53 protein-coding genes (1 of these 53 running past the window's edge) are annotated in these 57,671 nt (G+C 39.9%); 43 read left to right on the top strand and 10 right to left on the bottom strand.

What is annotated here, in order from left to right:
* The 33 genes from tssK to AN391_RS12610 form a co-directional block, all read left to right on the top strand.
* On the top strand, window positions 1–552 hold the final stretch of the coding sequence (gene tssK, locus AN391_RS12770) for a type VI secretion system baseplate subunit TssK (RefSeq protein WP_055015756.1). The gene continues 777 nt to the left of window position 1, outside the view; only the last 552 of its 1,329 coding nucleotides appear in the window; the start codon falls outside the window, past its left edge; the stop codon is at window positions 550–552.
* A gap of 20 nt (window positions 553–572) precedes the next feature.
* Window positions 573–1,853, top strand: coding sequence for a type VI secretion system protein TssL, long form (gene tssL, locus AN391_RS12765; protein ID WP_055015755.1), 1,281 nt, complete (start codon window positions 573–575; stop codon window positions 1,851–1,853).
* Between the two features lie 10 nt (window positions 1,854–1,863).
* A complete protein-coding gene (gene tssM, locus AN391_RS12760) occupies window positions 1,864–5,373 on the top strand; it encodes a type VI secretion system membrane subunit TssM (RefSeq protein WP_055015754.1) in 3,510 nt (1,169 codons plus the stop codon).
* A complete protein-coding gene (gene tagF, locus AN391_RS12755; RefSeq protein ID WP_055015753.1) occupies window positions 5,355–6,083 on the top strand; it encodes a type VI secretion system-associated protein TagF in 729 nt (242 codons plus the stop codon). Before tssM ends, tagF begins: the two co-directional genes overlap by 19 nt.
* Window positions 6,076–6,873, top strand: coding sequence for a PP2C family serine/threonine-protein phosphatase (locus tag AN391_RS12750; protein ID WP_055015752.1), 798 nt, complete (start codon window positions 6,076–6,078; stop codon window positions 6,871–6,873). Before tagF ends, AN391_RS12750 begins: the two co-directional genes overlap by 8 nt.
* A gap of 221 nt (window positions 6,874–7,094) precedes the next feature.
* Window positions 7,095–8,207 carry a type VI secretion system protein TssA gene (gene tssA / locus AN391_RS12745; protein ID WP_055015751.1) on the top strand — a complete coding sequence of 371 codons (1,113 nt, stop codon included), beginning with the start codon at window positions 7,095–7,097 and terminating at the stop codon, window positions 8,205–8,207.
* A gap of 16 nt (window positions 8,208–8,223) precedes the next feature.
* A complete protein-coding gene (gene tssB / locus AN391_RS12740; protein ID WP_055015750.1) occupies window positions 8,224–8,727 on the top strand; it encodes a type VI secretion system contractile sheath small subunit in 504 nt (167 codons plus the stop codon).
* On the top strand, window positions 8,724–10,214 hold the full coding sequence (gene tssC / locus AN391_RS12735) for a type VI secretion system contractile sheath large subunit (protein WP_055015749.1): 1,491 nt from the start codon (window positions 8,724–8,726) through the stop codon (window positions 10,212–10,214). Before tssB ends, tssC (AN391_RS12735) begins: the two co-directional genes overlap by 4 nt.
* A gap of 36 nt (window positions 10,215–10,250) precedes the next feature.
* Window positions 10,251–11,777, top strand: a complete 1,527-nt coding sequence (gene tssC, locus AN391_RS12730) for a type VI secretion system contractile sheath large subunit (RefSeq protein WP_055015748.1) — start codon at window positions 10,251–10,253, stop codon at window positions 11,775–11,777.
* A 2-nt stretch (window positions 11,778–11,779) separates the two neighbouring features.
* Window positions 11,780–12,556, top strand: coding sequence for a type VI secretion system accessory protein TagJ (locus AN391_RS12725; RefSeq protein WP_055015747.1), 777 nt, complete (start codon window positions 11,780–11,782; stop codon window positions 12,554–12,556).
* A 17-nt stretch (window positions 12,557–12,573) separates the two neighbouring features.
* Window positions 12,574–13,059, top strand: coding sequence for a type VI secretion system baseplate subunit TssE (gene tssE / locus AN391_RS12720; RefSeq protein ID WP_055015746.1), 486 nt, complete (start codon window positions 12,574–12,576; stop codon window positions 13,057–13,059).
* Window positions 13,056–14,882: a type VI secretion system baseplate subunit TssF gene (tssF, locus tag AN391_RS12715; RefSeq protein WP_055015745.1), complete on the top strand. Its 1,827-nt coding sequence runs from the start codon at window positions 13,056–13,058 to the stop codon at window positions 14,880–14,882. Before tssE ends, tssF begins: the two co-directional genes overlap by 4 nt.
* Window positions 14,879–15,868: a type VI secretion system baseplate subunit TssG gene (tssG, locus tag AN391_RS12710; protein WP_055015744.1), complete on the top strand. Its 990-nt coding sequence runs from the start codon at window positions 14,879–14,881 to the stop codon at window positions 15,866–15,868. The genes tssF and tssG overlap by 4 nt, the downstream gene beginning before the upstream one ends.
* A 22-nt stretch (window positions 15,869–15,890) precedes the next feature.
* Window positions 15,891–18,494 (top strand): type VI secretion system ATPase TssH, encoded by a 2,604-nt coding sequence (gene tssH, locus AN391_RS12705; RefSeq protein WP_055015743.1) that lies wholly within the window; start codon window positions 15,891–15,893, stop codon window positions 18,492–18,494.
* 238 nt (window positions 18,495–18,732) lie between these two features.
* Entirely contained in the window at window positions 18,733–19,212 is a 480-nt protein-coding gene (locus tag AN391_RS12700) for a type VI secretion system tube protein Hcp (protein WP_055015742.1), read from the top strand.
* A gap of 74 nt (window positions 19,213–19,286) precedes the next feature.
* A complete protein-coding gene (locus tag AN391_RS12695; RefSeq protein WP_055015741.1) occupies window positions 19,287–21,164 on the top strand; it encodes a type VI secretion system Vgr family protein in 1,878 nt (625 codons plus the stop codon).
* Between the two features lie 7 nt (window positions 21,165–21,171).
* Window positions 21,172–21,528, top strand: coding sequence for a hypothetical protein (locus tag AN391_RS12690; RefSeq protein WP_055015740.1), 357 nt, complete (start codon window positions 21,172–21,174; stop codon window positions 21,526–21,528).
* A 37-nt stretch (window positions 21,529–21,565) separates the two neighbouring features.
* Entirely contained in the window at window positions 21,566–21,856 is a 291-nt protein-coding gene (locus AN391_RS12685) for a PAAR domain-containing protein (protein ID WP_055015739.1), read from the top strand.
* A 2-nt stretch (window positions 21,857–21,858) separates the two neighbouring features.
* Window positions 21,859–22,884: a hypothetical protein gene (locus tag AN391_RS12680; protein ID WP_055015738.1), complete on the top strand. Its 1,026-nt coding sequence runs from the start codon at window positions 21,859–21,861 to the stop codon at window positions 22,882–22,884.
* Window positions 22,881–23,732, top strand: a complete 852-nt coding sequence (locus tag AN391_RS12675) for a hypothetical protein (RefSeq protein WP_055015737.1) — start codon at window positions 22,881–22,883, stop codon at window positions 23,730–23,732. Before AN391_RS12680 ends, AN391_RS12675 begins: the two co-directional genes overlap by 4 nt.
* Window positions 23,732–28,543: an RHS repeat-associated core domain-containing protein gene (locus AN391_RS12670; RefSeq protein ID WP_235576489.1), complete on the top strand. Its 4,812-nt coding sequence runs from the start codon at window positions 23,732–23,734 to the stop codon at window positions 28,541–28,543. The genes AN391_RS12675 and AN391_RS12670 overlap by 1 nt, the downstream gene beginning before the upstream one ends.
* A complete protein-coding gene (locus tag AN391_RS12665) occupies window positions 28,540–29,403 on the top strand; it encodes an immunity 49 family protein (RefSeq protein ID WP_055015736.1) in 864 nt (287 codons plus the stop codon). Before AN391_RS12670 ends, AN391_RS12665 begins: the two co-directional genes overlap by 4 nt.
* A gap of 249 nt (window positions 29,404–29,652) precedes the next feature.
* Complete coding sequence (locus tag AN391_RS12660) at window positions 29,653–30,525, top strand: hypothetical protein (protein ID WP_055015735.1); 873 nt, start codon at window positions 29,653–29,655, stop codon at window positions 30,523–30,525.
* Complete coding sequence (locus tag AN391_RS12655; RefSeq protein WP_055015734.1) at window positions 30,522–31,247, top strand: hypothetical protein; 726 nt, start codon at window positions 30,522–30,524, stop codon at window positions 31,245–31,247. The genes AN391_RS12660 and AN391_RS12655 overlap by 4 nt, the downstream gene beginning before the upstream one ends.
* A gap of 291 nt (window positions 31,248–31,538) precedes the next feature.
* Window positions 31,539–32,171, top strand: coding sequence for a hypothetical protein (locus tag AN391_RS12650; protein ID WP_055015733.1), 633 nt, complete (start codon window positions 31,539–31,541; stop codon window positions 32,169–32,171).
* 54 nt (window positions 32,172–32,225) lie between these two features.
* Entirely contained in the window at window positions 32,226–32,660 is a 435-nt protein-coding gene (locus tag AN391_RS12645; RefSeq protein ID WP_161804107.1) for a hypothetical protein, read from the top strand.
* The gene (locus AN391_RS12640) at window positions 32,647–33,105 is read left to right on the top strand and encodes a hypothetical protein (RefSeq protein WP_055015731.1); all 459 of its coding nucleotides are present in this window, start codon (window positions 32,647–32,649) and stop codon (window positions 33,103–33,105) included. Before AN391_RS12645 ends, AN391_RS12640 begins: the two co-directional genes overlap by 14 nt.
* 47 nt (window positions 33,106–33,152) lie before the next feature.
* A complete protein-coding gene (locus AN391_RS12635) occupies window positions 33,153–33,908 on the top strand; it encodes a ChaN family lipoprotein (protein WP_055015730.1) in 756 nt (251 codons plus the stop codon).
* Window positions 33,909–33,912: 4 nt separating this feature from the next.
* Window positions 33,913–34,500 (top strand): hypothetical protein, encoded by a 588-nt coding sequence (locus tag AN391_RS12630; protein ID WP_055015729.1) that lies wholly within the window; start codon window positions 33,913–33,915, stop codon window positions 34,498–34,500.
* 59 nt (window positions 34,501–34,559) lie between these two features.
* Window positions 34,560–34,826, top strand: a complete 267-nt coding sequence (locus AN391_RS12625; RefSeq protein WP_055015728.1) for a hypothetical protein — start codon at window positions 34,560–34,562, stop codon at window positions 34,824–34,826.
* Between the two features lie 90 nt (window positions 34,827–34,916).
* Entirely contained in the window at window positions 34,917–35,696 is a 780-nt protein-coding gene (locus AN391_RS12620) for a hypothetical protein (protein ID WP_055015727.1), read from the top strand.
* Between the two features lie 144 nt (window positions 35,697–35,840).
* Window positions 35,841–36,359, top strand: coding sequence for a DUF6795 domain-containing protein (locus AN391_RS12615; RefSeq protein WP_055015726.1), 519 nt, complete (start codon window positions 35,841–35,843; stop codon window positions 36,357–36,359).
* A 23-nt stretch (window positions 36,360–36,382) separates the two neighbouring features.
* A complete protein-coding gene (locus AN391_RS12610; RefSeq protein WP_055015725.1) occupies window positions 36,383–37,549 on the top strand; it encodes a lipase family protein in 1,167 nt (388 codons plus the stop codon).
* 14 nt (window positions 37,550–37,563) lie between these two features.
* On the opposite strand, the gene soxR is transcribed toward AN391_RS12610, so the two are convergent.
* A complete protein-coding gene (soxR, locus tag AN391_RS12605) occupies window positions 37,564–38,025 on the bottom strand; it encodes a redox-sensitive transcriptional activator SoxR (protein ID WP_055015724.1) in 462 nt (153 codons plus the stop codon).
* 77 nt (window positions 38,026–38,102) lie between these two features.
* Here soxR and AN391_RS12600 point away from each other — a divergent pair, with 77 nt between their 5' ends.
* The 6 genes from AN391_RS12600 to AN391_RS12575 all read left to right on the top strand — a co-directional run bounded on the left by AN391_RS12600 (window position 38,103) and on the right by AN391_RS12575 (window position 42,936).
* Window positions 38,103–38,576, top strand: a complete 474-nt coding sequence (locus AN391_RS12600) for a flavodoxin family protein (RefSeq protein ID WP_055015723.1) — start codon at window positions 38,103–38,105, stop codon at window positions 38,574–38,576.
* A gap of 65 nt (window positions 38,577–38,641) precedes the next feature.
* On the top strand, window positions 38,642–39,154 hold the full coding sequence (locus tag AN391_RS12595; protein ID WP_055015722.1) for a DsrE family protein: 513 nt from the start codon (window positions 38,642–38,644) through the stop codon (window positions 39,152–39,154).
* Window positions 39,154–39,777: a GDSL-type esterase/lipase family protein gene (locus tag AN391_RS12590; protein WP_235576488.1), complete on the top strand. Its 624-nt coding sequence runs from the start codon at window positions 39,154–39,156 to the stop codon at window positions 39,775–39,777. The genes AN391_RS12595 and AN391_RS12590 overlap by 1 nt, the downstream gene beginning before the upstream one ends.
* Before the next feature lie 125 nt (window positions 39,778–39,902).
* On the top strand, window positions 39,903–41,453 hold the full coding sequence (locus AN391_RS12585; protein WP_055015779.1) for an EAL domain-containing protein: 1,551 nt from the start codon (window positions 39,903–39,905) through the stop codon (window positions 41,451–41,453).
* A gap of 58 nt (window positions 41,454–41,511) precedes the next feature.
* On the top strand, window positions 41,512–42,033 hold the full coding sequence (locus AN391_RS12580; protein ID WP_055015721.1) for a hypothetical protein: 522 nt from the start codon (window positions 41,512–41,514) through the stop codon (window positions 42,031–42,033).
* Window positions 42,034–42,246: 213 nt separating this feature from the next.
* Window positions 42,247–42,936: a response regulator transcription factor gene (locus tag AN391_RS12575; protein ID WP_055015720.1), complete on the top strand. Its 690-nt coding sequence runs from the start codon at window positions 42,247–42,249 to the stop codon at window positions 42,934–42,936.
* 53 nt (window positions 42,937–42,989) lie between these two features.
* On the opposite strand, the gene puuE is transcribed toward AN391_RS12575, so the two are convergent.
* Genes puuE through xdhA form a run of 8 tightly spaced genes read right to left on the bottom strand, consistent with a single transcriptional unit; the run spans window position 42,990 to window position 52,068 of the window.
* Window positions 42,990–43,922 (bottom strand): allantoinase PuuE, encoded by a 933-nt coding sequence (gene puuE / locus AN391_RS12570; protein WP_055015719.1) that lies wholly within the window; start codon window positions 43,920–43,922, stop codon window positions 42,990–42,992.
* A gap of 1 nt (window position 43,923) precedes the next feature.
* Entirely contained in the window at window positions 43,924–45,135 is a 1,212-nt protein-coding gene (locus AN391_RS12565) for a urate hydroxylase PuuD (protein ID WP_055015718.1), read from the bottom strand.
* A gap of 4 nt (window positions 45,136–45,139) precedes the next feature.
* A complete protein-coding gene (gene guaD / locus AN391_RS12560) occupies window positions 45,140–46,504 on the bottom strand; it encodes a guanine deaminase (protein WP_055015717.1) in 1,365 nt (454 codons plus the stop codon).
* A 2-nt stretch (window positions 46,505–46,506) separates the two neighbouring features.
* Window positions 46,507–46,857 carry a hydroxyisourate hydrolase gene (gene uraH / locus AN391_RS12555; protein WP_055015716.1) on the bottom strand — a complete coding sequence of 117 codons (351 nt, stop codon included), beginning with the start codon at window positions 46,855–46,857 and terminating at the stop codon, window positions 46,507–46,509.
* On the bottom strand, window positions 46,854–47,354 hold the full coding sequence (gene uraD / locus AN391_RS12550; RefSeq protein ID WP_055015715.1) for a 2-oxo-4-hydroxy-4-carboxy-5-ureidoimidazoline decarboxylase: 501 nt from the start codon (window positions 47,352–47,354) through the stop codon (window positions 46,854–46,856). Before uraD ends, uraH begins: the two co-directional genes overlap by 4 nt.
* Window positions 47,351–48,241 (bottom strand): xanthine dehydrogenase accessory protein XdhC, encoded by an 891-nt coding sequence (xdhC, locus tag AN391_RS12545; RefSeq protein ID WP_055015714.1) that lies wholly within the window; start codon window positions 48,239–48,241, stop codon window positions 47,351–47,353. The genes uraD and xdhC overlap by 4 nt, the downstream gene beginning before the upstream one ends.
* Window positions 48,234–50,573, bottom strand: coding sequence for a xanthine dehydrogenase molybdopterin binding subunit (gene xdhB / locus AN391_RS12540; RefSeq protein WP_055015713.1), 2,340 nt, complete (start codon window positions 50,571–50,573; stop codon window positions 48,234–48,236). The genes xdhC and xdhB overlap by 8 nt, the downstream gene beginning before the upstream one ends.
* On the bottom strand, window positions 50,560–52,068 hold the full coding sequence (xdhA, locus tag AN391_RS12535; protein ID WP_055015712.1) for a xanthine dehydrogenase small subunit: 1,509 nt from the start codon (window positions 52,066–52,068) through the stop codon (window positions 50,560–50,562). Before xdhA ends, xdhB begins: the two co-directional genes overlap by 14 nt.
* A gap of 441 nt (window positions 52,069–52,509) precedes the next feature.
* On the opposite strand from xdhA, the gene AN391_RS12530 reads away from it, so the two are divergent.
* From AN391_RS12530 to AN391_RS12520, 3 genes are all read left to right on the top strand, one after another.
* Complete coding sequence (locus tag AN391_RS12530; RefSeq protein WP_055015778.1) at window positions 52,510–53,901, top strand: nucleobase:cation symporter-2 family protein; 1,392 nt, start codon at window positions 52,510–52,512, stop codon at window positions 53,899–53,901.
* Between the two features lie 30 nt (window positions 53,902–53,931).
* Window positions 53,932–54,666: a DUF5020 family protein gene (locus AN391_RS12525; RefSeq protein ID WP_055015711.1), complete on the top strand. Its 735-nt coding sequence runs from the start codon at window positions 53,932–53,934 to the stop codon at window positions 54,664–54,666.
* 199 nt (window positions 54,667–54,865) lie between these two features.
* A complete protein-coding gene (locus tag AN391_RS12520; protein ID WP_235576487.1) occupies window positions 54,866–55,261 on the top strand; it encodes a DUF4019 domain-containing protein in 396 nt (131 codons plus the stop codon).
* On the opposite strand, the gene AN391_RS12515 is transcribed toward AN391_RS12520, so the two are convergent.
* A complete protein-coding gene (locus tag AN391_RS12515; protein WP_055015709.1) occupies window positions 55,262–56,161 on the bottom strand; it encodes a LysR family transcriptional regulator in 900 nt (299 codons plus the stop codon). It abuts the gene before it with no gap.
* Between the two features lie 217 nt (window positions 56,162–56,378).
* On the opposite strand from AN391_RS12515, the gene AN391_RS12510 reads away from it, so the two are divergent.
* Entirely contained in the window at window positions 56,379–57,533 is a 1,155-nt protein-coding gene (locus tag AN391_RS12510) for an iron-containing alcohol dehydrogenase (protein ID WP_055015708.1), read from the top strand.
* The last annotated feature ends 138 nt before the right edge of the window (window positions 57,534–57,671 follow it).

Raw genomic sequence — 57,671 nt, 5'->3', positions numbered from 1 at the left:
TTTTATACCCGTCTTATTGAGCTGGCTGGCGAGTTATCTACTTTTAGTACTGCGAATAAACGAGTACCAAAGCTACCTAAGTACGATCATGAAAATTTGGGCAAAGTATTTTCTGAAGTAGTTAATTTCTTATATCAATCTCTAAGTCATGTTATTGAACAAACTGCGACAGAAATTAAACTAGAACAAAGTAAGTTTGGTATTTCGTTTGGGGCACTAAAAGATAAGTCTATACTCAATTCGGCACAATTTGTTTTAGCAATCAAAGCAAGTGTACCGCACGAAGAGCTGCGAAAAATACTGCCCTCACAAATTAAGATCGGTAGTGTCGAAACTATACGCGATTTAGTTAATAACCAAATTCCTGGTATTACTATTAGTAACTTACCAACGGCACCGCGCCAAATCCCATACCATGCAGGTTTTCATTACTTTGAGTTAAACAAGCAGGGTGAACATTGGGAAAAACTTCGTTCAAGTGGTGGTATCGCTATCCACTTATCGGGTAATTACCCTGAGCTACAAATAAGCCTTTGGGCAATTAGAACTTAACTTTTAAAGGAAGAGTTTCAATGGATGAAACCATTATAAAACCTCGCCCTGGTAGACTAGGGCGTGACACTTCAAACACTCCTAATGTTGATAACGATACTGATAAAACAGTGATGTCTATTGAGCCCGCTGCCAGCAGTATTACTAATACGTCTAAAGTTTCAATTTTTAAAAACCCACTTTTAGAAGCGGCAACAGATTGTTTTTCAATTGTTATTTCTATTAGCCAAGCTAAAGAGATGACAAATATTGCTGCTTTAAAGCATCGCTGTGTTGAGGCTGTGAAGCGCTTTGAAGTTGAAGTGCGCAACCAAGGGCTTTCTAAAGATGTAATCACTAACTCGCGTTATTGCTTGTGCGCGATTTTAGATGAGTCAGTTTTAAATTCTAAGTGGAGCTCAATGGAGTGGGCTGATGAGAGTTTACTATCGACGTTTCATAAAGAAACGTTTGGCGGTGAATACTTTTACACCCTGCTTGATAACGCACTGGCTCAACCTGAACAACACAAACAATTTATTGAGCTGCAGTACCATTGCTTAAACTTAGGCTTTAAAGGTAAATACAGATTAGACAACGGTGGCGATACTAAAATAGAAGAATATCGTTCTCAAATGTATCACCTTTTAAATCAATTAGATGGCCCGTTGAACAATAAACTTTCACCCAATTGGAAGCAGCGTGTTGCCGCTGGCGTAGAGCTTAGAAATCAAGTTCCGCTTTGGGTGATTTTTTCAGTGTTGGGTTTAGTACTGTTAATGGTTTACTTATTTATCAACATGAAATTAAACGACGGCGTTACTTCACTAAACGATAAGCTGGCTGTTATTCATCCTATAGCGCAAAACGACAGTGTAGATAAAAAAGATAAACAACTATTAGTACTTGAGCAGTTACTGCAAACAGAAATTCAGATGGGGATAGTTACAGTAAAGAAAAATCTAGACCGTATACGAATTTCAATAAATAATGAAAGTCTATTTAATCAAGGTGATGCGAAACTACTGCCGTCAATTCAACCTATTTTAGAAAAGCTAGCACGAAGTTTGGAAGGAACAAAAGGCCGTATTTTAATTACTGGACATACCGATGATACGCCTATCCGTACCGATAAATACCCATCAAATTGGCATCTATCATTAGCGCGTGCAACGCAAGTTGCCAATTCTATGGCTAAAAGTACAAACCTAAGTGGTCGTTTATGGCCTGAGGGTAAAGGTGCAGCAGAGCCTATCGCCAGCAATTCAGATTCAGCTTCTCGGTCACTAAACCGACGAATTGAAATCGATTTATTATTTTAATGAGGCTGACATGAGTTTTTCACACAAAATAAAAAAAATTACTTACGTACTCACTTCTAAAACAGCCATGTTAATTATCGGCTTTTTGGCGTTATCTTTATTAATTTGGTTTGGTGGTCCGCTTATCGCGATTGCCGACTATATACCTTTAGAGAGCGTAGCAGCACGGCTATTAACTATTTTGTTTGTTATTTTAGTGTTTGCTATCACCAAAATTTATAGCTTAACGCAACAAAGCAAACGCGATGAGAAAATGGCCGATGAGCTAATCGAAAGCGATGAGTCGAGCAGTAACGAGGTAAATGAAGAGATCACCACGTTAAAAAATCGCATGAATGAAGCTATCAATTTACTCAAAGATGTAAAGCTATTTAAAGGTAAAAATATATATCAATTACCTTGGTATATTATGATTGGCCCGCCTGGGGCCGGTAAAACAACAGTTATTAATAACTCAGGCTTAGACTATCCGTTAAAAGATAAGTTAGGTGTGGATCTAGTCCATGGTGTTGGTGGTACACGAAACTGTGATTGGTGGTTCACTAATAAAGCCGTAATTATTGATACCGCAGGACGATACACAACACAAAGTAGCCACGCAAAGCATGACTCGCGCGCCTGGGAGGGCTTTTTAGGGCTCTTACGCAAATACCGCCCGCTGCGCCCCATTAACGGTGTAATGATCAGCATGGGTATTTCTGAGCTCATGAGTCAAACTAAAACAGAGCGTAATCTGCATGCCCGCGCAATTAAACAGCGCTTACAAGAGTTACAAAATCAGTTGGGTATGACTTTTCCTGTGTACGTCATTCTTTCTAAAGTTGATTTAATTGAAGGTTTTAGAGAGTTTTTTGGCGAGCTTACAGAAGAGGAATGCGAGCAAGTTTGGGGGGTTACTTTTGAGTTAGACCTCGATAAAGACACTCAAGTTGAAGCGTTTAATAAAGAGTTTCACGCGTTAATTTCAAAACTGACAGAAATGCTTAATCGTAGGTTGATTAACGAGCGTAATGAAGAAATACGAGCCAAAATTTTTGAATTTCCGAGACAACTTCGTGTGCTTCAAGGTGTGGGTGATGCGTTTTTAAAAGAAATTTTTACCCCTAACGCGTATGAAGAACTCCCTATGTTTAGGGGCGTGTATTTGACCAGTGCTACTCAAGAAGGGAAGCCAGCTAGTTTTTTAAATGATGTAAACTCAGCAGATTCTAGCTATATAAATCAATCGAAAAGCTTCTTTATTAAAAACGTTTTAGAAGGTGTGATTTTCCCTGAGCAAAACCTAGCAAGTACTAACAAACATCACGATAAGCAAAACAAATGGCTGAGAGTAGGTAGTATTTCTTTAGCTAGTATTGCGGTAATTGGTTTTTCTATTTCGTGGTACTTTAGCTTTGCATGGAATAATAATTTAATGGCTGCTACAGATGAAGCCATTGAAACTTATCAGGAGCTAGATGGAGCCTCGTTTGATAGAAGTAACTTATTAGTATTAAACGACAGGCTCAATGCGCTAAGAAATTTACCAGCTAACAATCCTGCGTTAGTTGATGACGATGAATCTCAGTCGATAGGTTTTAATAAGCTTAATGAAATTAAACAGTCATCTACACAAGCCTATAACAGGTCTCTACAAACGTATTTAGAACCTTATATAGCCAATACGTTAATTAAAGAAATGGAAGCGCATCCAGAGCACCTTAGCTATTTATACGAGACGCTAAAGTGCTATTTAATGCTATTCCAACCTGAGTACTTTGAAAGTGAAGATATTTCGGCTTGGTTTAATGCATACCTTGAAAGAAACCTACCAGGTGATAAAAATGCGCTGACTCGTGGCCAGTTGATGAACCACATTGCTGCCTTATTAGAGCTTGGTGTTAGTCAAACAAAAATAGATAATCAAGCAGTGCGTATAGCTAGAGCTGAGTTAACTAAGTTACCAATAGCCGAAAGAGCATACCAACGCCTACAAGCTGATTTTCTTGATAGCAGCATTCCGCCGTTTAGGTTAACAGACATTATTAGTTTTGAAAGTGCGCAAAAATTCACGTTCAGAAACAATGGCGAGCTGACTCGAAGTATTCCTGGTTTATATACCTTTAACGGTTTTCACGGCATTTTTAATGTTGAGAAAAGTAAAATGCTTGGCAATTTGATGGCAAGCAGCTGGGTATATGGCGAGGAGGCATCGGGCACTTATGATATTTCTAAAGAAGAAATTGAAAAGAAATTAGAGCAACGTTATTTTCAAGATTATATCTTCTTTTGGCAGTCATTTATCGACGATCTAAGCCTAAATCAGTACAGCTCACCTGCTGAGGGTGTCAATATTACAGATGTACTAGCAGGTTCAGAAGCACCGATTAAAAACATTATTATGGCTGTGCAAAAAAATGTGCAATTAACCAAACTGCCGGTGTCAGAGAACCAAAAAGCAGCGGGTAAAGTTGCCGCTAATGCTGCTGAAATTGCAATGCAAACTAAAGCCAATAGAATTAAACGTTTTTTACCTGACGAAGCCCCTAAGTTTGATATCAAGCTGCCTGGTTATCAGGTTGAGGAAGCGTTTGAAGATGTTATAAATATTGATACTCAGCAATTAGATAACATTCAGAAAAATCTCAGAGAACTTAATGTATATCTAACTAAGCTAGATAGAGGCGATCAGTTAAAGTCATCGATAAAAGATCAAATCAGTGGAAAAAGTAAACCAAGTTTCATTCGCCAACTTGAGTTTCAAAGCCGTGATCTACCTTACCCATTTAATAGTTGGTTATTAGATATAAGCAGAGATACCAGTAATATCACTAAAAATAGCGCTAACAGACACTTAAATGAGATTTGGAAAAGCCAGGTTTTACGCGAGTACAACGCAGCTATTGTGGGCCGATACCCATTCTCTCCTTATGCACAAAAAGAAGTGAATATGAAAGACTTTACACGTTTCTTTGGACCAGATGGCACCATTGATAGCTTCTTCACTAACTATGTAGCGCCTAGTGTGGATATGAGTTCGAGTCCGTGGAAGTTTGAAAAAGACATTGGCATAAGCGCTGATACTCTAGCCATGTTTGAACTAGCCCATCAAATTCAAACTGTGTTCTTCGATGGTGGAAGTGCAACTCCTAGAATTGAGTTTGGCTTACGTCCGCTATCGTTGGATAAAACTACATCGAGCTTAATGATTGAAATTGATGGTCAATCAATGATTTACCGCCATGGCCCCTTAAGAGTTACAAACTTTGTTTGGCCAGGCGCAAGTGGACAAAGTAAAACGCGAGTTGTATTCACGCCGCCTAATGGAGGGCGCTCTGTAAATACGACTTACCAAGGTGAATGGTCGCTTTATCGCATGTTGGATGAGTTGAGCGCTAAAAGAGCAAAAACACGTGAGGATTTAGAGTTACATTTTTCTCTCATGGGTAACAACGCAAAAGTTGAGCTATTGCCAAAATCAATTAGACATCCATTTTGGAATAAAAGTGTAGAGAAGTTTTCATGTCCGACCCGATTATAAATATAGGCTACCTTGGCAAAGTCCCTAGCTTAGGGGACTTTGTTCAAGACAGCGTTTCGAAAGAATTTTCAGAGCACTGGGAGCAATGGCTGCAAGCAGCTATTGCTGTAAGCAAAGAACAGTTGGGTGACAATTGGCAAGATAACTACCTAACAGGCCCTGTATGGCATTTTGCATTATCGCCAAATATTGTCGGTGATAAAGGTGTAATGGGAACTCTGTTACCGAGCATGGATGCAGTAGGGCGTCATTATCCATTTACGGTAGCCAGTACATTAGAAGTTGCGCCAATAGAAGTATTAAATTCGGGCGTCTTCTCCTTAGAGTATGAAGACACTGTACTTAAAGTGCTAGATAGCTCTGTTGACCTTTTCATGTGGAGAAAAGAGGTTGCTAAATCGATAAGAACGCTTTCAGAGCCTAAAAAGCAGCTTAGTATTTCTCTCTCTAGTGACAAAAATAAAGAGGGTGAAGCATTTGAGTTCTCAGGTGATGAGCTATCAAGTGATGTTTTAAAAGACGCCCTTCATGCACTTTTATATAAAAAGCATGGTGACTATAGTGTTTGGTGGACTCACGGTTCATGCAATATAAAGCCTATGATGCTCGTTACTTCAGGACTACCGCCTGTTAACCAAGTTGCAGCTATGTTAGATGGCCGATGGAAGCATTGGGAATGGAATTACACACAGGTAAAGAATAGTGATTAGCAATTTAAGTACAAGTTACGCAATAACTCATCGCGGTGCTGTTAGGCAATTAAATGAAGACTCCCATGTCGAAATTAACAGCCATAACTTATGGGTAGTAGCCGATGGAATGGGCGGACATGAAGCGGGTGAAGTTGCAAGCCAGCTTGTTGTAGACGTGATTAGAGCAAAAGTAGAAGAAAAGACATTAGCTACGCTTAGCGTTTCGCATATTGTTTCAGCTATTGAAGATGCAAATCGTCAATTAAATGAATACAGTGCTCAGTACTTAGGAAGCAAAACAGCGGGCAGTACAGTAACTGCTTTATTTATAAAAGATAATCAATATTACGTTTTATGGGTTGGCGACAGCAGAGCATACATGCTACGAAATGGTCAATTACAGCAAATATCGCGGGACCATAGCCAAGTGAACGATCTTATCGATGAAGGCGTAATTTCAGTTGAGGAAGCAAAAACGCACCCGCTTTCGAATGTGATTACACGCGCTGTGGGCGTTACAGACGAAGTTAAAGTAGATGTAGTACAAGGTGAAGTAAATACTAATGATATTTTCTTACTTTGTTCAGATGGGTTAACAGGTGAATTGTCTGATGAAGAAATATGTTTGTCATTAGAACCTAATAGTATTATAGATTCAGGTATGGCGCTTATGCATTCTTCTTTAGTAAGAGGTGCACGTGATAATGTTACCTGTATTATAATTAAATATGGCCATGATAATTTTAGTAGCAAATCGGAAACATACAAAATTCAAGATGAAGCTACAATTCCACTTTTTACTAAGTAGTTTATCTTAAATATAAAGAATAATATCTTTTTTGTTTTAGAGTTTTTACTTTAATTTCCGGCATGGATTAATTAAGTATATTAGATTTTAATTATTTTTATAAAAACAACAATTAAGATTTAAACTCAATTGTAACTGGGCTTGTATTTTAATATAAAGAATGTAATATGAAATCCGCTCCGCTTTATTGGAGTTTTATGGATAATTATTAGGACGACGGAATGTTTGTATTTGAAGAGTATATTTCCCCTATTTCTGAAACTGAAATCGCAGGCTTAGACCCGCGCTCGGATGTTTCTCCTACGTCGACTTATTACGCCTTAAAAGATTTAAGAAACCAACTTCGTGCCGCAGAAAGAAACGCGCTAGTAGACGAGGAGGGTATTTCATCACTTGCCCGCGACTGGTTACCTTTATTAGAACAATGCAGCAAAGCGCTAAAAACAGAAAGCAAAGATATTGAGTATTTAGCGTGGTTTATTGAAGCCCTTTGTCGAATTCATGGTTTTAAAGGACTTGCTTTTGGCTTTAAAGTGGCCAGCCAATTATTAGATAATTATTTTGACGCGCTATATCCCTCCCTTGATGCAGACGATGAAATTTCAGACAAAGTATCAGCGCTTGGCGGATTGAATGGTTCCGCAGGTGAGGGGACTCTGATTATCCCCATTAAAAGCATACTTTTAACCGACAGTGTTAGCTTAGATCCTTTTACATTTTGGGAGTATCAGCAAGGTTATGATATTTCGAGGCTTAATGATGAAAAAAGAGAGAAAAAGCTAGCACAGGGCGCGGTTGATTTTGAATTAATCGAAAAAAGTGCAGCAGAGACAAGTACAGAATTTTTTGTAACATTGAAACAAGATATTGAAGAGGCTATTTCTGAGTTTGCCCAGCTTAGCGACGTGATGGATAAAGTGACGGGGCAACCGCAACCTACCTCAAATATTAAACAAGCGCTTGAGGTAAGTTTGGCGGCTGTTAATCATATTGCTGCAGACAAACTTGTTGCAGCAGAACAGGCGTTAATATCAGAGCAAACGCAAGAGCAACTCACTCAAAACGATGAAGAGCAAAATGCAGTTGAGGCGCCTAAAAAGGCCATTAGCCAAGCAATTGATTCACGTGAGAATGCAATAAATAAGCTTAAAGAAATAGCGGCGTTTTTTAGAAAAACCGAACCGCATTCTCCAATGTCTTACACGATAGAACAAGTGATTCGATGGAGCGAATTATCGCTGCCTGAATTATTAAATGAATTGATAACAGATAGTGATGCTAGGACCGGGTACTTTAAGTTGTCTGGCATTAAGATCAGCGAAACTGAAACATAAGTAAAAGGAGTTCTCTATGAGTATCCATGATAAATTAAAACGAGTACGTAAGCCTCGCGTTCACATCACCTATGATGTAGAAACTGAGGGTGCAGCAGTAAAAAAAGAATTACCATTTGTTGTTGGTGTAATGGGGGATTTCTCAGGAGATAACACTGAAGTTTTAAAGCCATTAAAAGATAGACGTTTCATTCAGATTGATCGTGATAATTTTGATGATGTTTTGAAGCGTATGAGTCCTTCATTAAATTTAGTTGTTGAAAACACTCTAAGTGAAGATGACTCTCAATTTAATGTTAGTCTTAACTTTAAATCGATTGAAGATTTTGAGCCTGCGGCTGTTGTGAATCAGGTTGAACCATTGCGTAAACTAATGGAAACGCGTAATAAATTACGCGACTTAATGACTAAGATTGACCGTTCAGAAGAGCTAGAAAATGTTTTAGAAGAAGTATTAAGTAATACTTCGAACCTTGATTCTATCGCTAAGGAACTTAAGCTAGAGGAGACTGAAAAATGAGTGCAGAGCAACTAAGTACTGAATTAGAGTCAACAGCTGAGGCAAGTTCATCGTTATTGGAGCAAGCAATTGGTGCTACTAAGCAAACTGATGCAAGTCGCGCAGAAGAACTACTAAAAACGTTAACTGAAGAGGCATTAAAAGGCACAGTTCAATGGAATAAAAACATGACTGTGACATTTAATGAAGCAATTCAATTAATTGATCAAAAAATATCAAAACAGCTTAGTGTTGTCATGCATAGCGACGAGTTTCAAAAGCTAGAAGGTTCTTGGCGTGGGTTACACCACCTTGTAATGAATTCTGAAACGAGCTCAACGCTTAAAATTCGTGTTTTAAACATGAAGAAAAAAGAATTGCATAAAGATTTGAGTAAAGCAGTTGAGTTTGACCAAAGCCAAACATTTAAAAAGATTTACGAATCTGAGTTTGGTACACCGGGTGGCGAACCTTATGGCACCATTGTGGGCGACTATGAATTTACTAACCACCCAGAAGATGTTGAAACGTTAAGCTTAATGTCGAACGTGGCAGCGGCTGGTTTCTGTCCATTTATTGCAGCTTCGTCACCTTCTTTATTCGGCTTTGATAACTGGGAAGAGTTAACTAAACCTCGAGATTTAGAAAAAGTGTTTGAATCATTAGAGTACACAAAGTGGCGCTCGTTCAGAGACAGCGATGATTCACGTTTTGTATCGTTAACTATGCCTCGCTTCTTATCACGTTTACCTTATGGTGCAGCTTCTAAACCTGTAGAAGAGTTTAACTATGAAGAGTTTGAAGTTGAACCAAAAGCAGGGCGCTCAGTAAGTACTGAAAATAGTGACTACTGCTGGAGTAATGCTGCTTACGCAATGGCCACTAATATGACCAAGGCGTTTTCACAATACGGTTTTTGTACTGCGATTCGTGGTGCTGAGGGTGGCGGTAAAGTTGAAGGCTTACCAACGCATATTTTCACAAGTGATGATGGCGATCCGGATCTTAAATGCCCAACGGAAATTGGCATAACAGACCGTCGTGAAGCAGAGCTTAGTAAACTTGGTTTCTTACCTTTATGTCACTATAAAAATACTGATTACGCTGTTTTCTTTGGTGGCCAAAGCTGTCAAAAACCACAAGTATATTCAACGCCTGATGCAACGGCTAATGCTGCAATTTCAGCACGCTTACCTTATTTAATGGCCACATCTCGTTTTGCACATTACTTAAAAGTGATGGCGCGTGATAAAATTGGTAGCTTTATGGAAGCAGAAGATGTTGAGTCATGGCTAAACCGTTGGATTTTATCATACGTAAATGCGACAGAGGGTGGTGGTCAAGATATCAGAGCACGCTACCCGTTAGCCGATGCGAAAGTATCAGTTAAAGAAATACCAGGTCAGCCAGGTGCTTATAACGCAGTGGCATGGTTAAGACCTTGGCTACAAATGGAAGAACTTACTTCTTCATTACGCCTTGTAGCTAAAATTCCAGAGATTGGTTAATTAGCCAATCTTTAGCGTTAAGGATAATGCAGTAAAATGAATCACGAAGAGTTTTCATTTATAAATCAAGACTACGCTTTTCATCAAAAGTCGCAGTCTAGAATTAGCGATAATGATGCTTTATTAGAGCGTTTTCTATATGAAAAAAACTTAGATAAGGCACTGTTATTGTGGCTTGAAGGCTCTTCTGATTCTCCCATCTCTTGGAGCAAAGAATCGCTTGGTCCTTATTTACAAAGAATAATTGTAGAACTTGACCAACTAATTTCTCAGCAACTAAATAATATAATTCACCACACGCGATTTCAAAAGTTAGAAGCAAGCTGGCGGAGTTTATATTGGTTAACCCTTCAAACAGAGCAATTTGACAAAGAAAATAAAGTAAAAATAAAGGTACTAAACTGTGATTGGGCAACCCTCTCTAAAGATGTCAATAAAGCAATAGATTTCGACCAAAGTTACTTTTTTCAATTACTTTATCAAAGTGAATTTGATAGCGCCGGTGGCGAGCCTTTTGGTGTGGTAATTGGCGACTACGAAATTAGTAATATGCCCTCTAATGGCACTATTTATAACGATATTGATACTATTAAGGAAATCTCGCGTACCGCGGCTGCTGCATTTTCACCCTTTATATGTTCAGCGTCCCCTAATCTCTTTGGCGCAGATAATTTTTCTGATCTCGGGTATTACGCTGATTTATTTAATCAATTTGAGCAAACTGAATATGTAAAGTGGCAAAGCTTTAGAGCAATGGAAGAGGCACGCTTTGTTGGTTTAACGTTACCGCATGTTTTAGTCAGAGCACCTTACACTAACGATGGTAAACGCCATCAAGATTTTTACTTTAAAGAACAAATTAAAAGCTCCGAAACAGATATGTTATGGGGTAACGCTGCATTTCAGTTTGTATCAACAATAATTAGAGCCTATTGCGATAGTGGTTGGTTTGGGCATATTAGAGGTATTGAGCCAGGAAAAGTGTCAAAAGGACTAGTTACAGGGCTTGCAAAAGATAGTTTTGCAAATGATACATACCAAAAAGAGGCAAAACCGCCACTCGATTTATTGGTGACTAGCAAATTTGAAAAGCAGTTTTCTGAACTTGGATTTATCCCAGCATCATCAGTTACTAACTCAGAGCACATCGTTTTTTATAGCAACGCATCGGTACAAAAAGCAAATAATTACGAATCCAGCGCAGCTAATATTAATGCGCGCCTTTCATCTATGTTGCAATACATTTTATGTGTTTCACGCTTTGCACATTATTTAAAAATATTAGCACGCGATAGAGTGGGCTCTTACATAAATGCTCATGCATGCGAGCGTGATTTACAAGCGTGGATAAATAACTATACAACCGCATCAGACTCTGCATCAGAGCATATCAGAAGTAAATACCCACTGAGCAATGCGCGCATTAAAGTAAGTGAAAACAAAGCAAATCCGGGTCATTTTTTTTCTGTTTTACAATTACAACCCCATTTTCAATTAGATCAAATGGTCTCGAGCATTAAATTAATAACAGAGCTCAGTCCTCATCACAAAATAAAGGAATAACCATGAAGAAAATACACAGCTTAATCCGCGAGGGAAAATTAACTGAAGCACTTAGCCTATGTGCTGCAGAGCTTCAAGATGAGCCTTTAAATTTTGATATCAGAAGTAGCTATGCTGAGCTACTTTGTATAAATGGTGAGCTTGAAAAAGCTGATAAACAACTCGACTTTATGGTTCAAAAAAATCCTGAGTTTGCTGTCGGTGCTGTAAATCTTAGACATTTGATCCGTGCTCAGCAATCACGAATAGACTTTTACAAAGGTAAAGGGATCCCTAAATTATTTCATGATGCTGATGAGATAGACACATTGTTTTTAAAAATGCATGTGGCATTGTTAGATGGCGAAATAGACGAAGCCGCTGAGCTTTCTGCACAAATGGAAACATTAAGAGTAAGTTCGTTAAATGATGCAGAGTCTGTGGCACGCGACTTGGACGATACTTTAAACCCTTATTTAGAGGTGCTAGGCACAAATGGTGAATTTTACTTGGCAAATTTTGATGAAATTGAGTCGTTAAAGGTAGAGCCTGTAAGTTCAGTATTAGAAAGTATTTGGCTACGTGTTGAAATAACGATTAAAGAAGGCCCTTCAGGTACAGCACACTTACCCCTTGTCTATGCCAATGCTGAATCGGACCTTGAAAAATTAGGTCAGGTCTCTGATTGGGTTGAGCTAAAAGAAGAATTCATTATTGGTAAAGGCATGAAAATGCTGTTTGTGAATGATGAAGCCATCACAATTCCTAATTTAAAAGTTAATGCTGTAGAAGCAGCATAATTTATATTTGAGCAAAAATGATAGAACATAAGCAGCAGCTTCAGGCATCACTTTTAGACAGGCTCATTGATGATGAACCTGACTTTCAAGATGCACCATCGCGTACAGAGGGGATCACAATAAGTGAGCTACGTAAAAGTGTGCGAAGAGATATAGAAGCACTGCTTAACGCCCGAATCCAGTGGCATACGTGGCCTACACAATATAGTGAGCTTTCAACGTCGTGTTTATCGTACGGCTTGCCTGATTTTTCAAGTATGTCGGTCAGTTCACACGAAGGCCGAGCACTGCTATGCGAGACAGTTAAAAACACTATTTTAAAATTTGAGCCGAGATTTTTAGAAGTTGAAGTATTTACCGATGAGGAAGTGCCGGTTAATCGTGTTTTAAACTTACGTATTAATGCGCTTTTATACGCTGATCCTGAGCCAGAGTTTATAAGCTTTGACTCTGAGGTAGAGCCCGTTAATTTGGGTATGAAGGTTATTGAGGCATCATTATGAACGATGAATTATTAAAGTATTACAATCGTGAATTAGCATTTGTGCGTCATTTAGGAAAAGATTTTGCTGAGAAATACCCAAAAGTAGCAGGGCGTTTAAAGCTTAGTGAAGATCATGTTGAAGACCCTCATGTATCACGACTTATTGAATCGTTTGCGTTTTTAACTGCCAATATTAGACAAAAGCTAGATGATAGTTTCCCTGAGCTAACCGATGCTTTATTAGGGCAAATGCTCCCAGATTACCAAGCACCTATCCCTTCGATGTCGATAGTAAAACTGGAGGCCGAAAACCTTTCAACCGCAGGGGTTATAATTCCACGAGCAAGTGAGGTTGAAACTAACGTTGATTTGATGAAACAGTGTAAGTTTCAAACCTGTTACGAAACCTACCTTTGGCCCATTGAAATTACGAAAGCTCAGTTTGATAACAGCCCATTTATTGCACCTAAGCCACGTTGGCATGAAAAAGCAAAGTCTATATTTAAGTTAGAACTAACCGGTGAATACAAAGGTGTATCGCTTGCTGAAACAGGTTTAGAAAAACTTCGCGTATATATAAACGGGCAGTGGCACCATACGCTGAAAGTGTATGAGCTATTATTTAAGCATAGCATTGGTATAGCCATAGATAATGGCGATGAAGGCATTAAATACTTATCAAAAAAACAATTAAAAGCAGTCGGGTTTGAAACACACGAAGCGGTTGTTCCTTACTCTCAGCGCTCTGCTGCCGGGTATCGATTACTGGTTGAAAACTTCACCTTTCCTGAGAAGTTTCGTTTTTTTGAACTTGAAGGTATACGCGGTGCATTGCCTAAAAACTCCAACAAATGTGATATTTATATATACCTTGATACCGAATCAAGTGAACTTGAAAAACAGGTTGATGAGGATATGTTTTTACTCGGATGCACGCCAATAATTAACTTATTCGAGCAAGAGCTTGAGCCAATTCGCCCTGAAATAAGCGAATACGAGTATCAACTTTCACCACGTTATATGGACTCAGAAATTTCTGAAGTAATTGGCATTTCAGAAGTTATAGCGTTTGATCACAAAGGTAATAAACAAGTTGTTGCACCTTTTTATGGACAAACTCACCCAAATTATCAAGGTCATGAAGATTTATTTTGGCATATAAGAAGAGAAACGGCCTCGTGGGCAGGTGGTTATGTAGAGTCAGGCACCGAGACATTTATGTCATTGGTAGATGCAAAATTTGAAAACAGTGCGATGGAATATGGTGAGGGGAACTCAGTACTTACTGTACGTGCGTATTGTAGTAACCGAAATTTGCCTGCAAGTATGCCATTTGGCGACGATGAGCTTGGATTACTGATGCCAGAGCGCGGCGATGTAATTAAAAAAATTCGTTGTTTAGCGCCTTTTACGCATGCAGTCAGACCTGTATTAGCCGACGCAACACGCTGGCAACTTGTTAACCATTTAACGCTCGACACATTTAGCGGAAAAGATGCGTGTAATAAATTAAAAGAAGTGCTTCGTTTATATGACTTTAGAGCATCGCCTCAAACCAAAGGGCTTATAGATAATATATATCGCGTTAGTATTGAGCCTGCAACTGCGCGTGTTGTTCAAAAAGGCAGGGTAAGTTTCGTAACTGGCAGTGAAATAGAAATTACTTTTGCTAACGATGACTTTTCGGGTAGTGGCATGTTCTTTTTTGCAGCTGTACTGGATCATTTCTTTTCGCAGTTCGCCGCTATAAATAGTTACACACGTTTGAGTTTGCGTTTAAAAGAGCAGGAGCAAATATATTATCAGTGGCCTGCACGCGTAGGTGACAGACCACTATTATGATAAAGCAACTGATCGCCCAAGCTTCTCAAGTCGATTTTTATAAAGCGGTTTTCATAATTGAAAACCAGCTTAAAAAGCGTGGCTTAGATTATCGCCACGTTGGCTACGATAGCAACCCAAAACAAGAATTAATAAAATTTACGGCAACACAAAAGTTTGGCTACCCGGGAAATTCAATTACTAAGCTTGAAGAAGCTGGTTTTGAAGATGGCTTGCACAAAGTAAATATACAGGTGTCATTTATGGGGTTAACTGGCTGCTCTGGTGCATTACCGCAATTTTATAGCGAACTGGTTATGCAAAGGCTGCGCTATAAAGACACAACCATGCGCGATTTTTATGACATGTTTAACCATCGCCTGATTTCTTTGTATTACCGAGCTTGGAAAAAATATAAACCTTCACTAAATCATATAAATAACGACAAAAAAAAAGACCCGTATACTCAAATGTTGGGGCTATTAAGTGGTGGGTATAATGAACATCAGTTGCACTTTTCAGGTTTGTACAGCCGAAAAATTCGCAATGCTTTTGATTTACAAAGTGTGCTTGGTTCTTATCTTGGCTGTGAAGTAAAAATAAATCAGATGGTTGGTCAGTGGTATGAGCTAAAGTTGCAAGAACAAACGGCTTTAGCTAGTCAAGTTATGTATGAAGGTCAACATGCGCGGCTCGGGGTTGATTCAGTGATAGGTAAGCAGGTATGGGATGTGTCTTCTAGCATAGAAGTACATATAAAACCCAATAAGCCTTGCAAAGTCAAACAACTTTTACCAAGGGGTGAGTTGTTTCAATTGGCAAAAAAAATCACAAAAGATTATATAGGAAACTCTATTCAGTTTCGTTTAATAATTGAAGCTGATTTTACATGTTTAGATACAGCACAGCTTTTAGAGGATAAAGCCCAACTTGGAATTAATTCTTTTTTAGCAGTACAAAATAACAAATCAAAATCTAACCCTACTAAGTTATCGTTTAAGGGATAATTAAAATTAAAAGGAACACTGTATGTCTTCGATGACACTCAATAAATTAGTTGAAAAACTAAGCCCTGATTGCAGAAAAAGCCTAGAGGCGGCGGTTGCAATTTGTAATAGCAGAAGCCACTTTACAGTGGAGCTTGAACACTGGTTACTTGCCATGATTGAGCAGCAACTAGATGACGTTAGGCTTATTTTTGGCTCTTTTGACATTGATATTGAAAAAGTAAAACAAGACTTAAATCAATCTCTAGAAGCGTTTAAAACCGGTAGTGAGTCATCACCTAGTTTATCTGTGCATGTTACAAGTCTATTAAAGCAATCTTGGTTAAGTACCAGTATTGAGTTTACTGATAACCAAATTCGCAGTGCCTACGTTATTTATACGCTTGTAAAAGACGATACCTTATCGAGCTTAGTAACGCGCTGTAGTAAGTTATTTAATAAAATAGAGCCAGGGCAGTTACTCCATGCATGGCCAGAAATAGTTGCTCAGTCGCAAGAGCGTAATCACTCAGTACAAAGCACGGCTAGCCAATCAGGTACAAACTCTAAAACACCGAGCCTTGACCAATTTACTGTTGATTTAACGGCGCAAGCAAAAGCGGGAAAGATAGATCCCATTTTAGGACGCGACTTCGAAATTCGCCAAATGGTAGATATTTTAACTAGACGCCGTCAAAACAACCCAATTTTAACCGGTGAAGCGGGTGTAGGTAAAACAGCTGTAGTTGAAGGCTTAGCTTTAAGAATTGCACAAAAAGATGTACCGGCCGTGCTGCAGAATGTGAAAATTCACAGCTTAGATTTAGCACTATTACAAGCTGGCGCTGGCATGAAAGGCGAGTTTGAAAATCGTCTTAAATCATTAATTAACGAAGTGAAAAATTCAGTTAACCCGGTTATTTTATTTATTGATGAAGCTCATACGATGATTGGTAGTGGTGGAGCCGCAGGCCAAAACGATGCTGCTAACTTATTAAAACCAGCACTTGCCCGTGGCGAGCTTAGAACCATTGCTGCTACAACGTGGGCTGAATATAAAAAGTTTTTTGAAAAAGATGCTGCGTTGACGCGCCGCTTCCAAGTGGTAAAAGTAGAAGAGCCAACGCCAGAAAAAGCAGTGGCTATGTTACGCGGTTTAGTACCAGTGATGGAAAAACACCACAAAGTATTTATTTCTGAACAAGCCCTTGAAAGTGCAGTACACTTATCGCATCGCTATATTACGGCAAGGCAATTACCCGATAAAGCCGTGGCATTATTAGATACTGCCTGCGCACGGGTGGCAATGAGCCAAGCATCTACACCAAACACTATAGAGCAACTTGTAAATCGTTTAAGTGAAATAGAAACACAAGTGCAGATGCTACACCGTGAACAGAAAACAGGTTTAGATCATTCAGTGCAGCTAGACACACTTAAAACTGAACTTGTAACTATTGAAGAGCAGTTAGCGCCATTAACAGAGCAATTTAAAGTAGAAAAAGAAATTGTTGCTGAGCTTAATAAGGCGCTCGAGTCTATTAACTCAGATCAAGAAAATTCATCAGATGAAATTTTAGCCAACCTTAAGCAGAGCAAAGAAAAGTTAACTGCTTTTGAACATAATATGGTTCATTGGCAAGTGGACGAAGAGCTTATCGCACAGGTTATATCAGATTGGACTGGCATACCTGTAGGCAAAATGCACGAAGATGAAATACATGGCATTTTAAACCTTGCACAAGAAATGAAAAAACGCGTAGTGGGGCAAGATCACGCGTTAGATTTAATCGCTAAAGTAGTGCAAACATCTCGCGCGCAATTAGCCGATGAAAACCGACCTAATGGCATTTTTATGTTGGCAGGTCCAAGTGGTGTAGGTAAAACTGAGACTGCACTATCGCTAGCGCAAGAGGTGTACGGTAGTGAAGATAATGTCACTGTTATTAATATGTCTGAGTTTAAAGAAGAGCATAAAGTGTCGCTACTGCTTGGTTCACCTCCTGGTTATGTAGGTTATGGCGAAGGTGGCATATTAACCGAAGCCGTAAGAAGAAAACCATACAGCGTAGTGCTGCTTGATGAAATGGAAAAAGCACACCCTGGTGTGCAAGATATTTTTTATCAAGTATTTGATAAAGGTACAATAAAAGACGGTGAAGGTCGAGATATCGACTTCAAAAATACAATTATAATTATGACCTCAAATGTGGGTACTGATACCACCATGGGCTTATTTGAAGACGAAGAAAGTAAGCCAAGTATTAAAGGCTTATTAAAAGCATTACAAGATGATTTACTCGCTTCATTTAAGCCTGCTTTTTTGGGTCGTATTAATGTAATTCCGTACATCCCACTAAGTGACGATATCCTTTCAGAAATAGCCTCATTACAAATAGCAAAAATTGTTAAACGCGTTAACAAGCATTACGATGCTGAGCTTAAATATGAAAATGACGTAATAGAATATATTATTGATAATTGCCAAAATGCAGGGTCCGGTGCTAGGAACATACACACTATTTTGCAAAATAAATTATTACCATTATTATCTGAAGTTTTACTTTCTAGTATGATTGATGATAAAAAAATAAATAGTATAAAGTTGGCTGTAAAAGATAATGAATTTAATATTGAGTTAAATTAAAGTTTATTTAAATTAACTTTGTATTAAGGTTGTTTCTTTGATTTTAGGGTATTATAATTTTGTTGCCTTAATTCACTACATGGAATTTTTGAGACATTGTCTTCATCTAAGGAAAGGAATCTGAAGGCCTTTTCATTGCTGTATTAAAGATAATGATTTCAAAGGAATTTTTGGGAAACCAAAGTAAATAATCCAGTCTAAATGGATAACATTGTTTAATTAAAAGGAGCATTATCAAATGCAAGCAAATACATATTTAAAATACGGTCCAATCAAAGGCGAAACTACGGCTGAGTCTTTCAAAGATTTAATCACAGTATTATCTTTAGATTGGAATGTAAGCCGTGAAATTAGTGCAGCAACTGGTACAGCAATGGACCGTGAGTCTAGCTCTACTCGTCTTGGCGATGTAACTATCACTAAACTTCAAGATAAAGCATCTCCGGATCTTTTCAAAGAAGCAACTATTGGTAAAGGCCTTCCAGCTATTTTCCATATCACTAAGCAAGGTGATAAAGTTGAAGAAATCATGAAAATTGAACTTACAGATGCAATGATTTCTAGCTACTCTGTATCAGTGCAAAACGATCGTCCTATTGAAACAATCACTATCAGCTACACAGAAATGATGATGACTGTTACTCCAACAGACGACAAAAATAACATTACTGCTCCACTTGTATACGGTTACAGCGGTGTTAAAGGTCAACAAATGTAATTTTTGTTACCTTATAATGGCTCTGGGCTTTTGCTCAGAGCTTTTTTTGATCTTTAGGATGGGAAAGGCAAGGAATGCAACAAGCAACACAAGATAATAACGTAATTCAAATTAGCACCCCTGCTGGTAAAGATGCCCTCTATTTAACTCGTTTTGTTGCCCAAGAGGCAATGTCAGATTTATTCGTTATGTCTGCCAATATGTACACGATTGGTAAACAAATAGCACACGAAGATTTAGTAGGTAAGCCTGTATCTATTAAAGTAAAAAATGCACAAGGCGGTGGTGAGCGTTACTATCACGGAATAGTAAGTCATTTAGTTTCAAATGGTAGCCGCACAGCTGATGTAGAAGAACAAAAAAACTATATAGATTACCAAGCAACGATAGTTCCGTTTGCAGCATCAATGCGCAATCGTAAAAACAGCCGAATATTCCAAAAGAAAACAATTAAAGAAATATTTGCTGACCTATTTGGCCAACACAATGTTGCCTTTAGCGATAAAACCAGCAAAACATACCCTAAGTATGAGTACTGTGTTCAGTACCAAGAGTCAGACTTTGACTTTATTCAACGACTTTTTCAGCAAGAAGGTATTTTTTACTTTTTTGAGCACACCAATAGCAACCACACACTAGTACTTGCAGATGATATAACTGCATACGAGGTATGTGACGAAGCGAAAGTTGTCTATTCAACTGGCCATTTAAGCGAATCACACGTATCGCGTTGGCAGGGCGGTTTAAGCATTGCACCTGGTAGCTTTAAACGCGTTGGTTACGATTTTAAACAGCCATCACGCTACCCAGACGGAGAGCAAGCAAACCCAGAGCTCCCGACGCAATCAGTATCAGAAATTTTTGAATATACTGGCGAGCAAGAGTGCCACCCGCGTGCAGCTAACTTAGCATCTGTTCAGCTTGAGTCATTACAGCGAGACATGAAGCTTTCTAGTGGTCGTAGTGACTGTCGCTCATTCACTGTGGGTAAACTCTTTAGCTTTAAAAAGCACGAAGACCCACGTCTTGAAGGTAAAACATTTGTCATTACCTCTATGATGACGTCAATAACAATACCTAATCAATCGGGTGCATTGCAATCAAGTGCTGAAGAAGTGTACTCAAACCATTTTGAATGCGTCCCCAAAGAAATCCCTTACAGAGCACAAATAAATAAGAAAAAACCGGTAATTAGCGGTGTACAAACTGCAATTGTAACTGGCGATAGCGCCGATGAGATAATGATTGATCAATATGGTCGCGTAAAAGTACAGTTTGATTGGGACCGAGAAGGCAAAAAGGATTCAAAAAGCTCATGCTGGATCCGTGTAGCGCAAAACTGGGCGGGTAAAAAGTGGGGGGCGTTTTTCTTCCCACGAGTTGGCCAAGAAGTCCTAGTAGACTTTATAAATGGCGACCCAGATCAACCTATTATTAGTGGCGCTGTTTACAACGCAGATTTAATGCCTCCGTACGCATTACCTGGCGAAAAAACACAAAGTGGTATCAAAACACGCTCTACTAAAGAAGGCGGGGCTGATAACTTTAATGAGCTAAGGTTTGAAGATAAAAAAGGCAGCGAGCTTGTTTATATTCAAGCAGAAAAAGACAAACAGCTTTACGTAAAAAATGACCAAAACGACAAAACAGATCATGACCATAATATTGAAATTGGCAACGATCGAAAAGTTGATATTGGCAATAATGAAACCCTTAAAGTGGCTAAAAACCGCAGCGATGATATAGGTGAAAACGACACATTAAAAGTGGGTAAAACACTTAATATTGAGGCGGGTGACGAAATAGTAATTAAAACTGGCTCTGCACAAATTAAAATGAGCAGTAGCGGTAATATAACTATAGAAGGCACTAATATAGATATTAAAGGCAGTAATGTTAAAGTTGATGGTAGTGCCATTACTTTATCTGCCGGTATGATTAAATTAAATTAGTGCAATTATGGAAATAATAAATAGCTTTTACTCAGGGTATAGAAACGGAGTTAATAATAATGGACATGTTGTATATTGTCGTTATGGATTGCCTTATTTAATTTGTTTGCCAATAAATAGGCCTGATGATCCGTTGCTAAATCCTGCATTAACGCATTTAAAAGCGATGAACGGTTATTACGCTAATCAGTTTTTAAGTAATTTACATAACGCATTAAATAGTGAAGATGTTATAGCCGCTTTGTATCAATATGCTTTGCAAAGCTCTGTATCTATTTCTGATTATAATAAAGCGGAATTAATTGATACGTTATCGGGTTTAGTTGCTCAAAGTAAGTTATTAATTATTCCTTTATTTGATTAGGTTTATTGTTAAAAAGTAAATAGGACAAGGAGTCTTTATGGGTAAGCCCGCAGCTACAATTGGTCATATGCATGTATGTCCTAAAACAACAGGTACAGTCCCTCATGTTGGCGGCCCCGTTGTGGTTGGCTCTGCTAATGTATTAATAGGTGGAATGCCTGCGGCACGTAAAGGCGATATGTTAGTATGTGTTGGCCCACCCGACAGCATAAAGTCAGGCTCTGGTAGCGTAAAAATTAACGGTAAACCCGCAGCTCGAATGGGTGATGATAGCTCCCACGGCGGAAAAATTGTAGTTGGCAACCCTACTGTATTGATAGGTGGCTAATTTTGCTGTCTACCTACTTAAGTAATCATCAAGCACAATTGCTCAATATAAGTAAGGCGCAGTGCTGCCCTTTTACTTCTGTAGGCTATGTAAAAACGCTCAAAAAAAAGCTGTTAGAAATAACCTGGTTAACCGCTAAAAAAAACAATACTCCTCAATGTTTTACCCAGCCCGATTTAACTCAACTTAGTGCTTTAGTAACTAGCGAACAGAGTCTTGATGTAATTTCTCAGGCATGCATAGAAGTGATGGCTAATTTACCGCAAACAATTAACCTTGCTTTTATAAACGCTTTGCTAAACAGCCCGTCCTTGCATGGCTTAGCAAAGGCAGTTATTTATAAAGTTTTATTACAGCAACACAGCTTTAATTTAATTGCATTAATTGATTTAAATACTCTTTATTTTGCGTTAGCTAATAGCGCTGAACAAGAGGTAACAACAGCCGAAACAGTCGCGCTTATCAGCGCATTCAACCCTAATGCCAATATAAAATTGCTAAAACATGTGTTTGATGAGCTATATAAAAGTGGGCTTGTTAATTCACCGTTAATGTCGCTTTTTTTATTATCACTAAGTTGGGAACAGGTAAACGCGTTAAGTAACTACGCAAGCCACGTTTTAACAGTAGATGATACGTTGCATGTGCTATTACAAAGTGGCTATGTAAAGCTAGTGCCCTTAGCGTGTATGTCGTTAAACCAAGTAGAAAACCCAACAGCTATTATTGCCCTAATAAGGCGTATGCTTGGTGATAAGCTCGACTTACTCGTAAGCTATGACATTCAATTAAGTGCGTTTAATGCTGAACAACAAGCACTAGATGCCTTCAAGCAGCAGTTACAGCAAAATTGGCCTAAATACGAGGAGGAGCTTTGCGTACAACGGTTAGTAGCTGGTAAAGCACTTAATCATAAGTTAAACGCAATAGAAATGTCGGCAATGGACTGTTATAGCCAAGCAATATTCAATTTGTATACCTACTATAAATCGGTGGCTAAAAATGTAAAAGCAGAGGCGCAAGCATGAAGGCGTTTAATGTAAACGTAAGCTGTTTTTTTACGCCTTTGTCGCAAGACATAGATACATTGCTATATGAAGATACCCCAAACCCACCTAACGGTGTTAATTGGCAATCATGGAATGCCTGTATTTATGATTGCATAGTAAAAGCGAAAGAACTTTTTGCAAAAGTAGAAGACTCAAACTTGCCACTTGTATGGCTATTGCCAGCACTGGCGTACCAAGATGAGCTAAAGCAGCTTTTAGCAAAAAGTTTTAAACAGTTGTTCCCTGAACATGTAGAGCACTTATTATTTTATGGTGCTGTTGGCGCTAATACGTTAGTACAAATGGCGGGGCAAAAAAAATGGCGTAAGGCAAATGTTATAGCCATTGATGCAACCTATAAAGCCGATAAAAACAATGAGTGGGTATACTTAGGAGTGGGTGGTGCACTCGCGACTATTGAAACGGTTAAAAGCGGCTGGATGCAAGTAAGCCATGAGCTTGCCCCTTCAATCGATTTTATAAAGCACGACCAACTAGGCGGTATATTTTCAAATATTGCACAGCATAATAAAGACTACATAGACCTTATTTTTGCTCCAGGTAACGGCATACATCAGCAAAGTGACGTATGGCTTACTAATTTACAAAGGCTCAGCAGTTTAATTAATGAGCATACACATTATGAATTACCTAATTACAAATTAGGTAAAATGGGTGCGCTTGAAGGACTTGTCAATTTATATCAATTGACCTCAAGCCCAGCTATTGTAAATCACTTTAAACACGCGTTAGTGATTTCTCAAGAACAAGCAAAATATCAGGCCGCAGCATCATACTTATGGATAAGTGAGGAAGTACACAACTAATGCAAAGTAATACGGTTGTTTTACAAGGAACGAGTTACCCCATTTGCCTAGTTGCTGGCAAAGGCCAAACGCCGTCAGGTTATGCGCCAAGTGTGGCAAACACCCCAGATACAGCTAAACAGCAAATAGCCCAAATTGGTGGTGCGTTAACGGGTGACGCTGCCAAACGTCTTGATGTAATTAATTTACTAAATAGTGCAGGCATTAACTGCCCACGTAGCGCCTCTGCCCGCGAAACAGCAAGTGTACTTACCCAAGCCTTAATAAGTGGCGCAGTAACGTGTTACCACCAAAAAGCAAAGTCGGCTATTCAGGTAAGCGATAACACAAATAGTGGCTCAGCGGGCAAAAAGTCGAACAAAAAATCAAGCTCAACCGCATCGGGTAAAAGCGCAACGCAAGCACCTGCAAAAAATACGGGTGGGGCAAGCAATAACACCGCAAGCGAAGAGCCCATTACAAATCAAGAGTGCCGCTCAGATCCGGTTTCAATGCTGTCGGGCGAAGAAATTCTCCCGCTTATCGACTTTACCCTAGCAGGCAGCCGCCAATTAGTGTGGCGACGTTTGTATCGCTCATCTCATGCTGATGTGTGCACAACAATGGGTAATGGTTGGCGGCACGACTTTATGGCAAGCCTTACTGAGCATTACTTACCACCGCCAAAAGTGGGCCCTAAGCAAAAAGGCACCTATTGGTTAGAGTACCAAGACGAGCACGGCGCTAAACATAAATTTGAAAAAGTAAAGCCTGGCCAATCAAGCTATCAGTTAAGTAGTAATCTTGCGCTACATTACCAAACAAATGGTAAGCAAGTACTAGTAACGCCAGACGACCAACACCTTACGTTTAAACCAGGCGAAAGCGCATGGTTGCTTGAAAAAATAATTAACGAAAAAGGCCAAAGCATCGCGTTTTATTACGATGCAAAAGAGCGCCTACACTGCATAGAAGTAAACAAAGTACGTGGCTGTATAATTAGCTACAACGCGCAAGGTTTATTAAGCAAAGTAGCAGCGTACTGCACCGATAAAAACAACAAACAGCAATTGCTATCGCCATTACTAGCAAGCTACGAGTACGACGAAAACAAAAACCTTGTTAAGGCTACTAATCAGCAAAACGAAACTGAGCGCTACGCCTATAATGCCGCTAACTTATTAACAAAGCGTACCCGAGCCAGTGGCTTTAGCCATCATTTTGAGTGGGATAGCTACTCACCTAGCGCTAAATGTATAAAGCAGTGGGGCGATAACAACACCTATACTTACCAGTTTGAATATAACTTAGCAGCTGGTGAAACAACCTGTATAGATTCTCGCGGCCACAAAGAGCACTTTGTACATAACGCACAAGGCAAATTGGTAAAACATACCGACCCTAACGGCAACGTTTGGCAATATACATATAATGCGCAAGGCCAAAAGCTCAGTGAAATTAAGCCCGATAACAGCACAACGCGCTATAGCTATACACCTTATGGCCAATTAGAAACAATAACGCAGCCAGATGGTAGCCAAACCCATTTTGCTTACAACCAACTTGGGCAACGTGTATTAACTACCTTACCTGATGGCCAAACAATTACGCGTAAATACAGTGTGGCTGGCTTATTACAAAGCGAAACCTTTGGCGATGGCCGCACCACATTATACAGCTACGATAAGCTTGGCCAGTTAACCCAGCATATTAATAAAAACGGCCAAATCACCAAATTTATTTGGAACGAGCAAGGCGAGCTGTTAGCAAAACACCATAACGATGAGTTAATACGTTACAGCTACGACAGCTTAGGCCGCGTAAATGCCACACTTAACAACGCAGGCTTACTCACCCAATATAAATACAATGAGCACGGCCAGCTTACACAAACAATTGCCTTTGATGAAAACAACCCTGAAAATAAACAGTATCAATATTTTAGCTACGACGAAGCAGGGCGGTTAATTAGTTCGCAAAACAGCAAAGGCGACACCACAGAGCAACACTTTGAAGGGCTAAGCCAGCCGCATTGTGTTATTCAGCCTGATGGCAGCGCGCTGCATTTAACGTACGACAAAGAGCGAAACTTAACAGCCATCGAGCGAAGCGACGGCCATGTATACCGCATAAGTTACGACGCGAACGAAAACCCTACACAAATAACCGGATTTGATGGCACGCTACAGCAATATAAATACGATGCCTGTAACCGCTTAACTTCAGTAACACAAAGCAACAAACGCCATGTGAAAATAGAGCGTGACAGCCTTGGCCGTGTAACTGCGCAGCATGCAAGCCTTGCAAGCGACTCACATATCATTAATAACGCCAATTACTACAGTTATAACCTGCAAGGTAAAATTACGCGTGCGCATAATGCACAATCAACACTTAAACAACGCTTTGATAAAGGCGGCAGGCTACTGTGCGCCGAGCAAGTTAATAACCAGCAACAAGCGCATACCTTAAAATACAGTTACGACGAATACGGCAGAAGGCAAACGCTTACCCTGCCAGACTCAACCACGCTTAAATACAGCTACAACCAGTTTGGCCAGCTAAGTGCTATTCACTTACAGCAAGCCAATAGCAAAGAGGGTGAGCTCGCTGAGCCGCTTGTAACACTAGGCTACGACAGCCAAGGTAATATTAACACCCAGCAGTTTGGTAACAGCATTACTCTTACTCAACAGTTTGATGTATTCAACCGTTTAACGCAGCAACAGCTTACACACCCAGCGCAAACATTATTTGATACCTGTACGTACAATTACGACAGTGTAAATCAGCTTATAGCCCGTAAAAACGAAGGCGTAAGCAGCCAAAACATCAATTTTGAATACAACAGTTTGGGGCAGTTAATACAACAAACTTTAGCAAGCTCACGTGCTGATACAACCACACACTACCAGTGGGATAGCTTTGGTAACCCACAAAGTCAGACTGTTCAATCAAACACAAACGATGCAGACATTAGCGGTACAGACACTAGTGATACAGGCGAGCAGGGTATAGAACATGATACTGCCAGTAACGAGCATACAGCCAGCTCTTCTATTGATTTAACACGTGCCACGCATAGCGAATACAATGAGTTAGCGCTAAATAGTAGTGAAAATAGTAGCAACGCTGACTCAGTAGCAAACAATGAAAGTACTAACAACACCACAATAAACAGTGCCACCGACGCCGACCGCCTAACACACTTTGGCGATAGCGACTTTTACTACGACGAGTTTGGTAACCAAATACGCGAAACCGGCAAAGGCATTAAAACCCGCCGTGAATACAACGCGTTTAATCAGTTAAGCTGTTTTAACAACAACGGCACGCTCACCCAATACGACTACGACCCATTAGGGCGTCGTATCGCCAAGCACACTGAGCACGGTAAAATTGACTACATTTGGGATAACGACCAGTTAATCGGCGAATGCCAACACGGCGAATATACTTGGTATATCAACCTGCCAAATCAATTTCACCCAGTAGCGCTTATTAAAAAAGGCGAGGTATTCTACTACCACCTAGACCAACTTAACACCCCACGCTTTGTAACCAATAACAAAGCAGAAGTCGTCTGGGAAAACCAAGCCGATGTGTATGGTTATGAAGAGCCAGAAGCCGAGCCTGACACTAATAAAGAAAATACCTTCACTCAGCCAATCCGCTTTCAAGGGCAATATTTAGATGAAGAGAGCGGCTTACATTACAACCGCTATCGCTACTACAGCCCTAAACAACAGCGCTTTATAAATCAAGATCCGATAGGGTTGGTAGGTGGCATAAACCACTATCAATATGCGCCAAATCCGGTGAATTGGGTAGATCCGTTTGGACTGCTGTGTAAAGAGGGGGTGAAAAAGCTTTCTAAGATGATAGGCGACATCGTTGACCCAGCAATAAAAGCCAAAATATTAAAAATTGCTGAAGACAGTTCTCCAGCAGATGCCAGAACGGGTAATATTAAAGTAACAAGACCTAATGGTGAAAACAGACTTGAGCATGAATACAGTATCGAATCTATGGATGTTGATAACGGTAAAATTACTTTAACACGAGAAGTAGGCGATAAAGTGATTGAAACTACAATGACCATTGAACAGTTTGTTGGTGGGCATGTTATTGATGGTAAAGTGGTAAATGAAGAGTGGTCTCGTGAAACAGGAACATTGACTGAGAATGAATTAAAACTCAACAAAGCAACTAAAAAAGCAGGTAGTAAGCAGGTTGTTTCTTCTCTGCCTGTTGAATTGAAAGAGCATGTGGATACTCGTGATGAGGAAATAATCGAACGAGATAAGCACAAGGCGAAAGCTTCACCAGAAGAAACACAACGTTATAACGACCAAATACCACTGATTAACAATGAATCAGCCAAAATTGGTGAAAAGGCAGCAGATGCAGCAATTGAATCATTGTACCCTGGTTATACTCGCATTCACCCGACGAGCTTAGATAGTTCTACATCGGTAAAGGGTAACTTTGATATGGTTTATCAAAATGCTGATGGTGATGTCATTATTGTTGAAGCCAAGGGGGGCAGTAGCCCATTAGGTAAAATGAAAATTGGTGATGAATATTATCAGCAAGGCACAACGAAGTATGCAAAAGCCATTACTAAGAGTATGAAAACTAATACGAACCCGAAAGCGTCTACAGATAGAAAGGCGGCAAAAGCAATAACAAAGGCAGCTAAAAAGAATAAAAATATAAAATATTTACATGTCAAAACTCCTATAAAAAAGACGGGTGCAGGCTCTGAGGTTGGCGAGGTCGAAATTTCAGAATTTGATATAGACAAAAATGCTCTAAGAGGTAGAAAATGATAATTAAAAGAAAATACGATCCAGAATTTGATAAGCGTGTGCCTCTGGATGAGTGGTTAGAGTCGCCAAGAGAAGCCTATGAAGAAATTGCAGAAGACATTGAAATTAAAAGAGACAATTTATTAATGATATCAGAGGATATGGTTAACCTAGCTCGCTGGTTAACTTGGGAAGTTCAAACTCCCGAGATAGAAAAAGAGTCAGCATCAGGGTTACGATATGCATCAAAAATGTACGCCGCGTTCTTAAAGCTTGCACAGCAGCCTGAGCAAGAGCAAACCTTTAAAATATATAATTTACCTGAAGTGACATGGAATGGTAAAGGTATGTTAGAAGCGGGTTATGCAGCGCCATCAGAATGGATTGATGCCTATTTTTTAGCTGTTATTACTCGCGATACTGAAAGTATGGATAGCTTGGCAAATTTCCCTATAGAAACGATGAAACAAAGTGCGACACAAGCAGGCCCCGTTTCTTATAAGCTCGTTGAAGTATTTCAAGCTTACCACCATCATCAAGCCGATTACCCAAAATTACTTGACGAGTGCATGGGAATGGCTGTTAAACAAAATGATGATTGGGCGTTATATATTGCTTTCGGATACTTAGAAACGCTAGCTGCTTTATCACCAGCAACTTTTGATGTTGGTTGTGATTTTAATGAAGCACTTGCCAAAAACTTACAAGCGCAAGAGCGCTACCACATTTATGAGGCAGGTCCGGATCATGCCCCTGTAGATTCATTCTTACCCCTGCAATTACTCGGCATGGCGTGCATGTGGCACGATATGGGTAATGAAGTAACGATTGAAAGTGATTCACTTCCTCGCTTTTTAATTAATGGTACTTATTTTAAATAATTAGAAATATAGGCAGCCAATGGGGTCAAATTTTGACTTCATACATCTACTTTCATTATGTTGAATTTAGATAAAACAAAGAAAATAACAAATACACCACTTTAAATAGTGGGTGTTAATTTACTAATAACACGTTGTATTCATGCAACATAATTAAATAAACTAGACACCCACTTTAAATAGAGGGTGTTAATTTACTACTAACACGTTGTACTTAAACAACATAACACTTAAGAAAAGGACTCTTCGATGCCAGCAATGAAATTAATCCAATCGGTAGGAATTGGCGGCGCAAATAAGCCAGGTGATGTAAAGGCAGTACAAACCGCTTTAAATTCACTTCTTTCCCTCATAGCGCCTACTAGAAAACTTACCGTAGACGGTCGTTTAGGCTCACGCCCTGAAAACTCTAAAACCGTAGCTGCTATTAAGTTGTTTCAAAGCAAAGTGGTAAATATGGTACGCCCTGATGGAAAAATAGACCCAAATGGTCGCACCCATAGAAAAATCAACGAAAAGCTGGCGAGTGCTGTAACAGCTGCGGTTGTTCCAATATCTGGCAATTTAAAAACAACGTTAAAGCGAAACGTGAAAGCATATGAAGGGAATATTCCTCATATGTATTTAGATACACTAGGGTTCTTGACAGTAGGCGTTGGGCATTTATTAAAAGATGTTGAAGCAGCAAAAAAAGTACCTTTCATCGTTCGTGATACGGGTGTTAAAGCTTCAATACAGCAAATTGAAGGTGAATTTAAATCAATTAAAGCAATGCCGTGGGGTAAAAAATATGAGGCAACTTACTACAAACCATTCACAACGTTAGTAATTTCAGAGGCGGTAAGAGAAGCACAAGTCGAACACCATATTAAAACGTTTGAAAGTGAGCTTAAAACCATTTACGGTGCATCTGAATTTGCAAGTTACCCTGATGATGTTAAGTTAGCCTTGTTTGATTTAATATTTAATTTAGGAATGCCTAGACTAAAAGATACTTTCCCTAATTTTAACAGGCATATGAAAGCGCACGATTTTAAAAAAGCGGCTATTGAATCAAATAGAAAAGACGTATCGGCTGAGCGTAATACTTATGTCCGCAACTTATTGGCGAATGCAAAATGATTAAAAATACATTATTACTCGCTTTCACTGTTATATCGAGCACAGCATGTGCGAAAATTGCAGGTAATGAAATAGCACCCACATATAACCTAAAGAGCAATACAAGAGGGTTGTTTATAGACCCGGTAACATCCGACAGTATGGAACAGGTTGATATGCTATTGAATAAACAATGGTATTTTACAAAAGTACTTACACTTGATGGTAAGCCTGATATGGATGTTAATAGCTGTAAAACATTGTTTAAAGCCTCTAATGAAAACTATAAAACAACAAATTACCAGGCGAAGTCTATACTAAAGGACTTTAAAAAAACGTGTTCGACTTGGCGCGATATGGGGCAGTTAACGCCTTCAAAAGAAAGCTTTTTAAGCTCATTTAAGCACAGTTTAGCATTACCTGAACAGATGCCGCCTGAGTTGTCTTTAATTATCTCGAATGATGATGAGCGTCGCCTAGCAAAAGCGAGTAGCTGGGAAGAAATGAGCCACATTAAAAAAGTGGAACCTGTCACTGACGACCAAGCGATGTATTATGATAACAGTGGTGGCATTCAAAGATTAACAATAATGGCGAAGGGCGATTATAACCAAGATGGCATTGAGGATATGGTGTTGTACATGGAAAACTCAGTGGAGGGCGGGGATTATTACTCTTCTTATAGTTATATTGTGACACGATTAGCCGCCGATGCACCATATACGTTAATCAAGCAGTTTTAATCACTTAAAAATATAACAATGACACCCACCTTAATTTTTGTTTGGTAAAGTTGGGTATGTGGTTTAGTTTTTACAAGGTATGTTACTTTATAAAGCGGTTATTGAGTTGACCTAAAAGAGATATGCTACTGAATGTAATGCTTATTTTTAAGTACAAAATGACAAAGAAGTTAATTTTACTTGCATGTATTAAAAATAAAATAATTAAGACACCCACCTTAAATGCTGGGTGTTCACTTATCGCTGACAAATTGCACCTAAAAGAGATAACGTTAAAAAATGGACTTTTCGATGTCATCAACAAAAATAGCACAATCGGTTGGATTGGGCGGCTTTAACATCTCAACTGATGTAATAGCTGTACAAGGCACGCTAAAAAAATCACAAAGGCTTGTCTCGCTTACACAAGCCTTAATTTGTACTCTTCTACTAACGATAAGTCATACCGCTTTCGCGTCAGAATGTTTAAATATAAAAGTAACTAAGCCTATAAAAGTTGATGACAAAACAGGGCTATTGCAGTCATTGAAGTTTGAGCAAGTTAAATTACTCCACAAAGATAAGTCAGGTATTTGCTTGCCTACAAGGGATACTTACATCTTGTCTTCTAGTGAAGGGATCCCTTTTATTGCCACTCGATTAAAAGGTCATACACCAGAAATAACATTGCTTGAAAAAGACAAAAATTATTATGCATTAATAAAGTTTTATGCAGGTAACAAATTGCAAGTACTAAAGGGATATCAAGTCATCAAATCAGAGCTATACGCGCTCCCTAACTTCACTTTAAGTAGTAATGTAAGCAATATTAGTATTGATGAAGGGGTTATTAGCGTAAAGAATACTAAGTTAGTTGAAGAGCACTCCATTGATTCAGTTACGCTTTATAACTTTGATTTATCAGGTGTATCAGTTAAGCATTAAGTAATGTATTTACTAAATAACTATAATATTGAACTACCAAGGGTATTAAAAAGCATGATAAAAAGTAACCTTGGTAAGTTTTTTCTGATTACAGCCTTGTTTTTTATTGCACCGTGTAATGAAGCTCAAGGTGCTTCGCAAGTTATATTTAAATGTAATGCGGATGTGCCTACACCTATTGAGCTGATTATTAGCAAAGTAGGTAATAAATTTCACTTAGCTAAATTCACTGTAAATGCAGCCACGGTTATTGATTCAGCAGACTTTAAAACGGTAGAAAAATCGAGCTATCATCGCTCTTTGGTTACTGAACATAGTTTAACTTTTAATGGGGGAGAAAGTGAAGTTATAGTGAGTGATTACTATAGTGAAGAGTTTGATACAGTAACACAAGAAAACACAGTCACACTACAAAAGAATGATATAAAGAAATATTGGGCTTGTGACAGTACTGCTATTAGTAAATTAGCTTCTATTGAAGATTTTTAGCCAATTAAAAGCGCTGATCGCGCACACTATTTTATTAAGCTTTATTTTTTGTGCTAATGCTCAACATACTGATTTATTGGAGCTTGATGGCTTTAGAAAAGCGGTCAATAGTGCTGACTATTTAGCTAAAGTAAAAATTATTAAAGTGGAATCTTTTCAAGAGGTTGATGGTTCCCAAAGGCATGTTTTTACCGCTGATGTAGTTACTACCTATAAAGGCTCAACTCATAAACAGATTTCTTATGAGATGTTTGTTGAGAGAGGTGAAGATGTAATGTGTAACTCGGCGCCCATTTACCTTGCACTTTGTAAGAGTTTAAACGGGTCTTATTATTGGCCTGGTACGGGTTCAGAGTTTAAACCTACACCTGTTATTAATGCTTGGATTAATGAAAATAGAGTTTCCCTTAAACTAGCACGCACACCTGCAGGTTGGTGTGACTAGCTTGGGTTTTTGAATAATATTAAGAATATTAAACATAAGGAAATACAGTGAGTAAAATAAACACGGATGTAAATTACAGAACAATGGCAGGAAACGCGCGCTTAGTGATTATTGCCGAGTCTAGCCATAATCCAGTATCTTATAAATATGAGGCTATAAAGGCTCTAAAACAACTTAAAGCTGCGGGTTTCACTCATTTTGCGATGGAAATGTTACCTATAAAGATAAAAGAAAAAATAGATTTTTATCAACGTACTGGTAAAGGTTTTGATGTCATTTACAAACATTTTCGAGAAAATTGGTATTGGAATGGTGCTGCTAGCACAGGTTATGGTGAACTAGTTAAAGCTGCTAACTCTCTAGGTATGAAAATTATTCCGTTAGATATGCCTGTTGAGGTGATGGATAAAATTGATGGTAGGTGCACTTGGGAGGACGCTGATGGTGGTTTATGTACTGATTCACATATTCAAAGAAATCAAATGTGGGCGAGCATACTAAGCAGTACCCTTAAAATTGAAAAAGGCTCCCGTATTGTTGCATTTATGCATCGGTACCATGCATTTAATGCTGGTAATAGGCATATAGGTGTTGATTCTATTTTACTTAATTTAAAAATCAGTGGAATAAGTATAATTGACTATATTGGTGGGATGACCTGCAAAGATAGAGGAGTTTGTGAAGGTGAAGGCGACTTAAAAAAGCCGCTTAGAGAGACTTATTTCTATAGGAAAGGTGCATTTTTACCTTCACCAGTACCTTCTTATACTGTTCATCTTCCTGAACAATCTTTAGGGAAGTGATTTTATGGATAAAATAATATTATTATTGTTAGTTATAATGGCGCCTTCCATTTATGCCGCAGGTCCTCGATGGGATAATACTATAGATATAAATGACCCAGATTTAACAGTAATAACCGCCGCACAGCAATGTCATAAAAGCTTAATTAACGCACCTGAGTATCTCGAGGAGTGGTGTGAAAAAGCTTATTCCATGGGATACTGGAAAGCATTGATTACTTTAAGTCTTCACACTGGGGATGGGACTCGATTATTAGAGGAAGCCAAAAAGCGGGTTGCGGCAAAAGAGATAGAAGCTTATTCAACACTAGCTTGGTTATATGGAAGTGGCATGTTTGTAGGGCAAGATATTGATAATGCAATTTCTCTTCACAAAGAATTTTTAGCGTTAGATATAGAATTGCCAGATTCATTAGTTACAACGGCGCATTTTGAGTTAGCAAGTTTATATAAATCGCAGCATAATTGGCTTGCAGTAAAAGAGCATGCACAATATGTTATTGAACACAGCGCTTTAGCTTATGACAAAGAGCAAGCTGTTAGTTTATTACAGTTAGCAAAAGAGAAAGCTCAATTAAAAATAAATCATTGAATTAAAACTGATACACAAAGGAGCTATAAACGCCTAAGCTAAGGCGCTATAGAAATGATATGGAACAACAAAACCAACAAACACTAACTAACCTTGTTTACGATATATACGAAAACCCAACTTTAATAGAAGAGCATCAAGTGCTTATAAACCCTTTGTTGAGCGATTTAGTTGCCACTGCGCCTGCTGGGTTTGAGGGTATGGCGACGATGATTAATACTCACATTTCTAATGGGTTTAAATTCAAAAATCCAAAAATACAAAAATTTGAACTTGAGTCGGGGCTTTTAAAACTTAAAACATATTTTCAAAAAATAAACCTATAACACCTACCTCTCTTTATTATTGAGCCCCCACATTTTTAACTTTAATGCAGCACGTGTGCTGCATTAACGTATTCTCATTAAGGATGATGTATGAGCCTTGTTACCACGAGTATTTTAATGCTGTTTTTACAGCCTTTATTTGTATATTTAGCTCTTTTTAAAGAGTCAGATCGGAGTGTACAAAACCGTTCACTAGATAACGAAGATGCTATGTATCTATTTATAGCGCCAGGGTTAGCTGTATTTTATCCTGATGACTTTTGGCAGGCGGTACTTTATTTAGGAAGTGTATGCCTACTAGGTTTAATGCTTGCCATTATTGTAAAAAGCAAAGCTAAAAAACGATTAACAAGGGATGACGCTATTGGGTTTACTATTGCCAGCTTTTTATTTTTTTGGATTATAAAATTAATTATTGGTGGGGTAGCGTACCTCTTTACCGAAAATGCCACGAATGCTTCATCAGCCGACATAGGCCAGCAAGCTTATTCATCAAATTCAGGTGAGCTTTTAAACTGGGGGTATTTATATTATCAGTTTTGGCCAACGTTATACTTTTTACTCTTAATGCTAGCCACATTAGCTATAAAAATAATAGAGAGTCGGTTTGATAAACATTCATTTTCAGGCTCGCTGCTAATATTGGGCGCCGTTTTAGCTGGCGTATCACCGTTATTTGGCAATGCTTTTATTTTAGGCGTTATTGCTAACTTTTTTATATTTTTTGTTGTTTGTACGGCATGCATAGAAATTGATAAAAAGAGCGATCCTTCAGCCGGTGCTATTAGTATTATGTATGCTTTTTTGCTTATGGGCGGCATCATGTTTAGTGGCATTGGTAAATTAATATATACACTATTTTATAATTAGATTAGTGATTGTTTTTTGATAAAAAAACATGCAGTATAATTGTACCTAATTAGACCCCTACTTTTCAGTATAAATATGGCTGGTGTAATTAATTAACCATATACATTAAGTAGTTTATAGCTAGGCCTTGGGAGAGAGTTTGCTTTGTTTTTATCGCGCTTAAAAATTTTTGTGTTGGTGATAGTCTCTATTGCCGTTGTCTTTTTTACTACATCACAGGCTTGTGCAGATATGTTTGGCTTTTTTAATAAACAAGAATTTTATTTATCGGCTCCAGTAAAGGGGCAGTTATTAGATAATGGGCAGCCAGTTGCAAACACTAAAGTAATGCGCTCACTTACCTATGGCGATGAATACGTTGACGATACCACAACAGATGAACAGGGTTATTTTACCTTCACAGAAAAAACAATAAAAACAGGTAAGCCCGCTAATATGTTTGATAACGATTCGTTAGTTCAACATATTTATTTAGAAAACGGTACGCCAGAAGGGATTGTTTTATGGTACACACTTATTTCAATTCATGAAGAAAGTGACACACTTAAAGAACTTCTTGCACACTTAGAGTGTGATATTGGCCAAGAGCCACAAACTTACGATATACCAATTAAAGAAGATACAAGCCACACTTTTGCGATATACACATCATGTAAACTTTAACTATTAATTTAAAGGGAACTTATATGAATACTTTGACACCCACTCAAGCCGTACAATTAGCAAACCTTGCATATAAAGCAAAAAGTATTAAAACTACTAATTTACTCAATCGCACACTTCATGCCTCTTTGCGCGACAATTTTAATTTCTCAGTTAACCCTGGCGCAGTACAAGGCGTAACGGGTAGTTTTTTCTCACATTTATTTAATTTAAGTACGGGATTTGCCTTAGTAGGGCATGGGCTTGGCGCGTATCAGGGCGATTCGGTTATTACTATTCGCGGTACTAACTCACTAAGGGATGGATTAACCGATGGGCACTTTGGTGTGAGTGGTGGGTCAAATGGTAGTATGGTTCATGCTGGTTTTAATAAGACTTTTTATAGTATGAAGCCTGCGCTGCAAGAGTTTATAGCTGCGAATATTCAAGATAAAGTGACCGGTTGTGTTCATTTAGTTGGTCATAGCTTAGGAGGTGCGTTAGCGACGCTTTCTGCTGATTGGATCAAAGCTGAGTATTCACTTCCTGTAAAATTATATACGTTTGGTTCGCCACGTGTTGGGCTTGAAAGTTTTTCTCGCGCTGCAACATCAAGAATTGATAAAATTTACCGCTGTACACATGGGGCAGACCCAGTGGCTAAAGTGCCTTTATGGCCTTTTTCCCATGCTCCGCATAATGGCCAAGAAATACGTTTAGATAGTGGACAAGGTTTAAAAGGTGCTGCTCATACTCTTGCTGGCACGCCAGGCTATTTAAACACGGCCAATAGCAATAATTGGAACAACTTAACTATACAAGCTAATCACTTTTTAAACATGCCTGTGCGTTTAAAATTTGAAGACCGAAACCAAGCATCATTTACCTCACATTGGGCAGATAAACTAGCTGCGGCATTAATTACCCTTTTAAAAGATGCGGGCTATTACAGCGCAGTTGCTGCCCAAGCTGCCATTGGAACTGGGCTCACCTTTTACGATATGTTGGCGCGAACGCTTGATAAAATAGCTAAAGCGTCAGCCTCGTTTGCAACACAAACATTAGGTTTACTAGGGCATATGTTGGTGTTTGCAGGCAAGGTAATCAGTAAAGCGGTAGAGCTGACTTATAGCTTTATAAAATCTGTATTCGATTCTACCCTAGGGGCTTTATACAGAGCGGCAAAAGAAGGATTAAGTGGCTTAGATTAACCTTAACTTAGGCCTCAATCTCGCTCTAACAAAATAGCACCACTTTGGTTTTCGCCTAAGTGGTCGTTTTTGTTATAAATAGGGCATTTGCTCATTGATAAGCACCCACAACCAATACAGCCATCAACGCGGTCGCGCAAACGCTGCATATACGCTATGCGCTCATCTAGCTGTGCTTGCCACTGCTTTGAAAGGGCTGCCCAGTCTTCTTGTGTGGGGGTGCGCTGCTCAGGTAATGTGGCTAGGGTGAGTTTAATTTCATCAAGCGTTATTCCCATTGCTTGTGCAGCTTTAATTACCGCTATTCGGCGTAGTACGTCTTTTTTATAGCGGCGTTGATTACCGCTATTGCGCCAACTACGTATTAGCCCTTTTGTTTCGTAAAAGTGCAGGGCTGATACTTTTACGCCACTTCGCTTGGCGACATAACCCACGGTTAGGTTGGCCTCTGTTAGTTTTTTTTGATCTGTTTGCATTATTTTAAATTTCCGTTTGACCTCAATATAACTTGAGGTTTTAAGCTTCTTTCAACATTAAAAAAGGAGCTAACTAAATGCAACAAAAACTTGAGCGCAGGGCTGTTATTATTTATTCAAGCGCACGTAAAAATGGTAATACACAGGCGCACGTTAACAGCTTTGCTGAGCAAAATAACGTGCGGGTAATATGTTTAGATGATTATAAAATAGCGCCGTACTGCTATAACAAAAACTATAAAAACGATGACTTTTATGCGGTATTTGAAGCACTTTTAACGTATGACCACTGGGTGTTTGCCTCACCCGTTTACTGGTACAGCACCACAGTTCAAATGAAGTTATTTATTGATAGAATAACCGACTACATGGACGATGAAGCATTAAAACCAAAGTTACGAGCGCTGCGCAGTAAGTATTTTTCTGTGCTTTCTAATGCGTCATCAAGTGAAGCGCCGGCGTGTTTTATAGATCAGTTTAAAAACACCTTTAGCTATTTAGGTATGCAGTTTATTAACCACAGCCATAAAAGTACCCAAAAGGTTGCTTAAATTGCAGCCTTTTTTGGTTGTCTCTGGTAGTTTAGTAATCATATTAAAAAACACAGGATTGTTTTATGAAATATTTATTAGGGTTAGTACTGCTTTATAGCTCGTTTGTTAGTGCTAATGAGCAACCAATTAAAGGGTTTGGTAATTATTATGATGTACCTAAGCACGATAAAATTAATAGCTCTACGGTATTTAAAATAGCATTTGATGTTGCCGATGGCGCTAAAAAAGGCGAGCAAAATCATGCAATAAATTCGTTAGCGCGTTTTATTAACATGCATGTAGCGCATGGTGTAAAGCCTGAAAATATTCAACTTGCATTAGTTGTGCACGGTAGCGCAAGTGTGGACGTGTTAGCTAATAGCGAATATAAAAAACGCTTTAACGCTGATAATAAAAACCAAGCGTTAATAGAGCAGCTACTAACTAACAATACTAAAGTGTATGTGTGTGGACAATCGGCTACTCATTTTAAAGTAACGCCTGAACTGCTCATTGATGGCGTAAACATGTCTCTTTCTGCGATGACTGCACATGCTCAATTACAACAACAAGGCTATACACTTAATCCATTTTAATGACACAAATAACAAAAAATATACTCTGCTTTGGCGATTCGAATACGTGGGGTTTAAACCCCGAAACAGGTAAACGCTACGATGAAAATACCCGCTGGACAACGCTTTTAAATCAGCAGCTTGGCTCTGAATATAAGGTAATAGAGGCGGGGCAGCCAAATCGTACTTTGGTAAATAACCCGCCATTTTCAGGCAACCTAAACGGTATTAGCTATTTAAAGCCCTACTTAGAGCAGTATGAGGTGAGTACGATTGTTATTGCGCTGGGCACCAACGACTTAAAAAAACGTTTTAACTTAGCGCCTGTAAATATTGCAAGCGGCTTGGCAAGCCTTATCACCTCTATTAAACACTTTTATGCCGATGGCAAGTTACCCAATATAGTGTTATTCGGCCCTTTATTTATTAACCCTCAGCACGCTTTAAGCAATATTTATTTCAATTGTCATCAAAAATTACAGCCCTTAAACGCTCACTTTAAACGTATAGCACAAGAGCATGCGCTTAATTACGTTGATACATCACACCTTAACGCCCCTTTTGGGTGCGATGGTATACATTTAAATTACCAAGGCCATAAGCAGCTTTGCGAGCGGCTAAATCGCGTAATTTCTAAATTATAGTTTAAAAAAATCAATAAATTAAAGCGCAAGGGGCTTTAATTATTTTACAAGCTTAATTGCTTTTATGCTCAGGTATGCAATTATTATGGCACCTGAATCACTCACTGCTTCTTTTAAAAGGCGTTATGAAACAATATCAACGTAGGTCGTTAATTGCTGTAGTAAGCGGTATCGTCGTTTTTGCGGTATGTGCTAGCACATTACTTTATTTTGCTGCACAAAAGCTTGGTAGGCAGTTAGCGCGCGATTCAAATTATATTGTTAAACATATAGATGCGGCCGTAAATGAGCGAAGTAAAATTTTATCACATTTAAATAGCCTAAGTGCTGATAGCTGTAATAGTGATAACCTTATTGAAATGCGTCGCGCTTTATTTGATGCACAGTACGTGATAGACATTGGTTTTTTTAAAAATGATGAACTTGTGTGTACAACTGGAGCAGGCAAATTAGCTAAAACTATCCCAGATAACCCACCCGACTATATCCGAGCAGACTCTAACGACAATAAGCCTGTAAGAGTAAGGTACGAGCCGCAATTATATCTGCTTTTGTTCAGTGACCGAGCAATGGAGGTCATTATAGTTAGGCAAGGGAACTATAATTTAATTATTGATAGCCGTGCCTTTAACGATAAAGTGATTGTGTCTACTCAGTGGGAAGTGCTTTACAAAAACAGCGATAACATATTTCATTTAGGTGGCGTTGAAGGTACTTACAAGCAAGTAAAAACGAATGCCTTTTTAGCTTATGAGTCAGTTATAAAATGCAGCACCGACAATCCAGGATACTGCGCGGCCGTGCAGCTGCCATGGAGTCAATTTTTTGCTAATAATCAATTTTTATTAATTATTTCGCTTATTCTTATATCGTTAGCGGGTGTATCGAGCGGGTTGTTGATTGATTATAGCTTAGCGGCTAGGCGGTCTACAGTGACGCGCGTTCGCAAGGGGTTGAAAAAAGGCTCATTTTATTGGACTTACCAGCCTATTATTTGTTTGCACACTGGTAACGTTGTTGGCTGTGAGGCATTGGCTCGCTTTGAAGACAAATACGGGGTTTTGTTCCCAGATCAATTTATTCCTATTATCCGCAAAACAAATTTAACGTGGCGCTTTACCCAAGCCATGATAGAAAAAGTACTTTGTGAACTCACAACCGTTGAGGCATTACCGCGCCATTTTAAAGTGTCTATTAATATTTTTCCGTGCGATGTAGAAACAGGCAACATTGCACTTTTAAAAGATATACCGGCACTCACTGATTCGCGGTTTATTATTTGCTTAGAAATAACAGAAGATGAATATTTAGACTCAACCGTTGCCCATACTCATTTTAAAAATTTGGTTGAGGCGGGTTTTAATTTATCGATAGATGATTTTGGTACGGGTTATTCTAACTTAAAAAATCTACAAAACTTGAGCTTTCATCAACTTAAAATTGACCGCACCTTTGTGCAAGACATAACCACACAAGGCTTAAAGGCATCGATGATCCCCAATATTATGGCCTTAGTGCGTAAATTTAACTACACCTGTGTGGCAGAAGGCATAGAGACCAATGAACAAGAAGCCATACTAAAACAAGCGGGCGTACACTACGGCCAAGGCTGGAAATACGCTAAACCCATGGCACTTCGAGAGTTTAAAGCGTATTTAAAATTACAGACGGTTTAAACGTGTTTTACTTCATACACGTACCAGTATGATATTTGTAACAGTGTAAGGTTTTAAAATGATCAAAATAATAGCCAGCGGATTGATGGTGTTAATGCTTAGCGCTTGCTCAGCCCAATACCCAAACCAGAAAATTACCGGTAAGCAGTTTCCCACTATTAGCGGGCAAAGCCTAGAGCAGAAAAGCGTAACCATACCAAGTGACTTTAAAGCCGATAAAACCTTGTTACTCATTGGCTATAAACAAGATAGCCAATTTGACATAGACCGCTGGTTGATTGGCTTAGACATGGCAGGAGTTACATTACCCACTTACGAACTACCTACCATAGCAGGGATGGCACCGCGTATGTTTAGTACATTTATAGACAGCGGTATGCGCAAGGGTATTCCTAAAGAGCTATGGGGCGGGGTAATCACTATTTATGAAGATGGCGAAGCTGTGCAAAAATTTACAGGTAATAATAACCCTAATAATACACGCGTTATTTTAATAGACAGTAAAGGTAAAATTTTACATTTTTACGACAGGGGTTTTTCGGTAGAGGCGCTTAATAACCTTAAAGAAAAAATTAAATAAAGAGAGCTAAGCTTTATAGCCAATAAGCTTACTCTTTTATTTCGCACAGTTCATAGTAGTGCTTTATATTAAGACAGTTTTTATAGATAAGCATCTGTAATAATTAGATAAATAATTTCATGTGTTTTATTAACAAAAAGGTAGTATATAATCAGCATTGTAACCTTTATTTAATCTCGGTAATGTATTACAAACGTTTCAAGGAAGAAATTTATGCTACAACCACACTCCGTTTTTATAAAAACTACGTTTCAATCTTCTTTTCACTGCGAAAGCTACACAACTATTTTAAAAACCATGCAAGCCATTTTTGGTGATATAAAAATGGATGACGCTATCCCTAAAAATGAGCAAAGGGAAAAGTTTGATTTATTTTTAATAGATGGCGCTAAAAATAACTGGTTAGATTTACTACCTGCTGATTTAATTTGCATAGCTAAAAAGCACAAAGTGGTGTTATTTAATGTAGAGCCCAGTGCAGTATGTGAAAAAAACTTATTGCTCAATCATTTTAATGGCGTGTTTTATAAGTCAGATGCGCCAGAAGATATATTTAAAGGGCTTGTAAGAATCACGTCTGGTGAATTGTGGTTTACGCGCAAAGTTATATCTAAAGCATTTTCAGATATTCTTTCTGTGGCTTCTTCGTTTAATAGCTTACAAGAAGATATAACCCTAAAAAAAGGGGATTATGCGCATCTTACTAAGCGCGAAAAATCGGTTATTCACTTAATTGCCCAAGGGGCAAGCAATAATGCCATTGCCGATAAGCTTAATATAAGTGATCACACCGTTAAAACACATTTGTACAGTGCCTTTAAAAAAACCAATTCGCGCAACCGTGTAGAATTGGCAAATTGGGCTCAGCGTTATATATCGGTTTTATTACCTATGGCTAAGTAAACCACTACTCCTAAAGTGACCTTAAGCTATTAAAGTGTATTTTTAATAGGCAACTAGGATTTTTTATACGGATGGGTTTTAAGCCAGTGCTCGGCGATTTGTTCGCGCGTGGCAAACCAAACCTGCTCATGCGAGCTGGCATACTCTAAAAACCGTGCGAGGGCTTTAATGCGTCCTGGGCGGCCAATTAAGCGACAATGCAAACCAATCGACATCATTTTAGGGGCGTTTTCACCTTGTGGATCGCCTTCTTCATACAGCGTATCAAAGGCATCTTTTAAATAATTATAAAATTGATCACCGGCGTTAAACCCCTGCACTGCGGCAAAGCGCATATCGTTTACATCAAGCGTGTAGGGCACTATTAGCTGAGGTTTACCTTCTTTAATACTGTAAAAGGGTAAGTCGTCGCTGTAATCGTCGGCATCATATAAAAACGAGCCATTTTCTACCACAAGGGCAGCCGTGTTAGGGCTTGTGCGTCCGGTGTACCAGCCTTTGGGCTTTTTACCGGTAAGCGTTTGAATGATCTCAATGGCTTTTTGCATGTGCTCACGCTCGGTTTGCTTATCTATATGTTGATAATTAATCCAGCGCAGGCCATGGCTTGCAATTTCGTGCCCAGCTTCAACAAAGGCTTTAGCTACATCGGGGTGGCGCTCAAGGGCCATTGCCACAGCAAAAATGGTGACCGGTATATCGTATTTTTTAAAGAGTTTAAGTAAGCGCCACACGCCTGCGCGTGAGCCATATTCGTAAATAGATTCCATGCTTATGTGGCGGTCTTCTACATGGGGAGCGCTGACTATTTCTGATAAAAACGTTTCAGCCGCTGCATCACCATGCAGTACACTGTTTTCACCGCCTTCTTCGTAATTTAATACAACTTGCACGGCTATACGGGCTCTATTAGGCCAATTTGCATGGGGTACCTGTGATCCATAACCAATTAAATCACGTGGGTAGTGTTTAAATTGCTCGCTCATGTTATTGCCCCTTTTTTACTGCGCTAAGCCAAGTGCCAAGCATTTCACGCTCTGCATCAGTCATTTTGGTCATGTTAGCCAATGGCATATCTTTGGTAATAACCGCGCGAGTATGAATAAGTGCACTGGCTTTTTTTACATCAGCAAGTGAGTCGAGCTTAAAGCCAAGCGGCGCGGTTTGAAAAAGCTTTGATGTAGGTGTTTCACTGTGACACTCTGTACAGTGTTTATTAATAATATCCCATGCTTGTGTATCGCTTATACTTGCTTGTAGCGGCGCGTTTTCGCCTGCATGGGTTGTACTGCTAGGCCATGGTGCTATGGCTAGCATTAACGCAAAAAACGCGGCAATACCGCTTATAAGTACTGAAGGTTTATTAATACCTTGGTGTTTTAAATTAAAAAAGTGGCGTATCCACATACCAATAATAAAAAAGCCAATAAGCACCAACCAACCAAACTCGTGGCTATAGGTATACGAGAAGTGATTGCTTAGCATAATAAAAATAACCGGCAGGGTGGCGTAGTTATTATGTACCGAGCATTGCTTTGCTTTCAAACCCGGCGCTGAATCAGGAATGCGCCCAGCTTCTACTTCGCTTACCATGTAACGCTGTGCGGGCATAATAATGTGATATACATTACCGGCCATACAGGTACCAATTAATGCTCCAACATGAATATATACCGCGCGGTCGCTAAATAGCTGATCAACCCCATACGTCCATAACGCTAAAAAGCCCACGCTGAGCGCAATAAAGGCCTTGCCGTTTTCAACAAGCGGGCTTTTACATAATAACCGATAAACACCATAGCCTAAGCCTATAAAGCCAAGTGATGCGCCAATAGCAGCAAATTTACTTAGCTCACTTTTACTGGCATCGAGTAAATACACATCTGCGCCCACATAATATAACAGCGTAAATAACAGCACGCCGCTGATCCAGGTGGTGTAGGCTTCCCACTTAAACCAGTGTAGGGTTGAGGGCATTTGCTCTGGGCCATTTTGGTATTTAGCTACTTCGTAAAAACCACCGCCATGAATTGCCCATAAATCGCCTCTTATGCCTTTATCTTGTTTCCATTGTGGCGGCGTTTGTAAGTTGTTATCAAGCCATACAAAATAAAATGAGGCGCCTATCCACGCAATACCTGCGACCACGTGAAAGTATCTAAACACTAAATGAGCAAGCTCAAATAAATAGTTTTCCATTAGGTTAAGCCTCTTCTAATTGCGGTGTGTGGGTTGTTGAAAATTGCTCTTTTGCATCGCGCTTATACACGCTTTTACCCATAATATAGGTTTGTTCAATACAGCGGTCGTCGCCTAGCATCATCATGGCAAAAAGCTGTTCGTGAAGGGTTTTGGCATGGCCAATTCTGAACTTTAAAAACGAGGTGGCCGCGTAATCCATTACAATAAAATCGGCCTCGCAGCCTACATTAAAGTTACCTATGGTGCCTTCTAAATCAAGTGCCCGTGCTCCGCCTAAGGTGGCGAGATACATGCCTTTAAATGCGGAGAACTTTTGGCCTTGTAACTGCTGAATTTTGTACGCTTCGTTACCTGTTTGTAGCATAGAAAAACTTGTTCCTGCGCCTACATCGGTGCCCATGCCTACATTTATTCCGTGCTCCTCACAGGCTTTTAAATTTAAAAGGCCCGAGCCTAAAAATAAGTTAGAGGTAGGGCAGTGAGATATAGCCGCGTTGTTATCACCAAGGCAGCACAGCTCACGTTCCGATAAATGAATGCTATGGGCAAATACCGAGCGTTTACGCACCATTTTAGCTTGCTCGTAAACGCCAAGGTAATCTTCAGCCTCGGGGAATAATCCTTTTACCCATTCACATTCGTCTTTGTTTTCAGATAGGTGCGTATGCAGGTAGGTGTCGGGGTATTCTTCTAATAATTGAGTACATTTTTGAAGTTGCTCTGGGGTAGAGGTAGGCGCAAAACGTGGTGTTACCGCATAGCTTAATCTATCCACATTATGCCATTTTTCTATCAGTGCTTTTGATTGTTCGTAACTGGTTTGCGCGCAATCTGATAAATCGTCAGGGCAGTTTCTGTCCATCATCACCTTACCGGCAATCATGCGTAAATTACGTTTTTGTGATTCGTTAAAAAATGCATCAACCGATTGCGGGTGCACAGTGCCAAACACCAAAGCGGTAGTGGTGCCATTACGTAGTAGCTCGTCTAAAAAACGGTTAGATATGTCTTTTGAATAATGCTCACAGGTAAACTTTTTTTCGGTGGGGAAGGCGTATTCGGTAAGCCAGCTTAAAAGCTGCTCGCCATACGCGCCTACCATTTCGGTTTGCGGCAAATGTATGTGGGTGTCTATCATGCCGGGCATAACCAATTTGCCATCGTGGCGAATAATAGTGGCTGATTTATTTAAGCTTGGCAGTATGTCTTGCTCGTAACCAAGGTTAACTACTTTACCGTTTTGAATAACTAACGCGCCTTTTTCAAAATAGCGATGGGCGCTTTCGCCTGCGATGGCGGGGTCATCAACAAAATCGAGTATGTTGGCACAAATTACGGTCATTTTATTATTATTTTGCGTGCTCATTATTAGCTGCCTCTGTACGTTGAGTAGCCAAATGGGCTAAGCAATAACGGAATGTGATGATGCTTTTGATCTTGCAATCTAAAGGTAATTTGCGCTTCTGGGTAAAACGCAGGTGTTTCTTGGTTTTCATAATAGCTGTCTAAGTCAAAAACCAGTTTATAAGTTGCAAATTCTACGTCTGTATTTAGCCAGTCGGTAATACGCCCGTCGCTATTTGTTTTACCTTGAGCAATTAATTGCCACTCATTGTTAGTGTATACAAACAAGTGTACAGCTACATTTTCAGCCGGTTTGCCTGTGCTGGTATCGAGTATATGGGTAGTAATAGGGCTTTTGTTCATACTTTTATTCATATCAGGGACTCCAATCTTATTTTTGTTATTTTGGCTTGTTCGCCCGCGGCTATATTAAGCTCTGTGCTGCGGCTGTTGTGTATACGCTGCTCAATAAGTTCAAGCATTTGCTCAGCACTTTTGCCGCTGGCACACACAATAAATATAAAGCCAAATTTACTGAGGTATTCTTTATTTAGCGCAACCATTTTTTTAAGGGTTTGCTCGTTTGCTTTGCTCATTCCTGATTGCTCGTGCCCCGCTTTTTGCGCTGTAGCGGCGTACTTTTTACTTAATGTTGATAAATCGCCTATTTGCGGGTGGCCCTCAAAAGCGGCTAAATAATCGCTCTCGCCTAGGCTATCCCATACGCTTTGTGCGCTGTTAAATAAGTGCTCTTTATTTTCAAATGGCATGCTATTTAGCATACCGCTCACCCAATTAGGGGCGGCGCAGCAGTGCTCTAAGGCTTGATGCACTTGCGCTTCATTTAGGGTGTTAATTTTTAAGCTACTCATGCGTTTTCTTCCTCTTGCGCGGTGCTAATTAGGGCATTTTTAAGTGCACGCCATTGCACACCTTGACGTTTAGGCGCATGGGTTTGCATAGCCTGGTAAAGGCCAATTAATTGCCCACTAATCGAAATAGCCACTTCCATAGGGAGCTTGCCCGTTACATTTTCAAGCCCTACAGGGCAGACCATTTGCTTTATTTGCTCGGTGGTAAAGTTGCGATGAGCTAAGCGCTGTTTAAAGCGTTTTGCTTTGGTATCTGAGCCAATAACGCCAAGCCAATTGGCATCGGCGCGTTTAATAATGGCTTGTGTAAGCGCAAAATCGAGCTGGTGGTTATGGGTAAGTATTAAGTAATTATTAGCTTTGGGCGCGCGTTTTACTTGCTCTGTTGGCTCTTCATCAACCACTTTTACTACGTTATTAGGGATTGATTGTGGGAATACATCGGCGCGGCTATCTATCCAACGTATACGCATAGGCAGCTGTGCCAATATACCAATAAGTGCTTGTGCTACATGTCCTGCGCCGTATATGTCGAGGGTAAAGCGCTCGCATTGCATGCACTCAAGCATAACGGTGGCAGCCCCGCCGCAGCACTGGCCTAAATTTGCCCCTAGGTTAAATTGCTCTATCACTTGCGCGGCCTCACCTTTGGCAAGGAGCTCGCGGGCTTTTTCTATTACTACGTATTCAAGGTGACCACCGCCAAGGGTGTCGTAGATATGCTCGCCACTTATTACCATTTTAGAGCCGGTACCACGTGGGGTTGAGCCATTGGTGCCTAGTACTGTCGCAATAACATAGTTAGTGCCGCTTTGTTCGTGCTCGTTTATAGCTTGCGCCCAATTTTGCGTATGAAAACCCTGAAACGACTCATTTAAATTAGCCATGTTGATGCTCCTTAAACCAGCTAGCGGTTTGATCAATTGCATTTAATACACGCTCGGGTGTAGCAGGTGTATCAAGTGGGGCTGTGTACTTGTAATCGGCTACACTGCTTATAGCATTACGAATCGCACTCCACACACTAAAGGCCAACATAAACGGTGGCTCGCCTACGGCTTTTGATCTAAATACGGTGGTTTCTGGGTTGGCCGAGTTATATAAATTGACGTTAAATTCGGCAGGGGTATCGCCAATAGCCGGAATTTTGTAGTTAGCAGGGCCAAAGCTTGCAAGCTGGCCTTTATCATTCCATTGTAAATCTTCGGTAGTAAGCCAGCCCATACCTTGTACAAAAGCCCCTTCAATTTGGCCTATATCAAGTGCTGGGTTAATTGAGCTGCCCACATCGTGCAGTATATCAACACGCGTTACAGTGTTTTCGCCTGTCAGCGTATCGATTTCTACTTCACTCAGTGCTACGCCATGCGCGTAGTAAAAAAATGGCCGGCCTTCGCCTTTGGCTCTATCGTAATGAATTTTAGGCGTTGCGTAATAACCGGTTGATGAAAGCGATATACGATTCATGTAGGCAAGGTTTGCAAGTTCGCTAAAGCTAATTTCGCCTTTACTAAAGGTAATGAGATTATCTTTAAATACAATACTTTGGCTGTCTACCTCAAAGTGCTCACTTATAAAGTTTATTAAACGCTCTTTTATGGTGTTTACCGCGTTTAGCGCCGCCATGCCGTTTAAATCAGTCCCGCTTGATGCGGCGGTTGGCGAGGTGTTTGGTACTTTGTCGGTACGGGTCGCGCTTATGCTTACTGCGTCAAAATCAACGCCAAAGCCATGGGCTACTATTTGCGCTATTTTTGTATTAAGCCCTTGGCCCATTTCGGTGCCGCCATGGTTTAAATGTATCGAGCCATCACTATAAACATGCACGAGTGCTCCCGCTTGGTTTAAGTGTTGTACGGTAAACGATATACCGTATTTAACCGGCGTCATTGCAAGGCCTTTTTTGATTATAGGCGATGATGCGTTAAAAGCTTTAATTGCCTTTTTTCGCGCCCAGTAATCACCCGACTCCTCAAGCTGGCTTATCATATCTTTTAAAATATGCTGCTCTACGGTTTGATGATACGGCGTGGTGTCGCGGCCTTTTTTGTATAAATTAAGTTTTCGGATCTCAAGCGGATCTTTACCTAATTTAGCGGCAATGTCGTCCATTATTAGCTCGCCCATAATCATCCCTTGCGGGCCACCAAATCCTCTAAATGCGGTGTGGCTTACGGTGTTTACTTTACAGCGATTCCCCTTAATGGTGGCAGCAGGGTAGTAATACGCGTTATCAGCATGAAACATTGCACGGTCGACAATGGCATCAGATAAGTCAGGCGAGTAGCCACAAAACCCATTTACGGTTACATCAGCGCCTTCAATTAGGCCATTTTCGTCAAACCCTACATGGTATTGATTATAAAATGGGTGGCGTTTACCGGTAAGTTTAAAGTCGTCGCTGCGGGCTAGGCGCATTTTAACGGCGCAGCCAAGGTGGTAAACCGCAAGCGCTGCAAGGCAAGCCCACGGTGCGCCTTGAGTTTCTTTACCGCCAAAGGCTCCGCCCATACGGCGGGTTTCTACGTTTACAAAGCTAAATGGCTTTTTTAAAATTTTAGCAACTAAGTGCTGCACCTCTGTTGGGTGCTGTGTAGAACACTGCACATGAATCCCACCGTCGTTATCGGGCTGAGCAAGTGCTATTTGTCCCTCAAGGTAAAAGTGTTCTTGCCCGCCTATGTGTATTTCGCCTTTAAGCTGGTGAGCTGCATTATTTATGGCTTGCTCGCTATTACCACGGTTAAGTGAATGTGGCGGCCTTACCCAATGCTCTTTTTTTATGGCTTCTTTAATATCAAGTATGGGGGTAATTTGCTCGCACTCTATAACCACTAAGCGAGCAGCGCGGCGCGCAATGGCATAGCTTTTGGCAACGACTATCAGCACTGGTTGCCCGTGGTATTGAATTTCATGGTTAGTAAGCAGTACATCACCTGGAAATACTGGGCCAATATCAAGCTTACCGGGTACATCATCAGCCGATAAAATACGTTTAACACCTGCCACTTCAAGCGCTTTACTTGTATCAATTGATTTAATAAAGCCGCTGGTAATCGGCGCAAGCACAGGGTAGGCGTGTAAGCAGCCATGGGGCTCTGGGTTATCGTCGGCGTAGTTTGCATTGCCACATACTTGTTTTATTGCACTTTCGTGGTATTTAGATTGGCCAACGCTTCCGCCTTGGGTTTTTAGTTTATCCATTTCAAAGTGACGCATGGGAAATCCTCGTAATGGCAATGTTGTTATTATTGTTATTGCTGCTTGGCTGTGCACCGCAAAACTCAATACCAATACGCTGCAGCAAGTTTTTGCTTACCGTAGTGCGGTAATGTGCGCTGCTGCGTACATCGCTCATGGGTGCAAAGTCATCATTTATACCATTCGCCGCATCTATAAACGTGCTTACTTCTAATGGCTGAGTATTAAGCTTTTGCTCTATATGCGCAGCGCGTTTGGGTATGGCAGCCATACCGCCCATGGCGCAGCGGGCATTGCTAATCACACCTTGTGTTTGCTCTATAGCCAGTACTAAACACACAGTAGATATATCATCTTCAAAGCGTTTTGAAATTTTATGACACGCAAGCTTTAATGAGTCTGGGCGGTTAGGTACGGTAATTTTGCTAATGACTTCGTCGCTTTTAATGACTGTTTTTTTGTAATCAATAAAGTAGTCGGCCACGTTTATAGTGCGTGTGCCTGCTGCGCTTAATAAGTCCATAGTGGCATTAAGTGCAATTAATAATGGGGCCGGATCGCCAATAGGAGAGGCGTTTCCTATGCTGCCACCTAAGGTGCCACTGTTACGTACTTGGTTAGAACCAAGGCGTTCAAACAGCTCCTTAGACTCAGGGTAGTAAGTGTAAAATGCGTCTACAAATTGGCTGTAAGGGAGTGCTGCACCAATATGTAGCTCGCCGTTGTTATCGCTTAATGTGCACAGCTCTTTAGCTTGGCTTAGCGATATTATTACATCAGGCAATAGCATGTTTTGGCTAAGCTCAATGGCAAAATCGGTGCCACCAGCAACCAAGTGTGCCTGCGGGTATAGTGCTTTTAGTTCAACTAGCTGCTTAGCATTTTGTGGCAAGTAGAATTTGCGGGGGCCATTTTTTAAAAATGGAACATCGTCATCATATTGCGTGTTAAGTGAAGCTTTAAACTGAGCCGCTAGGGCTGAGTAAGGCTCGTTTTTACGCTCGTAGCTATAAGCTTTTTCAACTGCAAGTAAAATAGGGCTGTAACCCGTACAACGACATAAATTACCCCCTAGTGCATGAATAGCGGCTTTTTTACCTGGGTAACTCGGATTATTAATATAAAGCGCCAGCATGCTCATTATTATGCCGGGGGTACAAAAACCACATTGCGAACCATGGCACTCAACCAATGCGCGTTGTACTGGGTGTAAATCGTTAAGTGTAGGGTAAAGCCCCGCTGTTACAGCCTCTACGGTTACTATGTGTTTTGCGTGTGCATTACCTAATAAAAGCAGGCAGCTGTTCATGGTTTGGTAGTGCCAAACTGGGTTACCGTTTAAGTTTGTTTTTTCTTCGCCGACTAAAATTGTGCATGCGCCACAATCCCCTGTTGCACACCCTTCTTTGGTGCCCATTTTCCCTTTTTTGGTGCGAAGCCAGTCCAAAATGGTGAGACTCGGCGAACATTCTTCTACTTCTATTGGCGTGTCATTTAATAAAAACTGAATCACACAGACCCCCTTAACTTTTTTAAAGCCCTGATCTTTAAAGGCTTGGCGTATATTTTTTCTTGTTGTTTTGGTGCTGCTAAGAAAAAAACTTTTTCATATTGGTAAGTTTATTGCAGATACTATGCCATTGTTGACCGCTCGGTCAGTAATTTAATTAAAGCACAGTTTTGCTTAACAAGTACACAAAAGAGTGGGGGCTAAAAAGCTATTTACCCTTTTATATAAAGTAAAAGCTGTTAGCTAAATAGCTTTTTATAGAAGTTTATTTTTAACATTTTAAATAGGCGCCATAAAAATATTTACACAATAAACTTGACCATTAGGACAGTTTGTTGGCTTTAGATATAAAGCAATAGTTTTGATTTTTGGTTGCAGCAATATTAACTATACAAACTAAAGGAGAGCACTATGTTAGAGCCGATAAAGCAATCAGACGATGCAATGTGTGAGGCAAGGACAGAAAAAGCGGTTAATACGTGCGAAGACATTTTATACGCAGTAGATGATAAACCAGGGCTGACCGAATCCTTTTTCGCCGCCCTGCAACATGTACTGGCAAGTTTTGTAAGTATTATTACGCCTACGCTTATTATTGGTGGGGTATTGGGACTTGGCAGCGAAATACCCTATTTAATTAGTATGGCGTTGTTTGTGTCGGGTGTTGGTACGTTTATTCAAGCGCGCCGTGTGGGGCCCATTGGCTCAGGGCTTATATGTGTGCAAGGCACCAGTTTTGCTTTTTTAGGCACTATTTTAGCCACCGGCTTTTCTGTAAAAGCCACCGGAGGCAATAACGATGAGGTGTTGGCCACTATATTTGCAGTGTGCTTTTTAGCGGCCTTTGTAGAGATATTTATTAGTTTTTTTATAGAAAAACTCGGCAAGGTCATTAAACCTGTAGTCACCGGTGTGGTGATCACCACCATTGGGGTTTACCTCATTAAAGTAGGTATGACCGACATAGGCGGCGGGCAATGGTTATTAACTAATATGCCTGAAAAGTTTGCATCAGCAAGTAACTTAATTGTGGGATTTTCGGTGGTGGCATTAGTGGTGTTACTTAACGCCAGCAAAAACCAGTGGGTAAGGCTTACCGCTGTGGTTGTAGCCATGATAGTAGGCTGGATACTTGCAGTTATTTTAGGCATTGCCAAGTTTGAGGTGGGCGAGTTTGATTTAATTGCCATGCCAATACCCTTCAAATACGGCTTTAATATTGATTTTGGCGCCATGATTGCCTTTGGCTTTTTATACCTTATTACAGCCATAGAATCGACCGGTGATATAACCGCTAATTGTGCAGTGTCTAAATTACCCGTTAAAGGTGCAAGCTATTTAGCCCGAATACGCGCAGGTGTATTAGGTGATGGTGTTAACTCAATGATTGCAGCCGCATTTAATACCTTTCCAAATACTACTTTTAGTCAAAACAATGGGGTTATTCAGTTAACAGGTGTGGCAAGTAGGTACATTGGCCTATGGATTGGTGCAATACTGATTGTTTTAGGGTTGTTTCCCGTGGTGGGGGCTGTACTACAAAACATACCCAAACCCGTACTTGGCGGTGCAACGCTTGTAATGTTTGGCACCGTAGCAGCCGCAGGGGTAAAAATTCTTGCAAGTGAAAAAATAAACCGCCGTAGTTTACTTATTATTGCGGTGAGCTTAGGCATGGGGCTAGGGGTTAGTTTTGTACCAGAGCTATTTATAAATGCGCCTAAATTAGTAACCGCCATATTTGGAAGTGCTGTGACGGTGTCGGGTTTAACAGCAATAGTTATGACGTTGGTATTGCCTGAAAATTATTCAGCAAGTACAGATCATCTTAACTAAACTAATAAAATTATAAAAAAGGGATTAACAATGAAAATCAAAACAATCAAAAAGTTAGCATTAGTAACTGCAATTGCTGTTTGCTCAACGGGCGTGTCGGCTAAAGAGCTTTGGTCAGATTTTAGTATTACCGCCATGACCGGCGCAGATTACCTAGAACCGTTTTCTGGCGAAGAAGACAACAGAAGCGTAGTCACCATTGAGCACGCATCGGGGCATACCTGGGGGGGCACGTTCTTTTTTATGGATAGATTAAGTAACCCCGATGAAGTGTACGGAGAGCTAAACATAAACCCAACGCTTTACAAACCACAAGAAGGCTTTGTTAAAGCGGTGTTTTTAGGGCTACAAACAGAATACGGCTCAGGTGATACCGATCAAAATAACTATTTATTAGGGGGTGGCGTATCGCTAGATGTACCTGGTTTTCAATACTTTAATGTGGCTTATTACCGTCGTTTTCAGGACGATATAGGTATAGAGCGTGAAGATAACAATCAAATAACCGTAACGTGGGGCTATAACAAGGGTAACTTTAGGTACGATGGCTTTTTAGATATCGTTGACAGTACCGACACTATGTTTGGTAAAAGCGAAGGCGGTTTTAACTTTACCTCACAACTTAAATACAACATTGCCCCTATGCTTGGCCTCGACACAGGCCGCCTTGATGTAGGTATAGAATACGTGTATTGGAAAAATAAGTTTGGTGTAGATGGCCAAACAGAGCACAACCCCAACCTAATGGTTAAATGGCATTTTTAACCTATTAAGTGTTAAAAATACAAAAGCATAAGCTGCAGTTAACTGCAGCTTTTAAGTTACTAACATTAATAAAGGGCCTATTAGCGTTTAATTTTGCTTTACAGCACAAATGTTTTTTACATTAGGGGTTAACCATTTCACTAATGTGTTGTAATTTAAAGTAGCAATATTTACTTTTAATGCCAGATTAAAAGGAAAAATGATGAAACCCCTCATTTTAATTTTAAGCTTGTTTATAAGCTGCTCAGTGTGGGCCGAGGCCACTAAAAATATGCCCGTAGCAATAAATTGGTTGCAGTTGATCGATGCGGGAGAATATACAAAAAGCTGGCAACAAGCCGATGCGCTATTTAAATCGCAATTAAATAAAGCAAACTGGAAAAGCGCCTTAAGCACAGTGCGTGCGCCATTGGGTAAAGTGGCAACACGAGAACAAATAAGCGCTAATGAATACACATCTTTACCGGGTGCCCCACAGGGTAAATACCTTATTGTGCAGTTTAAAACGCAATTTGCGGCAAGGCTTGCAGTTGAAACCCTAACATTAAGTAAAAGTAGCGGGCAATGGCGTGCGGTGGGCTATTTTATTAAATAGCTATTTTGCGTATTTATTAATATGAGAAAAAGCCATCAGCACATCACGCGCATAATTAAGCCGCGGATGAGCAAGCGCCCCTTTACGCCACGCCAAATATAAATTGTTTTCAGGGCCTTGTGGGCCAAGTTTAATTAACCTTCCTGATTGAATATCGTCATGGCATAGATAATCAGGCAGCACGGTATAGCCTACACCGGTTCTTACTATGCCGGCGAGCGCGCGTATATCGGGGCAGCGTGCAATTATTTTTGACGTACAGCTTTGCTTAAATACGGTATCAAAATACTGGCGTATAAGTGGTAATTGGCTGTCGTAACTAACCACTGGCAGCGTGTTTAACAGTGCCGGCGTAATAGTTTGCCCCTCTAAGCTTTGGGCTAATAAACGGTGCGCTACTAGTACTAGCTCTTCGCTGTCGAGCACTTCAAAGTCGTAAATTTTGTTGTCGGGCAAGGAGGCCGTAATAGCCATATCGGCAACGCCGGTGTCGAGCGCTGAATAAATTTGCTCGCGATTGCCTGGGATAACGACCACATCAACATTGCCTGCTTGTAATAAATTAGCCAATTGGGCAGAAGCCACATAGCTAATATATTCAGCGGGCCCTGCAAGTGTAATTGTACCGCTCACATCGCTAGAGCGGGTGCGTACAGACGCTATTTTTTGCTCTATGGCATCTAGGTGGTTTGCCACTTGGCCTGCTAAGTCGTGGGCTGCATTACTTGGCTCAACGCCTCGGTGGCGGCGCTCAAATAATGATTTACCCACTACCGACTCCATTGTTTGTATATGGGCGGTGGCTGCAGGTTGCGACAATCCTAAATTTTTAGCCGCACGGGAAATATTTCTACAGCGGTAAACTTCAACAAAGGTGCGTAGTTGAACAAAGTAAGACATAATTACTTGGTATCAGAAATCCGATAGGTAAAGCAAGATTAACTGAATTCTACTTATTGTAAAGAGCGCGTACACTTGCCGCTCATTCAAAGATTAAACGTTATCGTATTTATTTTATAAATTTGGCAATTAATTACTTGTAAGTTAAAGATTAACTCCCATTTTATAAAGCAGTGAGCACAAGGGGCTAAGCCCCGTAACCAAGTAGAGTACAAATATGTTAAATTTTGCATTTAAAAACCGCACCGAGATTTTATTCGGCAAAGATCAAATTAACGAGATCGCAAGCCGCGTACCTAGCGAAGGCAAGGTCATGTTTTTATACGGTGGTGGTTCTATCAAAAAGAACGGCGTATATGACGATGTAGTAAATGCACTTAAAGGTGTAGATTTTGTTGAGTTTTCGGGTGTTGAACCGAACCCAACTTACGAAACGCTTTCTAAAGCAGTTGAACTTGTAAAAGAGCAAAACGTTAGCTTTATATTAGCTGTAGGCGGCGGCAGTGTTATTGACGGTGCTAAATACGTAGCGGCAGCAGCAAAATACGAAGGCGATGGCTGGGATATTTTAGTAAATGGCGCAGAAGTAAAAAGCGCACTGCCTATTGGTGCGGTATTAACGCTACCGGCAACAGGCTCAGAAAGTAATGGTAACTCGGTTGTTACCCGTAAAGAAACGCAGCAAAAACGCGCCTTTGGTACACCAATAGTGCAGCCGCAGTTTGCAGTGTTAGACCCACAGTACACATTCTCGCTTCCTACTCGCCAAATTTCTAATGGTGTAGTTGATGCGTTTGTACACGTTATTGAGCAATACTTAACGTACCCAGTAAATGCCCCACTACAAGACCGTTTTGCAGAAGGCATTTTATCTACGCTAATTGAGCAAGGCCCTAAAGCCCTAGAAAACCCAGAAGATTACGACGTACGTGCAAACGTAATGTGGTCGGCAACAATGGCGTTAAATGGTTTAATTGGCCAAGGTGTTCCACAAGATTGGTCTACGCATATGATAGGCCATGAGCTAACAGCGCTTTATAACTTAGACCACGCTGTAACGCTTGCTATTGTATTACCGCCGTTGATGTTTGTTCAGCAAGAGCAAAAACGCGCTAAAATTATTCAATTAGGTGAGCGTGTATTTGGCCTAAATATGGAAGACAAAAACGAGCTGATTGATGCAACCATTAAACATACTCAAGACTTTTTTGAGCAAATGGGCATTAAAACCAAACTTGGCGATTACGACCTAGGTGAAGAAGCCGTTGAAGCGGTTGGCAATAACCTTGAGCGCAACGGCATGACAGCCCTTGGCGAACATGGCGATATTGACGTTGCTAAAGCAAAGAAAATTTTAAGCTTAGCGCTTTAATTTAATTGCTTTTATGAATGGCGCTTTTTAGCGCCATTTTTTATGCTCAAAAAGTTAAAAGTTAAAAGTTAAAAGTTAAAAGTTAAAAGTTAAAAGTTAAAAGTTAAAAGTTAAAAGTTAAAAGTTAAAAGTTAAAAG

The organism is Pseudoalteromonas sp. P1-13-1a (assembly GCF_001401875.1).
In the GTDB taxonomy this organism is placed as follows: Bacteria; Pseudomonadota; Gammaproteobacteria; order Enterobacterales; family Alteromonadaceae; genus Pseudoalteromonas.
The sequence above is the reverse complement of the archived record's forward strand: the minus strand, read 5'-3'. Positions and strand labels throughout refer to the sequence as shown.

What these genes read in the sequence shown, in the direction of transcription:
- AN391_RS12630 (WP_055015729.1), top strand. Translation starts at nt 33,913, where the DNA reads ATGGATAAAATAATATTATTATTGTTAGTTATAATGGCGCCTTCCATT.
- tssC (WP_055015749.1), top strand. Translation starts at nt 8,724, where the DNA reads ATGAGTGCAGAGCAACTAAGTACTGAATTAGAGTCAACAGCTGAGGCA.
- tssE (WP_055015746.1), top strand. Translation starts at nt 12,574, where the DNA reads ATGATAGAACATAAGCAGCAGCTTCAGGCATCACTTTTAGACAGGCTC.
- guaD (WP_055015717.1), bottom strand. Translation starts at nt 46,504, where the DNA reads ATGAGCACGCAAAATAATAATAAAATGACCGTAATTTGTGCCAACATA.
- AN391_RS12525 (WP_055015711.1), top strand. Translation starts at nt 53,932, where the DNA reads ATGAAAATCAAAACAATCAAAAAGTTAGCATTAGTAACTGCAATTGCT.
- tssG (WP_055015744.1), top strand. Translation starts at nt 14,879, where the DNA reads ATGATAAAGCAACTGATCGCCCAAGCTTCTCAAGTCGATTTTTATAAA.
- tssA (WP_055015751.1), top strand. Translation starts at nt 7,095, where the DNA reads ATGTTTGTATTTGAAGAGTATATTTCCCCTATTTCTGAAACTGAAATC.
- AN391_RS12510 (WP_055015708.1), top strand. Translation starts at nt 56,379, where the DNA reads ATGTTAAATTTTGCATTTAAAAACCGCACCGAGATTTTATTCGGCAAA.
- AN391_RS12670 (WP_235576489.1), top strand. Translation starts at nt 23,732, where the DNA reads ATGCAAAGTAATACGGTTGTTTTACAAGGAACGAGTTACCCCATTTGC.
- AN391_RS12580 (WP_055015721.1), top strand. Translation starts at nt 41,512, where the DNA reads ATGATCAAAATAATAGCCAGCGGATTGATGGTGTTAATGCTTAGCGCT.
- AN391_RS12695 (WP_055015741.1), top strand. Translation starts at nt 19,287, where the DNA reads ATGCAACAAGCAACACAAGATAATAACGTAATTCAAATTAGCACCCCT.
- AN391_RS12515 (WP_055015709.1), bottom strand. Translation starts at nt 56,161, where the DNA reads ATGTCTTACTTTGTTCAACTACGCACCTTTGTTGAAGTTTACCGCTGT.
- AN391_RS12610 (WP_055015725.1), top strand. Translation starts at nt 36,383, where the DNA reads ATGAATACTTTGACACCCACTCAAGCCGTACAATTAGCAAACCTTGCA.
- puuE (WP_055015719.1), bottom strand. Translation starts at nt 43,922, where the DNA reads ATGAGCGAGCAATTTAAACACTACCCACGTGATTTAATTGGTTATGGA.
- tssB (WP_055015750.1), top strand. Translation starts at nt 8,224, where the DNA reads ATGAGTATCCATGATAAATTAAAACGAGTACGTAAGCCTCGCGTTCAC.
- AN391_RS12625 (WP_055015728.1), top strand. Translation starts at nt 34,560, where the DNA reads ATGGAACAACAAAACCAACAAACACTAACTAACCTTGTTTACGATATA.
- AN391_RS12620 (WP_055015727.1), top strand. Translation starts at nt 34,917, where the DNA reads ATGAGCCTTGTTACCACGAGTATTTTAATGCTGTTTTTACAGCCTTTA.
- AN391_RS12700 (WP_055015742.1), top strand. Translation starts at nt 18,733, where the DNA reads ATGCAAGCAAATACATATTTAAAATACGGTCCAATCAAAGGCGAAACT.
- tssH (WP_055015743.1), top strand. Translation starts at nt 15,891, where the DNA reads ATGTCTTCGATGACACTCAATAAATTAGTTGAAAAACTAAGCCCTGAT.
- AN391_RS12565 (WP_055015718.1), bottom strand. Translation starts at nt 45,135, where the DNA reads ATGGAAAACTATTTATTTGAGCTTGCTCATTTAGTGTTTAGATACTTT.
- tssL (WP_055015755.1), top strand. Translation starts at nt 573, where the DNA reads ATGGATGAAACCATTATAAAACCTCGCCCTGGTAGACTAGGGCGTGAC.
- AN391_RS12590 (WP_235576488.1), top strand. Translation starts at nt 39,154, where the DNA reads ATGACACAAATAACAAAAAATATACTCTGCTTTGGCGATTCGAATACG.
- AN391_RS12645 (WP_161804107.1), top strand. Translation starts at nt 32,226, where the DNA reads ATGATAAAAAGTAACCTTGGTAAGTTTTTTCTGATTACAGCCTTGTTT.
- xdhB (WP_055015713.1), bottom strand. Translation starts at nt 50,573, where the DNA reads ATGCGTCACTTTGAAATGGATAAACTAAAAACCCAAGGCGGAAGCGTT.
- AN391_RS12575 (WP_055015720.1), top strand. Translation starts at nt 42,247, where the DNA reads ATGCTACAACCACACTCCGTTTTTATAAAAACTACGTTTCAATCTTCT.
- AN391_RS12655 (WP_055015734.1), top strand. Translation starts at nt 30,522, where the DNA reads ATGATTAAAAATACATTATTACTCGCTTTCACTGTTATATCGAGCACA.
- uraD (WP_055015715.1), bottom strand. Translation starts at nt 47,354, where the DNA reads ATGAGTAGCTTAAAAATTAACACCCTAAATGAAGCGCAAGTGCATCAA.
- soxR (WP_055015724.1), bottom strand. Translation starts at nt 38,025, where the DNA reads ATGCAAACAGATCAAAAAAAACTAACAGAGGCCAACCTAACCGTGGGT.
- AN391_RS12725 (WP_055015747.1), top strand. Translation starts at nt 11,780, where the DNA reads ATGAAGAAAATACACAGCTTAATCCGCGAGGGAAAATTAACTGAAGCA.
- tssF (WP_055015745.1), top strand. Translation starts at nt 13,056, where the DNA reads ATGAACGATGAATTATTAAAGTATTACAATCGTGAATTAGCATTTGTG.
- AN391_RS12520 (WP_235576487.1), top strand. Translation starts at nt 54,866, where the DNA reads ATGATGAAACCCCTCATTTTAATTTTAAGCTTGTTTATAAGCTGCTCA.
- AN391_RS12595 (WP_055015722.1), top strand. Translation starts at nt 38,642, where the DNA reads ATGAAATATTTATTAGGGTTAGTACTGCTTTATAGCTCGTTTGTTAGT.
- AN391_RS12660 (WP_055015735.1), top strand. Translation starts at nt 29,653, where the DNA reads ATGCCAGCAATGAAATTAATCCAATCGGTAGGAATTGGCGGCGCAAAT.
- AN391_RS12685 (WP_055015739.1), top strand. Translation starts at nt 21,566, where the DNA reads ATGGGTAAGCCCGCAGCTACAATTGGTCATATGCATGTATGTCCTAAA.
- AN391_RS12585 (WP_055015779.1), top strand. Translation starts at nt 39,903, where the DNA reads ATGAAACAATATCAACGTAGGTCGTTAATTGCTGTAGTAAGCGGTATC.
- AN391_RS12690 (WP_055015740.1), top strand. Translation starts at nt 21,172, where the DNA reads ATGGAAATAATAAATAGCTTTTACTCAGGGTATAGAAACGGAGTTAAT.
- AN391_RS12530 (WP_055015778.1), top strand. Translation starts at nt 52,510, where the DNA reads ATGTGTGAGGCAAGGACAGAAAAAGCGGTTAATACGTGCGAAGACATT.
- tagF (WP_055015753.1), top strand. Translation starts at nt 5,355, where the DNA reads ATGTCCGACCCGATTATAAATATAGGCTACCTTGGCAAAGTCCCTAGC.
- tssC (WP_055015748.1), top strand. Translation starts at nt 10,251, where the DNA reads ATGAATCACGAAGAGTTTTCATTTATAAATCAAGACTACGCTTTTCAT.
- AN391_RS12675 (WP_055015737.1), top strand. Translation starts at nt 22,881, where the DNA reads ATGAAGGCGTTTAATGTAAACGTAAGCTGTTTTTTTACGCCTTTGTCG.
- AN391_RS12650 (WP_055015733.1), top strand. Translation starts at nt 31,539, where the DNA reads ATGTCATCAACAAAAATAGCACAATCGGTTGGATTGGGCGGCTTTAAC.
- uraH (WP_055015716.1), bottom strand. Translation starts at nt 46,857, where the DNA reads ATGAATAAAAGTATGAACAAAAGCCCTATTACTACCCATATACTCGAT.
- xdhC (WP_055015714.1), bottom strand. Translation starts at nt 48,241, where the DNA reads ATGGCTAATTTAAATGAGTCGTTTCAGGGTTTTCATACGCAAAATTGG.
- AN391_RS12600 (WP_055015723.1), top strand. Translation starts at nt 38,103, where the DNA reads ATGCAACAAAAACTTGAGCGCAGGGCTGTTATTATTTATTCAAGCGCA.
- tssM (WP_055015754.1), top strand. Translation starts at nt 1,864, where the DNA reads ATGAGTTTTTCACACAAAATAAAAAAAATTACTTACGTACTCACTTCT.
- AN391_RS12665 (WP_055015736.1), top strand. Translation starts at nt 28,540, where the DNA reads ATGATAATTAAAAGAAAATACGATCCAGAATTTGATAAGCGTGTGCCT.